Here is a 56898-nt window from a genome sequence, read left to right as displayed (position 1 = left end):
GCGGGTTTACCCGCGAAAGCGGCAGTGAAGCCAGCATTGCATTCGCGGGTGAACCCGCTCCCACTGGGTCAGGCATGTGTCACAGGACCCCGGTCAGCCTTAGATTGCGTTATGGGTCTTCAGCCAGCCCAGGCCCGCCTCGGTGGTGGTCAGCGGCTTGTACTCCGCGCCCACCCAGCCCTGGTAGCCGATGCGGTCCAGGTGCTCGAACAGGAAGCGGTAGTTGATCTCGCCGGTGCCTGGCTCGTTGCGGCCGGGGTTGTCGGCCAGCTGGATGTGGTTGATCAGTTTCAGGTTGGCTTCCATGGTACGAGCCAGGTCACCTTCCATGATCTGCATGTGGTAGATGTCGTACTGCAGGAACAGGTTGTCGCTGCCCACCTCGGCCTGGATTTCCAGGGCCTGCTTGGTGGTGTTCAGGTAGAAGCCGGGGATATCGCGGGTGTTGATCATTTCCATGACCAGGCGGATCCCGGCGGCTTTCAGCTTGTCGGCGGCGTAGCGCAGGTTTTCCACGAAGGTCTTGCGCACGGTGGCGCAGTCCGGGCCTTGTGGGCGAATGCCGGCCAGGGCGTTGACCTGGGTGTTGCCCAGCACCTTGGCGTATTCGATGGCCTTGTCGACGCCGGCGCGGAATTCCTCGACGCGGTCAGGGTGGCAGGTGATACCGCGCTCACCCTTGGCCCAATCGCCCGCCGGCAGGTTGAACAGCACCTGGGTCAGGCCGTTGGCGTCCAGCTGCTGCTTGATCTCGGCAGCGCTGAAGTCGTACGGGAAGAGGTATTCGACGCCGCTGAAACCAGCATCGGCGGCAGCCTTGAAGCGGGCCAGGAAGTCCTGTTCGGTGAACAGCATGGACAGGTTGGCAGCGAAGCGAGGCATGTTGTGTCTCCTTGCGATGAAGGCCCCCGGCGCCCTCAGGTAGGGGCCGGCACGGGGGCGTCAGGCGATCAGTCCAGCAGCGAGATGGCGGTTGGCGCGTCGTTGCCGACCAGGGCCAGGTCTTCGAACTCGTTGACCGCGTTGATCTCGGTGCCCATGGAAATGTTGGTCACACGTTCGAGAATCACTTCGACCACCACCGGCACGCGGAACTCTTCGGCCATCTTCTGTGCCTTGAGCAGGGCAGGGGCGATTTCGGCCGGCTCGAACACACGGATGGCCTTGCAGCCCAGGCCTTCGACCACGGCGACATGGTCGACACCGTAGGTGGCGGCGTCGGTCGAGTTGATGTTCTCGAACGCCAGTTGTACACAGTAATCCATGTCGAAGCCACGTTGCGCCTGACGGATCAGGCCCAGGTAGGCGTTGTTCACCAGTACGTGCACGTACGGCAGGTTGAACTGTGCGCCCACCGCCAGCTCTTCGATCATGAACTGGAAGTCGTAGTCACCCGACAGCGCGACCACCTTGCGTTTCGGATCGGCCTTGACCACACCGAGGGCGGCAGGGATGGTCCAGCCCAGCGGGCCGGCCTGGCCGCAGTTGATCCAGTGGCGTGGCTTGTACACGTGCAGGAACTGCGCGCCGGCGATCTGCGACAGGCCGATGGTGCTGACGTAGCAGGTGTCCTTGCCGAATACTTGGTTCATCTCTTCGTAGACGCGCTGCGGCTTGACCGGCACGTTGTCGAAGTGGGTCTTGCGCTGCAGGGTGGCCTTGCGCTCCTGGCAGTCTTGCAGCCAGGCCTTGCGGCACTTCAGCTTGCCAGCGGCTTTCCACTCGCGGGCCACTTCGAGGAACACGTCCAGTGCCTTGCCGGCGTCGGAAACGATACCCAGGTCTGGGGTGAATACGCGGCCGATCTGGGTTGGTTCGATGTCCACGTGCACGAACTTGCGGCCTTCGGTGTAGACGTCGACGGAACCGGTGTGGCGGTTGGCCCAGCGGTTACCGATACCGAACACCAGGTCGGATTTCAGCAGGGTGGCGTTGCCATAGCGGTGCGAAGTCTGCAGGCCGACCATGCCGACCATCTGTGCGTGGTCGTCCGGGATGGTGCCCCAGCCCATCAGGGTCGGGATTACCGGTACACCGGTCAGCTCGGCGAACTCGACCAGCTTGTCGCTGGCATCGGCGTTGATGATGCCGCCACCGGCTACCAGCAGCGGGCGTTCGGCGTCATTGAGCAGAGCCAGGGCTTTTTCGGCTTGTACGCGGGTGGCGGACGGCTTGTGCACTGGCAGCGGTTCGTAGGCGTCGATGTCGAATTCGATTTCGGCCATCTGCACGTCGAACGGCAGGTCGATCAGTACCGGGCCTGGGCGGCCGGTGCGCATTTCATAGAAGGCCTTCTGGAAGGCGTAAGGCACCTGGCCCGGCTCCAGAACGGTAGTGGCCCACTTGGTGACCGGCTTGACGATGTTGGTGATGTCGACAGCCTGGAAGTCTTCCTTGTGCAGGCGGGCACGTGGGGCCTGGCCGGTGATGCAGAGGATCGGGATGGAGTCGGCAGAGGCACTGTAAAGGCCGGTGACCATGTCGGTGCCGGCTGGGCCGGAGGTGCCGATGCACACACCGATGTTGCCCGGGTTGGCACGGGTGTAACCCTCGGCCATGTGCGAGGCGCCTTCGACGTGACGAGCGAGGACGTGATCGATGCCACCGACTTTCTTCAGGGCCGAGTACAACGGGTTGATGGCAGCCCCCGGGATGCCGAACGCGGTATCTACACCTTCACGGCGCATGACCAGAACGGCTGCATCGATTGCTCTCATTTTGCTCATGGTTTGTGCCTCATCGATTTTGTAATTGTATACAACTTGCTTTGTGCCAGAGTGTATTCATGGCTGGCCGCTTAGGTCAACGGGTTTTCGTCGGCGGATGTCGCTTTCATTCGAGCGCCCGTGAAAACGGAGGTTTGCGCCATCGCATACGATCGTTTCAAAATATTGTATACAAAAATATCTTCCGTTGTGTTCTATTTGTTCTATCGGTTTTCAACTGCCCTCAGGGCTTCTCACAACAAGAAGAGGACCTTTCCATGAACGCTTTGAACCTGAAAGTCGCGGTCAGCCTGGTGAACGCCGCGCTGGCGGCTGGCCGCAAGATCAATGCCGCGCCACTGACCGTGGCGGTGCTGGATGCCGGCGGCCATTTGCTGGCGCTGCAGCGCGAGGATGGCGCCAGCCTGATTCGGCCGGAGGTAGCTACTGGCAAGGCCTGGGGCGCGATTGCCCTGGGCAAGGGTTCGCGCCTGCTGGCACTGGACGCACAGCAACGGCCGGCTTTTTTTGCCGCGCTGAACGGGTTGGGCGAGCGGCCGGTGGTGCCGGCGCCGGGTGGCGTGCTGGTGCGTGATCAGGACGGCAAGGTGCTGGGTGCGGTAGGGATCAGCGGCGATACGTCGGATATCGACGAACAGTGCGCGATCAGTGCGATCGAGGAGGTGGGGTTGAAGGCGGATGCGGGTGTAGCAGCCTAATCTGGTAGCCTAATTCTCTATTGCCTGTTCCGGCCTATTCGCGGGTGAACCCGCTCCCACAGGACCATCACACGCTTGAAGCTCGTGGTGTCCCTGTGGGAGCGGGTTCACCCGCGAAGAAGCCAGCGCCGGGGGTCAGGCCACCTCAGGCTCACAACCCTTGAGCACCATGCGGATGATGGTCTCGGCTGCGGCGTCATAATCGCTGTCGGCCAGCTTGGCCTTGCCGGTCACCGCAGAGATCTGCCAATCGAAATCGGCATAGGTCTGGGTCGCTGCCCAGATGCTGAACATCAGGTGGTGCGCATCCACATGGGCGATCTGCCCGCGGTCGATCCAGCGCTGGATGCACTCGATGTTATGCCGCGCCTGCTCGTTCAACTGCGCTACCTGGTTCGGCGACAGGTGCGGGGCGCCGTGCATGATCTCGCTGGCGAACACCTTGGACGCATGCGGCAGGTCGCGGGAAATGCGGATCTTCGAGCGGATATACGCACTCAGCACTTCCTTCGGGTCACCTTCGGCATTGAACGGGGTCGACGCCTGCATGATCGGCGCGATGATGCTTTCCAGGACCTCGCGGTAGAGGTTGTCCTTGGATTTGAAGTAGTAATACACGTTCGGCTTGGGCAGGCCGGCCTTGGCCGCGATATCGCTGGTCTTGGTGGCGGCGAAGCCCTTGTCGGCGAATTCCTCGCTGGCCGCGCGCAGGATCAATTCCTTGTTGCGCTCGCGAATGGTGCTCATGGTCAGGGATCTTCCTCGTGTCTGGCCACCTCTAAGAGGGATCGGGCATGGTAGCACCGGGCTCGACGGGCGCTCAAGGCGGCGGCTTTGGGCTAGAATCCTGGGCACTCACTCTTCTGGATACAGGCAAACATGGCAGGAAGCAGTCTACTGGTACTGATCGACGATATCGCCACTGTGCTCGATGACGTCTCGGTGATGACCAAGGTGGCGGCGAAAAAGACCGCAGGCGTGCTGGGCGATGACCTGGCCCTGAATGCCCAGCAGGTCACCGGGGTGCGTGCCGAGCGCGAGATCCCGGTGGTGTGGGCCGTGGCCAAGGGCTCGATGGTGAACAAGGCCATCCTGGTGCCGGCGGCGCTGCTGATCAGTGCGTTCATCCCTTGGGCGGTGACACCGTTGCTGATGCTGGGCGGTGCCTACCTGTGCTTCGAGGGTTTCGAGAAGCTGGCGCACAAGTTCCTGCACAGCAAGGCCGAGACGGACGCCGAGCACGAAGCGCTCAAGGAGGCGGTGGCTGATGCCAATGTCGACCTGGTGGCATTCGAAAAAGCCAAGATCAAGGGCGCGGTACGTACCGACTTCATCCTTTCGGCGGAAATCATCGCCATCACCCTGGGCATCGTTGCCGATTCGCCGTTGACCCAGCAGATCGTCGTGCTGTCGGGCATCGCGGTGGTCATGACCATCGGCGTGTACGGGCTGGTGGGCGGTATCGTCAAGCTCGATGACCTGGGGCTGTGGATGACTCGTAAGGCATCACGCCTGGCCAGGGCGGTGGGTAACGGCATCCTGCGGGCTGCCCCGTACATGATGAAGAGCCTGTCGGTAATCGGTACGGCGGCCATGTTCCTGGTCGGTGGCGGGATCCTGGTGCATGGCATCGGGCCGCTGCATCACGCCATCGAGGCGTTCAGCGAAGGGCGTGGCGGGGCGTTGACCGTGGCGCTGCTGAACGGCGGTGTCGGGGTTGTGGCCGGTGCCGTGGTGCTGGCGGTGGTGGGCATTGCGGGGAAATTGTGGCGGGCGGTTCGGCCGGCCAATTGATGCGGCCTGGCCGGGGCTTCGCCCCGGTTCGCGGGTGAACCCGCTCCCACAGGTACAGCGCAGGCCTTGAATCCGGCGCGGACTTTGTGGGAGCTGGCTTGCCGGCGATGGGCCGCAGCGCGGCCCCACGCGGCTTCGCCCCGGTTCGCGGGTGAACCCGCTCCCACATGTATAGCGTCTGCCATGAATCCGGTGCGGACCCTGTGGGAGCGGGTTTACCCGCGAATGGGCCGCAAGGCGGCCCCTGTACTCAGATCAGAAATGTACCTTGAGCAGGAAGCTCATGGTGTTCTGGTCGGTGGTGAAGGCATCGGAATCCTTGATGCCGTACTTGTTCTTCCAATAGTCGTACTCGACACCCACATACAGCTGCTTCTCGCCCAGGTGCAAGGCCTTGCCCAGGTCATACTTGATCTGCGGATTGAAGTGCAGGTTGGCCTGGTAGGTGCCGCGGCGGTTCTCGTCGTTGTCCACCACCCAGTCCATGAAACCGTCGATCAGCACATCGGACGAACCGACCGGAATGGTGTACGACCACACCGGGGTGATCTGCCACACGTTGTCGCCAGCGCGGCTGCCGTCGGTGGTGCGGTTGTAGAAGTTCAGCTGGAAGTAGTCGAAACCAGGGATGTCCAGGTCGAAGCCTGGGCCAATCAGGTACGACTCGGTATCACCTTCGCCGAACTCGTAGGTCATCGCCAGCAGCACGTCCTTGACCGGGCCGAAGGCCAGCTTCTGGTCGAAGATCTTGCCGAACGACAGGCGCGGGCTGATTTCGCCGTAGTAGGTGTTCGGGCCATTGCCCTCATCTTTCTGGCCCTGGTAGAAGATCTTGTCGACAAAGATGAAGTTATCGCCGTACTTCCAGCCATCAGCGTGCTCGAAGGTCACGGTTTGCTGGATCGACGGGTTGACCTTGAAGTTCTTGCCCCACAGGTAGGTCAGGCTGTTGTTCTGCCATTGCAGCAGGTCGCCGCCGAAGGTGGTGCCACAGGCCAGCAGGCCGCCGGCGAGGATCAGGCTGTTGATGGTACGCATTGCGAGTGTCGCTCCCTTGATTGATCTGTTGTCAGCGCTCGTTGTTGGCGCTTTTTTGTCTTTTGAGTCAGCTTTTTTCGATAGGCCACAGCTGTTTGGCAAGGGTTGAGCCAACTTTCCTGGGCTGGCAAAACCTTCCTGCTCGACTTCGTTCTGAACGGATGAAAAGGGTCTTTCAGGCTGGCAACACGTTGGCCAACCGCCCGTATTCATTGACTGAGCGGTCAGTAAACGCAGGCAGAATCCCTTCTGCCCTGATCGAGGGGGCGCGCAGATTACTGGCTTGCGCGCCTTGCCTCAAGTGCTCCGTCCTGGAGCAGTGTGGTACAAACTTGTGCGTTCGGTCAGTTTTTCAGAAGTGCACTTTGATCAGCGCGCTGGTAACGCTCTGGTTGCTGTCGATGTTTCCCTGGCTGTCGATGCCGTACTTGTCCTTCCAGTAGCTGTACTCGATGCCCACGTACAGCTGCTTGGCGCCCAGGTTCAGGGCTTTGCCCAGGTCGTACTTGACCTGTGGGTTGAACTGCAGGTTGGCGTGGTAGGTGCCACGGCGGGTCTGGTCGTTGTCGACCACCCAGTCCATGTAACCGTCGATCAGAATGTCGGATTTGCCCACCGGAATGGTGTACGAGAAAGCCGGGGTAATCTGCCAGACGTTGTCACCGGGGCGGCTGCCTTCGGTGTTGCGCAGGTAGAAGTTGAGGGTGAAGTAGTTGAAGCCGGGAATGTTCAGGTCGAAGCCGGGGCCGATCAGGTAGGCCTCGTTGTCGCCCTCGCCACGCTCGTAGGTCATGGCCAGCAGCACATCCTTGATCGGGCCGAAGGCCAGCTTCTGGTCAAAGATCTTGCCGAACGACAGGCGCGGGCTGAACTCACCGTAGTAGGTGGTCACGCCTTTGCCCGGGTCGGGCTTGCCGTTGTAGAAGATCTTGTCGACGAACATGAAGGTGTCGCCGTACTTCCATTTGTTGGCGTGTTCGAAGGTAACCGTCTGCTGGATGCCTGGGTTGACCTTGAAATCCTTGCCGTACAGGTAGGTCAGGCTTTCGCCATGCCACTGCAGCCATTCGCCAGCGTGGGCGGGAAGGGTGGCCAGCAGGCTGCTGCCCAGCAAGAGGGACGAGGTGATGCGTTTCATGTTGTGGTTCCCGGACTTATTGTTTTTGTTGGGTTTTTTTGGCGCGCAGGCGCCCCGGACGGCCCATTCCGGCGGGCCGACGGTGTAGCGTTTACGGCGAATTCGAGGCGGGGCGGCAGTGCGCCGCCCCCCTTTGCTCAATGCTGGTGACAGGCTTCGTTGTGTACCGCGCGGTCGGCACCGCCAAGGATGTTGAACAGCACGTTCAACACCAGGGCACTGACCGTGGCCATGGCGATGCCACTGTGGGTGATGGGTTCCATCCACTGGGGCATCTGGGCGAAGAACTCCGGACGCACCACGGGGATCAACCCGAAGCCGACGCTCACCGCAACCAGCAACTGGTTGCGACGGTCGCCGATGTCCGCTTCCTGGAGAATCTTGATCCCGGTGGCGGTGACCATGCCGAACATGGCGATGGACGCGCCGCCCAGTACCGCAGGCGGGATCGAGGCAATCAGGAAGGCCGCCTTGGGCAGCAGGCTGAGCAGGATCAACAGTGCACCGGCCACGATGGTGACATAGCGGCAGCGCACCCCGGTCATCTGCACCAGGCCGATGTTCTGGGCGAACGAGGAGTGGGTGAAAGTGTTGAAGAAGCCGGCGATGAACGACGCGCCGGCATCGCACAGCAGGCCGCGACGCAACATCCCTGGGGTAACTTCACGATCGGTCACCTTGCCCAGGGCCAGGAACATGCCGGTGGACTCGACGAAGATGATCACCACCACCAGGCACATGGACAGGATCGGCGCCAGGCTGAAGGTCGGCATGCCGAAGTGCAGTGGGGTTACCACTTGCAGCCAGGGTGCGTCGTTCAGGCCCGACAGGTCGACCATGCCGATGGAACCGGCCAGGACGTAGCCCAGGCCCATGCCCACCAGCACCGACACGTTGACCCAGAAGCCACGCATGAAACGGTTGATCAGCAGGATTACCGCCAGCACCAGGCCAGCCACCATCAGGTAGATCGGTGAGCCGAAGGCTTCAGCTTCCTGGCCGCCACCAGCCCAGTTGACCGCCACCGGGAACAGCGACAGGCCAATCGAGGTGATCACCGTACCGGTGACCAGTGGCGGGAAGAAGCGCACGACCTTGGACATGAACGGCGCGATCAGCATGCCGAAGAAACCGGCGGCGATGGTGGCGCCGAAGATCCCTTGCAGGCCCACGCCTGGCATGCCGGCCATGGCCACCATGCTGCCGACGGCAGCGAAACTGGCACCCATCATCACCGGCATGCGGATGCCCACCGGGCCGATACCGAAGGACTGGATGATGGTGGCGACGCCAGCGACCAGCAGGTCGGCGTTGATCAGGAAAGCGACTTCTTCACGGGACAACCCGGCGGCCTGGCCGATGATCAACGGCACGGCGATCGCGCCACCGTACATCAGCAGAACGTGTTGCAGGCCAACCAGGATCAGTTGGAACAGGGGCAAGGGCTCACGCGGCGGCGCAACAGGGATGTACGCCTTGCGGGACTCGGACATGCAGCACCTCGAGTTTTGTTTTTATTCTCGGATCCAAGCGCCGGCCTCAGGCGGCAGGCTCACAATGAAGAGAGCCTGGAGTCCCGCCTGACGCTGAACGCTCGATGCTTGCTTGTTGCGTATATCTTGAAACAGAGGCCGGGATTACCGGCCTCTTCGCGGGTGAACCCGCTCCCACAGGGGGCGGTGTTATCCCGACATTTGTGTTTCAGTTGACCGGGGCGCCTTTGGCGATCCAGTCACCGACCAGCTTGCGCTCTTCGGTGGTCATCTGGGTGATGTTGCCCAGCGGCATGATCTGGCTGGCGACCGCTTGCGCCTGGATGCGCGCGGCCTGGGCCTGGATCTGCTGCGGGGTGTCGAACATCACGCCGGCAGGGGCGGCGCTGAACAGTGGGCTGGTCGGCTTGGACGAGTGGCACACGGTGCAGCGTTCCTGGATGACATTGTGGATCTTGTCGAAGGTCTCGCCGCCGGCCTGGGCCGTGGCCTGGGCAGGGGCTTCGGCCGGCGCGGCAGGCGCTGCGGCAGCCTTGGCGGCGTCTTCGGCGCGTTGCTCGGCTGCGGTCTTGCCACCTACAGCGGTCGCGGGCAGTGGCTGGTACTCGACTTTCGCCGCAGCCTGCTCAGGGCTGACCGCCATCGGTTTCGGACCGGTGACGTAGGCCAGGCAGATCATCGCCAGGGCGCCGACCGGCAGGGTCCAGGCGTACTTGTTGCTGTCGTGGCGGGTGTTGAAGTAGTGACGGATCAGGACCGCAGCTACCGCGATACCGGCCAGGATCAGCCAGTTGTACTGACTACCGTAGGTGCTCGGGAAGTGGTTGCTGATCATGATGAACAGCACCGGCAGGGTGAAATAGTTGTTGTGGCGCGAGCGCAGCAGGCCCTTGGCCGGCAGTACCGGGTCGGGGGTCTGGTTGTTCTCGATCGCCGCCACCAGCTGGCGCTGGGCCGGCATGATGATGCGGAACACGTTGCCGACCATGATGGTGCCGATGATCGCGCCGGTGTGCAGGTACGCACCACGGCCGCTGAACACCAGGCTGAAGCCCCAGCATGCGGCGATGATCAGCACGAACAGTACTGCACCGAGCAGCGCTGGCTTCTTGCCCAGGGGCGAGTCGCACAGGAAGTCGTAGATGAACCAGCCGGCGATCAGCGAGCCGATACCGATGGCCACGCCTTCGGCACCACTGAGGGTGCTGCCAGGGGCCAGCAGATACAGGGCCGGGTTCCAGTAGAACACCACGCACAGCAGGGCGATACCGGACATCCAGGTGAAGTAGGCTTCCCATTTGAACCAGTGCAGGTTCTCGGGCATTTTCGGGGGGGCGAGCTTGTATTTTTCCAGGTGGTAGATACCACCGCCGTGAATTGCCCAGAGATCACCCGACAACCCATCGCGCGGGTTGCTTCGGTTCAGGTGGTTCTCCAGCCAGACGAAGTAGAACGATGCACCGATCCAGGCGACGCCGGTGATCATGTGAACCCAGCGAATGCTCAGGTTCAGCCATTCGTGAAGGTGTGCTTCCACAGTATGTACCTCTTGCCGGTCACCCGATCGGGCAATGCCCTTGAATGACCGACCTTTTCTTATTGGTGGGGATTGAGGACCAGCATCTGTTCCTCGGTGAAGTAATGCTCGTCGCAGTTGTTGCCGGAACCACTGCGATCAACCACCAGGAAGTCATCCCGCTTTTCGATCGTCAGCACCGGGTGGTGCCAGACGCCGCGATGGTAATTAACGCCCTGCCTGCCATTACTGCGGAAGGCTCGGACCAAACCTGATACAGGTGCATCGCCAACTGGCGCGACCACGATCAGAAAGGGGTTGCCGAGCAGCGGGATGAAAGCCTGGCTGCCCAGCGGATGGCGTTCCAGCATGCGCACGGTCAGCGGCATGTCCAGCGCGTCGGCGCGGAAGATGCTGATGATCGCCTTGTCTTCAGGCTCGGCGGTTTCGACCGTGGCGAGCTTGTGGAAGCGCATGGTCGAGCCGTTGTTGATCATGAAGTGGTCGCTGCCATCGGTTTCGATCACATCTCCGAAGGGGGCGAAGGCTTCTTTGGTCAGGGGCTCGATCATCAGGGTGCGCATGCGGATATCTCTTCTATGTTCGTTATTCTGGATAAGGCTCAAGCGTTGCTACGGCGGTTACAGCTGCAGCAGGCGGAACAGGGCGATCAGGTTGATCTGCGCCAGGGCTTCCTTGAATTCGGCATCGGCATCGTTGTGGATGCGTTTTTCGAACGAGGCGAGGATCTGGTGCCGGTTGCTGCCTTTTACCGCCATGATGAACGGGAACTGGAACTTGGCCTTGTAGGCGTCATTCAGCTCGGTGAAACGGGCGAACTCTTCGGCGGTGCACTGGTGAATACCGGCGCCGGCCTGCTCGTTGGTGCTCGATTCGGTCAGCTCGCCCTGGATGGCGGCCTTGCCGGCCAGGTCCGGGTGAGCGTTGATCAGCGCCAATTGGTCGGCGTGGTTGGCGCTGAGCAGGATATCGCTCATGCGCTGGTGCAGCGCCTCGATCTCGTCCAGCTCGCCCAGTTGGCCCAGGTCGTAGGCTTTTTCGGCTACCCACGGCGAGTGCTCGTAGATGTCGGCGAAGGCCTTGACGAAGGCGTCGCGGTCCAGGGCGGATGGCTTGAGGGTGTTGAAGGCGGTCATCAGGCGTTCTCTTTCTTGTACGGGTGGGTGGCGTGCCAGTGGCGGGCGATGTCCACGCGACGGGCGAACCAGACCTGGTCATGGCTTTTTGCGTAATCGACGAAGCGCTTCAGTGCTGCCAGGCGTGCCGGGCGGCCAACCAGGCGGCAGTGCAGGCCGATGGACAGCATCTTTGGGGCGTCGCTGCCTTCGGCGTACAGCACATCGAAGGCGTCCTTGAGGTACTGGAAGAACTGCTCGCCGCAGTTGAAGCCCTGTACCTGGGTGAAGCGCATGTCGTTGGTGTCGAGGGTGTAGGGGATCACCAGGTGCGGCTTGCCGGTAGGGTTGTTCGGCTCCCAGTAGGGCAGGTCGTCGTCATAGGTGTCGCTGTCGTACAGGAAGCCACCTTCCTCCATCACCAGGCGGCGGGTGTTCGGGCCGGTGCGGCCGGTGTACCAGCCCAGCGGGCGCTCACCGGTGATTTCGGTGAGGATGCGGATGGCTTCGAGCATGTGCTCGCGCTCCTGGGCCTCGTCCATGTACTGGTAGTCGATCCAGCGGTAGCCGTGGCTGCAGATTTCATGGCCGGCCTCGGCCATGGCGCGGATCACGTCGGGGTGGCGCTGGGCGGCCATGGCCACGGCGAAGATGGTCAGCGGCACGCCGCTGTCCTTGAACAGCTTCAGCAGGCGCCACACGCCGGCACGGCTGCCGTACTCGTACAGCGATTCCATGCTCATGTTGCGCGCGCCCTGCAATGGCTGGGCGGCGACCATTTCCGAGAGGAACGCTTCGGACTCCTTGTCACCGTGCAGGATGTTGCGTTCGCCACCTTCCTCGTAGTTGAGGACGAAAGATAGCGCGATGCGAGCGTTGCCCGGCCATTGCGGGTGAGGAGGGTTGTTGCCGTAACCGATCAGGTCGCGAGGGTAGTCAGCGCTCACTGCAGTCTTCCTTCTTGTGCGTTAGTGCGGGGGGTGGGCGGGCCGCGTCGGTATGTCGCACCACCGGATGGGCTGATTGTATACAACTTCTGAAATCTTTTGTAAGCCTGTTTTTCCGCATTTCTTCCCTTTTGTCGCCTCGCAGCGACCTGGAAAAACAGTGCAAGAAACCTGCCTGATTGGTCAGCTAATGACGTTGGTGTCTTTGCGGTGCCTGTATTTGCGACCGATGGGTCGTTTGTGAGCAAGAAACGGTGGGTGCGACAGATGGGTTCAAAAAATTGTGTACAATTTTGCGATGGAATGTCTTAATGGCGTCATTCCCGCGCATCGCAGGCCCTTTGGCGTGATGATGGCCGTGTATTTTTTGCCCACAGATTGAACAAGAGGCGACAAGCAATGGGACGTTTGACCACACACGTACTGGATGCCGCGCATGGCTGCCCGGGCAGCTCGATCAAGGTCGAGCTGTACCGTGTCGAAGGCCAGCAGCTGGAGCTGGTGAACACCGCCCTGACCAACAGCGATGGCCGCGTCGACGCGCCACTGCTGCAGGGTGACGACTACCGTACCGGCGTCTACCAGCTGCAGTTCAGCGCTGGCGACTACTACCGCGCTCGCGGTGTACAGCTGCCAGCCCAGGCGTTCCTGGATGTTGTCGTGCTGCGCTTTGGCATCGACGAGCAGCAGGAGCACTACCACGTGCCGCTGCTGATCTCGCCGTACAGCTATTCGACCTATCGTGGAAGCTAGTTGGTCGCTAGAAGAATCTTCGTAGGTCCTTTGGCCCGCTCTCACACTGGCGGGCTTTTTTTCGTCTGCTGTTTTTTGTATTGCCTGCACCGGCCTCTTCGCGGGTAAACCCGCTCCCACAGGCCGCGAAGAGGCCGGTACAGGCTGTAGAAACAAAGAAAGGGCGCCGAGGCGCCCTTGGTTGGTGCAGCGGGGGTCAGAGGAACACGAACTTGGCAATGAAGATCGCGCACAGCACCCACAGGCTGGCGGAGATTTCCTTGTATTTGCCGGTACCTGCCTTCAACGCCACGTAGCTGATGAAGCCCAGGGCAATACCGTCGGCCACCGAGAAAGTCAGCGGCATCATGATCACCGTGACGATCGCCGGAATGCTGTCGGTGGCCTCGTCCCAGTGGATATGCGCCATGCTGCCCATCATCAGCATTGCCACGTAGATCAGCGCACCGGCGGTGGCATAGGCCGGAATCATCCCGGCCAGCGGCGCAAAGAACATCGCCGCGATGAACAGCAGGCCGACCACCACTGCAGTCAGGCCGGTACGGCCACCTGCGGCTACACCGGCAGCACTTTCCACATAGCTGGTCACCGGCGGCACGCCGACCACGGCGCCAAACACACTTGAAGCACTGTCGGCCTTCAGCGCCTTCGACAGGTTCTCGATGCGCCCGTCCGGCGCCACCAGGTTGGCCCGCTGCGCCACGCCCATCAGGGTGCCGGCGGTGTCGAACATGTGCACGAACAAAAACGCCAGCACCACGCTGATCATGCTGACGTTGAACACGCCGGCCACGTCCATGGCCATCCAGGTCGGTGCCAGGCTTGGCGGCATCGACATCACCCCGCCGAACTTCACCAGGCCCAGGCCCCAGCCGGCCAGGGTGACACCGATGATGCTGATCAGGATCGCACCGAACACCCGCTTGTAGCTGAGGATGGCGATCAGCAGGAAGCATACCGCCGCCAGCAGCGGCCCCGGCTCATGCAGCGAGCCCAGCTTGATCAGCGTGGCCGGGCTGTCGACGATGATGCCTGCCGTTTTCAGGCCGATCAGCCCGAGAAACAATCCGACGCCGGCCCCCATGGCATGGCGCAGGCTGACCGGGATGCTGTTGAGCAACCATTCGCGCACTTTCGACAAGGTCAGGAACATGAACAGCACACCCGAGACGAATACTGCGCCCAGTGCCGTTTCCCAGTTGTAGCCCATGGTGCCGACCACGGTGTAGGTGAAGAACGCGTTGAGCCCCATGCCCGGCGCCAGGCCCACCGGCCAGTTGGCGTACAGGCCCATCAGCAGGCAGCCAAGCGCGGCGGCGATGCAGGTGGCGACGAAGGCGGCACCGTGGTCGATGCCAGCGTCGGCCATGATGTTGGGGTTGACGAAGATGATGTAGGCCATGGTGATGAAGGTGGTCACCCCGGCGATCATTTCGGTCCTGACGGTGCTGCCGTGTTGCTTGAGTTTGAAAATCCGCTCCAGCCAGCTCGTTTCGAGCGGTGGGGCAAGATCCAGCGTAGGGGCTTCGGATTTGCGGCTTTCCACAGCAAGTACTCCTCAAGTCTTTCTTGTTGTTATGGAGCCAGTGGCCTGCGCAATGCACTTGGCGGCTCCGCGAGGGAAGGCAGACGTCTGACCGGTTTGTTGACTTGCGGGTCAAGAAGTTGCTCGGTGGATTATCCTTTTGTGTACAAAGAATGCAAATAATGTTTTATCTTTTGTGTGCGCAAGGTGTCGTACAACGGCTATATAGGTAAAAGGCCACCTGCAGAAACGGCTCAGCCTGTGTACAATGGCGCCATACTTTCCTTCGTGCCTCGAGAGCCCATGAACGAACAGCTGCAACCTCTGAAGAAACCTGCGCGTACCGGCAAGGCTGGCCGCAGTGGTACCCAGGACGACATCGTCTACGCGCATATTTTCGAGGCGATCCTCGAGCAGCGTCTGGCACCGGGCACCAAGTTGAGCGAGGAAGCGCTGGGCGAGATCTTCGGCGTCAGCCGCACCATCATCCGCCGCGCCTTGTCGCGCCTGGCCCACGAAAGCGTGGTGCTGTTGCGGCCGAACCGCGGTGCGGTGGTGGCCAGCCCGACGGTGGAAGAGGCCCGCCAGGTGTTCTTCTCCCGGCGCATGGTCGAACGTGCCATCACCGAACTGGCCGTGCAGCACGCTTCCCTCGAGCAGCTCAACGAGCTGCGGCAGATGGTGCGTGAGGAGCGCGACAGCTTCTCCCGTGGTGACCGCGGCGCCGGCATTCGTCTTTCCGGCGAATTCCACCTCAAGCTGGCCGAGGCTGCGGGTAATGCGCCACTGGTCAGCTTCCAGCGCAGCCTGGTATCGCAGACCTCGCTGATCATTGCCCAGTACGAGAGCGGCAACCGTTCGCATTGCTCCTATGACGAACACATGCAGCTGATCGACGCTATCGAGGCGCGCGATGCAGAGCAGGCGGTGAGCCTGATGATGCACCACATGGATCACATCGACAGCAAGCTGAACCTGGACGAGGAGAGTGCCTCGGACGATCTGCATGCCGTGTTCTCGCATTTGCTGAAAAAGCCCAAGGTATCGGTCAAGGGTTGATCGTTTGCTTAAGTGAATGGAATGCGCCGTTGTGGGAGCGGGTTCACCCGCGAACACCGGCGCAGCCGGTGCCATACACCGTGTTGCCTTCTTCGCGGGTAAACCCGCTCCCACAAGAAGCACGGCCATTTCTGGCCATTAATCAAAGGTCTGCTAAATTCTTGTGAGCAAACCTTCATCAAGCAGTTGGGCTTGCGCATTCGTTGCGTTCAACTTCTTGAGGAATGGACTCATGAGCATGTCCCTCGGTAAACGCATGGGGGCCGAGCTGGTCGGCACCTTCTGGCTGGTGCTTGGCGGCTGTGGCAGTGCGGTACTCGCCGCAAGCTCCCCCATCGGCATCGGTGTACTCGGCGTCGCCTTCGCCTTCGGCCTCACCGTGCTGACCATGGCCTTCGCCATCGGCCATATCTCCGGTTGTCACCTCAACCCCGCCGTGTCGTTCGGGCTGGTGGTGGGCGGGCGCTTCCCGGCCAAAGAGCTGTTGCCCTACGTAATCGCCCAGGTGATCGGCGCCATCCTGGCGGCAGGTGTGATCTACCTCATCGCCAGCGGCAAGGCAGGTTTCGAGCTGTCTGCGGGATTGGCTTCGAACGGCTACGCCGATCACTCGCCCGGCGGCTACACCCTCGGGGCGGGCTTTGTCAGTGAAGTGGTGATGACGGCGATGTTCCTGGTGGTGATCATGGGCGCCACCGACGCCCGGGCGCCGGCAGGTTTTGCGCCGATCGCCATCGGCCTGGCCCTGACCCTGATCCACCTGATCTCGATCCCGGTGACCAATACCTCGGTCAACCCCGCGCGTAGCACGGGGCCGGCCTTGTTCGTCGGTGGCTGGGCCCTGCAACAGCTTTGGCTGTTCTGGGTGGCGCCGCTGATCGGTGCGGCGATCGGCGGCGCATTGTACCGGGGCTTGGCGAACGAGCCTTAGCGCTGGTGCACGCAACGCCCGGCGGCGTAGGTTTCGCGCACGGTGCGGTCGTCGCCGAGGGTGGTGAGCACGAACAGGGTTTCCTCGATGCTGTTGGACTGCTGGATGCGGTAGTCCAGCAGTGGCGTGGCCTTGTAGTCCAGTACCACGAAGTCGGCGTCGTTGCCCGGGCGCAGGCTACCGATGCGGTCGTCCAGGCGCAGTGCGCGCGCGCCGCCCAGGGTGGCCAGGTACAGTGACTTGTACGGGTGCAGACGCGCGCCCTGCAACTGCATCACCTTGTACGCTTCGTTCAGGGTATTGAGCAGCGAGAAGCTGGTGCCGGCGCCAACGTCGGTGCCCAGGCCCACATTGACCTTGAAGCGCTCGGCCTGGGGCAGGTTGAACAGGCCGCTGCCGAGGAACAGGTTGGAGGTGGGGCAGAAGGCCATGGCCGAGCCGGTTTCGGCCAGGCGCTGGCATTCGTCATCGCACAGGTGCACGCCATGGGCGAATACCGAGCGCTCGCCCAGCAGCTCGAAGTGGTCGTACACGTCGAGGTAACCCTTCTGCTCGGGGAACAGCGACTTGACCCAATCGATTTCCTTGAGGTTTTCCGACAGGTGCGTGTGCATGTACACCCCCGGGTGTTCCTTGAGCAGTTGGCCCGCCAGCGCCAGCTGTTCAGGCGTACTGGTCGGGGCGAAACGCGGGGTGACTGCATAGTGCAGGCGGCCCTTGCCGTGCCAACGCTCGATCAGTGCCTTGCTTTCGGCATAGCCGGACTCGGCGGTGTCGGTCAGGTAGTCCGGGGCGTTGCGGTCCATCATCACCTTGCCGGCGATCAGGCGCAGGTCCAGGCGCTCGGCTTCCTCGAACAGGGCATTGACCGATTCCGGGTGCACGCTGCCGAACACCAGGGCGGTGGTGGTGCCGTTGCGCAGCAGTTCCTTGAGGAAGATCTTCGCCACCTGGTCGGCGTGGCCCTTGTCGGCGAACTGCTTTTCGCAGGGGAAGGTGTAGGTGTTCAGCCAGTCCAGCAGCTGTTCGCCGTAGGAGCCGATCATGCCGGTCTGCGGGAAGTGGATGTGGGTGTCGATGAACCCCGGGGTGATCAGCGCGTCCTGGTAGTGCTCGACCGGGATGTCGGCGTCCAGGGTCGGCAACAGTTCGGCGGCGTGGCCTACGGCGCGGATGCGGCCGTCGTCGACTACCAGCAGGCCGTCCTCGAAGTATTCATGGGAAGCCTCCAGGCCCACCTCGGCCGGGTCGGCGATGCTGTGCAGGATGGCGGCACGGTAGGCTTTGCGGGTAACGGTCATAACACACTCGTCAAATGGCTTGGCTGCGCCGGGAAGGCGGCAGCAACTGGGCAATGGGGCCGGCATTGGCGGCAGCGTCGTGCTGGCCGAAGCAGGCGTTGTAGGTGGCGATGATTTCACCGGCGATGGACACGGCGATCTCGATGGGCAGCTTGCCCTTGACCTCGGCCAGGCCCATCGGGCAGCGCATGCGCGCCATCACGGCATCGTCGTAACCGCGCTCGCGCAGGCGATGCTCGAACTTGACCCGTTTGGTCTTCGAGCCGATCAGGCCGAACCAGGTGAAGTCGTTGCGCTTGAGAATGGCGGCGGTCAGTTCCAGGTCGAGCTGGTGGTTGTGGGTCATGACGATGCAGTAGCAGCCTGGCGGCAGTTCTGCCACTTCGTCGACCGGCTCCTCGCTGACCACCTTGGTCACCCCGTCGGGGATCAGGGCAGGGAATTCCTGCTCGCGCGAATCGATCCAGCGCACCCGGCAGGGCAGGGCGGCGAGCAAGGGTACCAGAGCCCGGCCGACATGACCCGCGCCGAACACCGCGATCTGCGCCTGCACCGCGGCCATGGGTTCGAACAGCAGTACATTGACGCCGCCGCAGCACTGGCCAAGGCTGGCGCCGAGGCTGAAGCGCTCCAGGTGCGGAGTGGTGCGGTGCTCTTCGAGCATTTGCCGGGCGATGTGCAGCGCCTTGTATTCCAGGTGGCCGCCGCCGATGGTGTCGAACAGGCCGCTGGCGCTGACGACCATTTTCGAGCCGGCATTGCGCGGGGTCGAGCCGCGCTCCTCGATGATGGTCACCAGCACGCAGGCTTCGCCACGGGACTGGTGGTCGGCGAGGGCGTTGATCCATTGGTGCATGATGCAACCTCTCTATAGGTGCGTCGCGATCCCTGTGGGAGCGGGTTCACCCGCGAATGCGGCGGTGAAACCACTATCGCATTCGCAGGTAAACCCGCTCCCACAGGGCCCTGCATTGTCAGTGAGGCACGGTTTCCAGTTCCTGTTCGGCAGGTTGCGCTGCAGCCACCGCCTTGCGCATCTGCTCGCAACCCCACAACACTCGCTCCGGCGTCGCCGGCGCATCCACCTGTGGCTGCACGCGGTAGTCGGCGATGCTGGCCACGGCGTCCTTGATCGCGCACCAGGCAGCGATGCCGAGCATGAACGGCGGCTCGCCCACGGCTTTGGAATGGAACACGGTGTCTTCCGGGTTCTTGCGGTTCTCCACCAGCTTCACCCGCAAATCCAGCGGCATGTCGGCCACTGCCGGGATCTTGTAGCTGGCCGGGCCGTTGGTCATCAGCTTGCCCTTTGCGTTCCACACCAGCTCTTCGGTGGTCAGCCAGCCCATGCCCTGAATGAAGCCGCCTTCCACCTGGCCGATGTCGATGGCCGGGTTCAGCGAATCACCCACATCGTGCAGGATGTCGGCACGCAGCATCTTGTATTCGCCGGTCAGGGTGTCGACCACCACCTCCACGCAGGCTGCGCCGAAGGCGAAGTAGTAGAACGGCCGGCCACGTGCCTGGCTGCGGTCGTAGTAGATCTTCGGCGTGCGGTAGAAGCCGGTGCTGGACAGCGACACCTGGGCGAAATAGGCCTGCTGCACCAGCTGCTCGAAGCTGACGATCTGGTCGCGCACGCGCACATGGCCGTTGCGGAACTCGACGTCTTCCTCGGTCACCTGGTAGTGCCGCGCGGCAAACTCGGTCAGGCGCTTCTTGAGGATTTCGGCAGCGTTCTGCGCCGCCTTGCCGTTCAGGTCGGCACCACTGGAGGCCGCGGTCGGCGAGGTGTTGGGCACCTTGTCGGTATTGGTGGCGGTGATCTGGATGCGGCTGAAATCGACCTGGAAGATTTGCGCCACCACCTGCGCCACCTTGGTATTCAGGCCCTGGCCCATCTCGGTGCCGCCATGGTTCAGGTGGATGCTGCCGTCGGTGTAGATATGGATCAGCGCACCGGCCTGGTTGAGGAAGGTAGCGGTGAACGAGATACCGAACTTGACCGGGGTCAGCGCCAGGCCCTTCTTCAGGATCGGGCTATTGGCGTTGAAGCGGCGGATCGACTCGCGGCGCTCGGCGTAGTCACTGCTGGCTTCCAGTTCGGCGGTCATCTCTTCGAGCATGTTGTGCTCGACGGTCTGGTAGTAGTGGGTGACGTTGCGCTCGGTCTTGCCGTAGTAGTTGGCCTTGCGCACCGCCAGCGGGTCACGGCCCAGGTGGCGGGCGATGTGGTCCATCACCTGCTCGATGGCGACCATCCCCTGCGGGCCGCCGAAACCACGGTAGGCGGTGTTGGAGGCGGTGTTGGTCTTGCAGCGGTGGCCGTGCACCGTGGCATCGCCCAGGTAGTAGGCGTTGTCGGAGTGGAACATGGCGCGGTCGACGATCGAGCCGGACAAGTCCGGCGAATAGCCGCAGTTGCCCGCCAGGTCGAAGTTGATGCCGTGCAGGCGCCCGTCGTCGTCGAAGCCCACATCGTATTCGACGTAGAACGGGTGGCGCTTGCCGGTCATGGTCATGTCCTCGACCCGTGGCAGGCGCATCTTGGCCGGCTGGCCGGTCAGGCGCGCCACCACGGCACACAGGCACGCCGGGCTGGCGGCCTGGGTTTCCTTGCCGCCAAAGCCGCCGCCCATGCGGCGCATGTCCAGCACCACCTTGTTCATTGGCACATCGAGTACTTCGGCGACCAGTTTCTGCACTTCGGTGGGGTTTTGCGTGGAGCAGTAGACAATCATGCCGCCATCTTCGGTCGGCATCACCGAGGAAATCTGCGTTTCCAGGTAGAAGTGTTCCTGGCCACCGATGTGCAGCGTGCCCTGGATGCGGTGCGGGGCACTGGCCAGGGCAGCAGCGGAATCGCCACGCTGGTGGGTGTGGCTGTCGAGCACGAAGTGTTTCTTGCGCAATGCCTCGACCACATCCAGCACCGGCTCCAGGTCTTCATACTCGACGATGGCGGCCATGGCCGCACGGCGTGCGGTGTCGAGGTCACGGGCGGCCACGGCGAGCACCGGCTGGCCGAAGAACTCGACCTTGTCGATGGCCAGCAGCGGGTCGCCGGCCACCACCGGGCCGATGTCCTTGAGGCCAGGGATGTCTTCGTGGGTGATGGCGATGCGCACGCCCTCGAAGGCATAGCACGGCGTGGTGTCGATGCGCAGGATGCGCGCGTGGGCGCGGTCGGCGGTGCGCGCATAGACGTGCAACTGGTTGGGGAATTCCAGGCGGTCGTCGATGTACACCGCGTCGCCGGACACATGCTTGTCGGCGCTGTCGTGCTTGACGCTGCGGCCGACCCCGGTGGTCAGGTCCTGGCTGAACAGTTCGGCCATCTCGGCCTGGCTCTTGGCTACGTGATGGTTAGACATAAGCGGTCACCCGGGTTTCGATGTACGGCGTTTGCTGTTCGATGAAGTACTTGCGCAGCAGGTTCTGCGCGGTCAGCAGGCGGTACTCCTTGCTGGCGCGGAAGTCGCTGAGCGGGGTGAAGTCTTCGGCCAGGGCCTGGCAGGCGCGCTCGATGGCGGCCTGGTTCCAAGGCTTGCCGCGCAGCGCTGCTTCACAGGCACGGGCCCGTTTGGGGATCGCCGCCATGCCGCCGAAGGCGATGCGCACACCGCTGACCACGCCGTTTTCGATGCTCAGGTTGAAGGCACCGCACACCGCAGAAATGTCATCGTCCAGGCGTTTGGACACTTTATAGGCGCGGAACGCCCAGTCGCTGGTGGCGCGCGGCACGATGATCTTCTCGATGAACTCGCTGTCCTGGCGGGCAGTGATGCGGTAGTCGATGAAATAGTCTTCCAGCGGCATCACCCGCTGACGCTCGCCCTGGCGCAGGACGATCTGCGCGTCCAGGGCAATCAGCAGGGGTGGCGAGTCGCCGATTGGCGAAGCGTTGCCGATATTGCCGCCCAGGGTGCCCTGGTTGCGGATCTGCAGCGAGGCGAAGCGGTGCAGCAGGGCGCCGAAGTCCGGGTATTCCTCGTTCAGCGCGCCGTAGCAGTCGGTGAGCGGGGTGGCGGCGCCGATTTCCAGGTGGCTGGCGGTCTTCTCGATACGCTTGAGCTCGGCCACATGGCCGACGTAGATCATCACCGGCAAGGTCTTGTGGAACTGGGTGACTTCCAGGGCCAGGTCGGTACCGCCGGCCAGCAACCGCGCTTCGGGGTGCGAGCTGTACAGGTCGGCCAGATCGGCCACGGTCAGCGGCACCAGGCAGCGCTTGTCGCCGCTGTTCAGCTCGCCGGTCTGGGTTGGCGCAATGGCCTTGAGGCGGCTGATGGTCTGTGCCTGCTGGGCATCGAACTGGTCGCGGCAGGGCTGGCGGCAGCTCTGCTCGGCGGCGTCGAGGATCGGCCGGTAGCCGGTGCAGCGGCACAGGTTGCCGGCCAGGGCTTCCTGGGCCTGGTGCAGATCGGGGCCGCTGCTGTTCTTCTGCAGGGCGAACAGCGACATGACGAAGCCGGGTGTGCAGAAGCCGCACTGCGAGCCATGGCAATCGGCCATGGCCTGTTGCACGCTGTGCAGTTGGCCCTGGTGCTTGAGACCCTCGACGCTGATCAGTTGCTTGCCGTGCAGCGACGATACGAAGGTCAGGCACGAGTTGAGGCTGCGGTAGCGCAGGCTGTCGTTGCCCTGGTCGTCCTGGGTCAGTTCGCCGACCACCACGGTGCAGGCGCCGCAGTCACCACTGGCGCAGCCCTCCTTGGTGCCAGGTTTGCCCAGGTGCTCACGCAGGTACTGCAGCACCGTCATGTTCGGGTCCAGGGCATGCTCACTACGCAGCTCCTGGTTGACGAGAAACTGGATCACGGGGATGGCCTCGCAATGGTTTTATTGTTGTTGGGCGGACTCTAAGCAAGAGCTGTCCTGCTGGTCAATAATTTTCTGACTCAAAGGTCAGGAAATTGTTCGTGTCACTGCCCAACGGCTCACATTGCCCATATGCCAAGCATAGATCGCGCCGCGCTCGGGGTTGCCTGTCGGGTCAAATAAACCGCCTGGCCCCTCTGCGCGATCAACGGTCAAGTACGCTACAATTCGCTGCTTGTGCCCAGTTCAATGATTTTGAAGGAAAACCATGACGTTCAAGGCCCCGGACAGCCTCTCCGAGCAGATTGCCGATTACCTGGCCGAACGCATCATTCGCGGCGAGCTGGCGCCAGGCGAGCGTATCCAGGAGCAGAAGGTCACCCAGGCGCTGAATGTCAGCCGCGGCTCGGTGCGCGAGGCGCTGCTGATCCTCGAACGCCGGCACCTGGTGGCGATCCTGCCGCGCCGGGGTGCTCATGTGACCGAACTCGACGAGCGAAGTGTGCGCAGCCTGTGCGCACTGATGGGCGAGTTCTACATCCTGCTGGGTAACGCGGTTGCGCAAAAATGGCGCACCGATGCTGACCTGCGCCCGTTCCTGGAGATCCAGCAGCGCCTGCAGCGGGCCCATGACCAGCTGGACATCAAGGCCTTCGTCGCCGACAGCTTCGCGGTCATGCGGGCGGCCTATCCGTTCGCCGACAACCCGTTCCTGCAGGAAACCGTGGAAAACCTGCAGCCGGCGATGAGCCGTGCCTACTACCTGTCGCTGGACCAGCGCCAGGCCAACATGATCGATTACCTGGACCTGTTCGCCCGCCTGCTCGACGCCGTGATCGCCCGTGACCTGCCGCGCATTCGCGAGGTGCTCACCGCCTATGGCCAGCGCAGCTGCGAACTGGTGCTGGCGGCGTTGGCCCGAGGCTGACCGATGCGCCTGAAGTGCATTCGCCTCGCCGGGTTCAAGTCGTTCGTCGACCCGACCACGGTCAACTTCCCCAGCAACATGGCGGCCGTGGTCGGCCCCAACGGCTGTGGCAAGTCCAACATCATCGATGCCGTGCGCTGGGTGATGGGCGAGAGTTCGGCGAAGAACCTGCGCGGCGAGTCGATGACCGATGTCATCTTCAATGGCTCCAGTGGCCGCAAGCCGGTCAGCCAGGCCAGCATCGAGCTGGTTTTCGACAACAGCGAAACCACCCTGGTCGGCGAATATGCCGCCTACGCCGAGATCTCGATCCGCCGCAAGGTCACCCGCGACGGGCAGAACAGCTACTACCTCAACGGCACCAAGTGCCGTCGGCGCGATATCACCGACATATTCCTAGGCACCGGCCTGGGGCCGCGCAGCTATTCGATCATCGAGCAGGGGATGATCTCCAAGCTGATCGAGGCCAAGCCTGAGGAGCTGCGCAACTTCATCGAGGAAGCCGCCGGCATCTCCAAGTACAAGGAGCGCCGCCGCGAAACCGAGAGCCGCATCCGCCGCACCCAGGAAAACCTGGCGCGCCTGACCGACCTGCGCGAAGAACTGGAGCGCCAGCTGGAACGCCTGCACCGCCAGGCCCAGGCGGCCGAGAAGTACCGCGAATACAAGGCTCAGGAACGCCAGCTGAAGGCACGCCTGTCGGCGTTGCGCTGGCGTGACCTGGACGAACGGATGCGCCAGCGCGAGGCGGTGATCGGTGACCAGGATGTGGCCCATGAGGCGCTGGTGGCCGAGCAGCGCAATGCCGATGCCAGCATCGAGCGCCTGCGCGATGGCCATCACGAATTGTCCGAGCGCTTCAATCAGGTGCAGGGCCGCTTCTACTCGGTGGCCGGTGACATCGCGCGGGTCGAGCAGAGCATCCAGCACGGCCAGCAACGGCTGCGCCAGTTGCAGGATGACTTCAAGGAAGCCGAGCGCACGCGCCTGGAGACCGAGTCGCACCTGGGCCACGACCGTACCCTGCTGGCTACCTTGGGTGAAGAGCTGGCCATGCTCGAACCCGAGCAGGAAATGACCCTGGCCGCTGCCGAAGAGGCCGCCGCTGCCCTTGAAGAAGCCGAGCTGGGCATGCACGGCTGGCAAGAGCAGTGGGACAGCTTCAACAGCCGTTCCGCCGAGCCCCGGCGCCAGGCCGAAGTGCAGCAGGCGCGCCTGCTACAGCTGGAAACCAGCCTGGAGCGCCAGGCCGAGCGCCAGCGCAAGCTGGGCGAAGAGCGTGAGCTGCTGGGCAGCGAACCGCAGGATGCGGCCATGCTCGAACTGGCCGAGCAGCTGGCCAGTAGCGAAATGTTGCTGGAAGAGTTGCAGTTGTCGGAAGAGCAGGTGGTCGAGCGCCTGGAAGGCGCACGTGAGCAACTGCAACAGGCCACCCAGGCCCAACAACAGGCGCAGGGCGACCTGCAACGCCTTGGCGGTCGCCTGGCATCGCTCGAAGCCTTGCAGCAGGCCGCCCTGGAGCCGGGTGCAGGTGCTGCGTACTGGCTGCAGGACCAAGGCCTGGAGCAACAGCCGCGGCTGGCTGAAGGGTTGCGGGTAGAGCCGGGCTGGGAGCTTGCGGTAGAAACCGTGCTCGGCGCCGACCTGCAGGCCGTGCTGGTGGACGACCTCGGTAACCTCGATTTTACCGGCCTGGAGCAGGGCGAGTTGCGCTTGCTGCTGGCCAGCGGTACCGGCTCGTCGCTGCCCGGCAGCCTGCTGGAAAAGGTCGAAGGCCAGGTCGACCTGGCGCCCTGGCTGGGCCAGGTCAAGCCCGTGGAAGGCCTGGCCCAGGCACTGGCGCAGCGCGCCTCGCTCGGCGAAGGCCAGAGCCTGGTCAGTCGCGATGGCTACTGGGTTGGCCGGCACTTCCTGCGGGTGCGTCGTGGCAGCGAAGCCGAAGGCGGCGTGCTGGCACGCGGCCAGGAGATCGAGCGCCTGGGCCAGCAGCAACTGGAGCAGGAAGCGGCGCTGGAGCATTTGGAGCAGCAACTGCAGGCCCTGCGCGAGCAGCAGTTGGACCTGGAAGAACAGCGTGAGCAGCTGCGTCGCCGAACCCAGGAAGAAAACCGCCTGCATGGCGAACTGAAGGCCAACCTGTCGGCTGGTCGCGCACGTGCCGAGCAGGTCGAGCTGCGCCGCCGGCGCCTGCAGGAAGAGCTGGCCGAACTGGAAGAGCAGCGTGCCCTGGAGCACGAGCAACTGGGCGAAGCCCGCCTGTTGCTGCAGGAGGCACTGGAGCTGATGGCCCAGGATACCGAGCAGCGCGAGCAGTTGATGGCCCGCCGCGACACCCTGCGCGAAAGCCTCGACCGGGTGCGTCAGGAGGCCCGTCAGCACAAGGATCACGCCCACCAGCTGGCTGTTCGCCTGGGCTCGTTGCGTGCCCAGCACGACTCCACCCGGCAGGCCCTGGAGCGCCTGGAACAGCAGGCCGCGCGCCTGACTGAGCGCCAGGAGCAACTGAGCCTGAACCTGGAGGAGGGCGAGGCCCCGCAGGAAGAGCTGCGCCTGAAGCTGGAAGAGTTGCTGGAGCGGCGCATGAGCGTCGACGAGGAAATGCGCCAGGCCCGCCTGCATATGGACGAAGCCGACCGCGAACTGCGCGACGCCGAAAAGCGCCGTACCCAGGCCGAGCAACAGGCCCAGCTGCTGCGTGGCCAGCTGGAGCAGCTGCGCCTGGAATGCCAGGGCCTGGATGTGCGGCGCAAGACCTTGCAGGAGCAGTTGCTGGCCGATGGCTACGACCTGCAAGGCGTGCTCGCCACCCTTGAGGCCGAGGCCAGCGAGCAAGGCACCGAACAGGAACTGGAACAGCTCGAGGCGCGTATCCAGCGCCTGGGGGCGATCAACCTGGCAGCCATCGAAGAGTACGAGCAGCAGTCCGAGCGCAAGCGCTACCTGGACGCCCAGGATGCCGACCTGGTCGAAGCGCTGGAGACTCTGGAAAATGTCATTCGCAAGATCGACAAGGAAACCCGCAACCGCTTCAAGGATACCTTTGATCAGATAAATGCCGGATTACAGGCACTTTTCCCAAAAGTTTTCGGTGGTGGCAGCGCTTATCTGGAACTGACGGGCGAAGATCTACTCGATACAGGGGTAACGATCATGGCGCGGCCACCGGGCAAGAAGAACAGCACCATCCATCTGCTGTCCGGCGGCGAGAAGGCACTGACCGCATTGGCGCTGGTGTTTGCCATCTTCAAGTTGAACCCCGCACCGTTCTGCATGCTCGATGAGGTCGACGCGCCGCTGGACGATGCCAACGTCGGGCGTTACGCCCGTCTGGTCAAGGAAATGAGTGAAAGCGTGCAGTTCATCTACATCACCCATAACAAGATTGCCATGGAAATGGCGGACCAATTGATGGGGGTGACCATGCATGAGCCGGGCTGTTCGCGTCTGGTTGCCGTCGATGTGGAGGAGGCCATGGCCATGGTCGACGCCTGATGCTCGACGATAAGGGCATATTCTGTAGCGAAATGCCCCCGCCATGTGCGACAGACGGTGTAAAGTTGTCTTTGGTCGTGCTAGCTTAATGTCACTCGTTTTTTGCGTGGGTAAAACGCCTGTCAGAACATAGAGTTGGCGCCACGTGTTAAAGGGCTTTGAACCCTTTGTTTTCAAGCATATTTTTATAGAGGCACGGGATTACATGGAAATCGGTCTGCGCGAGTGGCTGATCGTCATCGGCATCATTGTCATTGCCGGGATTCTTTTCGACGGCTGGCGCCGCATGCGCGGCGGGAAAGGCAAGTTGAAATTCCGTCTGGATCGCAGTTATTCCAACCTGCCGGACGAAGAGGGCAATGCCGAAGTGCTTGGCCCGTCGCGGGTGCTGGATACCCACAAGGAGCCTGAGCTGGATGAAAGCGACCTGCCGTCGCTCAGCGCTTCTGCGCGTGATCGCGAGCGTGAGCCCAAACCGGCCAAGGCTGCCAAGCGCGGCAAGCGCGCCACCGCGGCTGCGGATGCACAGCAGGGCGACCTGAACCTGAGCGCCGAGCCGCGCGAGCCCGACCTGTTTGCCGACAGCGATGACGACTTTGCCGCGGAAAATACCCGCAGCAACGGTGCGGCGCCTGCCAGCAGCAGCGTCAAGGAGCTGCCGCCGGCCGAGGAAGTGCTGGTGATCAGCGTCATCTCCCGCGACGAGAGTGGCTTCAAGGGCCCGGCGCTGCTGCAGAACATCCTGGAAAGTGGCCTGCGCTTCGGTGAAATGGACATCTTCCACCGTCACGAGAGCATGGCCGGTCACGGCGAGGTGCTGTTCTCCATGGCCAACGCCGTCAAGCCCGGTGTGTTCGACCTGGATGACATCGACCACTTCAGCACCCGCGCGGTAAGCTTCTTCCTCGGCCTGCCGGGCCCGCGTCATCCGAAGCAGGCCTTCGACGTGATGGTGGCTGCGGCGCGCAAGCTGGCGCATGAACTGAACGGTGAGCTCAAGGACGACCAGCGCAGCGTGCTGACTGCCCAGACCATCGAGCACTACCGCCAGCGCATCGTCGAGTTCGAGCGCCGTGCGCTGACCCAGAAGCGCTGACAGATCCAGACGAAAGAGCAGCCTGAGGGCGTGCTGGTCGGTTCGGGTAATGCTGTTGCCTGTGTCGGCCTCTTCGCGGGTAAACCCGCTCCCACAAGGACACCACAAACCGCAAGGGCAGTGGAGTCCCTGTGGGAGCGGGTTTACCCGCGAAGAGGCCGGCACAGGCAATAAAACCCTGAACACCAGGCACCAACCCCAGGCTGCTCTTTTGCTTTGCAAGAGAAGACAAATCCCATGACCGCCGAAACCCGTATCCACGAACTGCGTGCCGAGCTCGACCAGCACAACTACCGCTACTACGTGCTCGATGAGCCAAGCGTGCCCGATGCCGAATACGACCGCCTGTTCAACGAGCTCAAGGCGCTTGAAGCCGAACACCCGCACCTGGTGACCCCTGACTCGCCCACCCAGCGCGTTGGTGGCGAAGCCCTGTCCGCGTTCAGCCAGGTGCGCCACGAAGTGCCCATGCTCAGCCTGGGCAACGCTTTCGAAGAGGCCGACCTGCGTGAATTCGGCCGCCGGGTGGTAGACGGGCTCGATCAGCCCGGTGCGGTCGACTACAGCTGCGAGCCCAAGCTCGACGGCCTTGCGGTGAGCTTGTTGTACCGCGACGGCCAGCTGGTGCAGGGCGCCACCCGTGGCGACGGCACCACCGGCGAAGACATCAGTGCCAATGTGCGCACCGTGCGCAACATCCCGCTCAAACTGCAAGGCCAGGGGTGGCCGGCGGTGCTGGAGGTGCGCGGCGAGGTGTACATGAGCAAGGCCGGTTTCGACCGGCTCAACGCCGCCCAGGCCGAAGCCGGCGGCAAGACCTTCGCCAACCCGCGCAACGCCGCAGCCGGCAGCCTGCGTCAGCTGGATTCGAAAATCACCGCCAGCCGCCCGTTGGAGTTCTGCTGCTATGGCGTCGGCCAGGTGTCCGCGAGCATCGGCGACAGCCACATCGGCATCCTCGAGCAGCTCAAGGCCTGGGGCCTGCCGATCAGTCGCGAACTCAAGCATGCCGCCGGCATCGAAGAATGCCTGGCCTACTACCGCGACATCGGCGAGCGACGCAACAGCCTGCCGTACGAAATCGACGGCGTGGTGTTCAAGGTCAACAGCCTGGCCGCCCAGCGCGAACTGGGCTTCCGCGCACGTGAGCCGCGCTGGGCGATTGCCCATAAGTTCCCGGCCATGGAAGAGCTGACCGAAGTGCTGGATGTCGAGTTTCAGGTCGGCCGCACTGGTGCGGTAACGCCTGTGGCACGACTGAAGCCGGTCAAGGTAGCCGGTGTGACCGTGTCCAACGCCACCCTGCACAACATGGACGAGATCGCTCGCCTGGGCCTGCGCATTGGCGACACGGTGATCATCCGCCGCGCCGGTGACGTGATTCCGCAGGTGATGCAGGTGGTGCTGGAGCGGCGCCCGGAAGATGCGCGCCCGGTGCAGGTGCCGAGTGAATGCCCGGTATGCGGCTCGCAGGTCGAGCGTACCCAACTGGTCAAGCGTAGCAAGGGCAAGGAAACCACCAGCGAGGGCGCGGTGTACCGCTGCGTCGGTCGCCTGGCCTGTGGCGCCCAGCTCAAGCAGGCGATCATCCACTACGTGTCGCGCCGCGCCATGGACATCGACGGCTTGGGCGAGAAAAGCGTCGAGCAGTTGGTGGACGAAGGCCTGATTGGCTCGCCGGCCGACCTGTACAAGCTGGAGTTCGACCAGATCGTCGGCCTGGAAGGCTTTGCCGAGGTGTCCAGCAAGAAGCTGCTGGATGCCATCGAAGCCAGCAAGCGCCCGAGCCTGGCGCGCTTCATCTACGCCCTGGGCATCCCCGACGTAGGCGAGGAGACCGCGAAGGTGCTGGCCCGCTCGCTGGGCAGCCTGGCGCGCGTGCAGCAGGCGCTGCCGCAGGTGCTTACCTACCTGCCGGACATCGGCCTGGAGGTGGCGTACGAGATCCACAATTTCTTCGAGGACGAGCACAACCGCAAGGTCATCAAGCAATTGCTCGATAGCGGCATGCAACTGCAGGACGAAGGCGAGCTGGCTGCCGAATTCGCCGCCAGTACCACGCTGGCCGGCATGATCGCCAAGCTCGACATTGCCTCGGTTGGCCCGACCGGTGCCGAGAAGCTCGTGGCCAAGCTCGACAGCCTGGAGAAGATCATTGCCGCCGACGGTATCGACCTGCGCCAGGCCCTGGCGGCCAAGCAGGCCGACGCCGTGCGCGAGTTCTTCAAGGATGAAGCCAACCAGAAACTGGCCCGGGACATCGAGGCACAGTTGCTGGCGTTCGGCATGCACTGGAGCAGCGAGAAGAAAGTGGCCGAAGGGCTGCCGCTGGCCGGCCAGACCTGGGTACTGACCGGTACCCTGGAGCGCATGAGCCGCGACATCGCCAAGGAAAAGCTGGAAAGCCTCGGGGCCAAGGTGGCGGGTTCGGTTTCCGGCAAGACCCACTGCGTGGTGGCGGGGCCGGGGGCGGGGTCCAAGCTGGCCAAGGCCAGCGAGCTGGGGGTCAAAGTGCTGGACGAAGATGCCTTCGTCACCTTCCTGGGCGAGCAGGGCATCGCTGTCTAGAAGGCCAATGGCAGATCTTGCTGCTTGCACGGTCCCTGTGGGAGCGGGCGTGCCCGCGAACACGGGCGAGGCCCGTGCCATCCACCGCGGCGCCTGCTTCGCGGGCACGCCCGCTCCCACAGGTCCTGCGCTGGTCTTGCTGTCAGCGTTAGCCCTGTAGGAGCGGGTTCACCCGCGAATTGGCAGCCCGTGGCCACCCCAACCCGGACAAGTCATTGAGAAATGATGACTTTTTCTCCTCCAGAGGTTGTATCTGCCCCCAAGACCGGTACAATGGCGCCACTCGTTGTTCAGCGAGCCTTGTAGTGGTGGCCCCATCGGTCCCCCCGCATTGATTACCCGTTAACCTGGTCAGGCCCGGAAGGGAGCAGCCATAGCGGGAACATCGAGTGCCGGGGTGTGGCTGGTGGGGCCGCCTCCATTTCCGGGGTATGAAAACCCCGCGTCTTGTCTATCCCAGTCACATCACAATGAAACGTTGCGTGCGTTGAAGGATGTGAGGCGGCATGAGCGCTTGTATTCACGCCGAGTAGGTTTTCTCACAGGCCGAGTCGAGTGCGCCTACATCTACTCTGCTGTGACAAAAATAGAGTGGTGCCTGCTAATCTGGGAGAGCAGGCATGAAAATGAGCAGGCGTGACTTGACCGTAGGTCTTCTGGTGACGGTTCTGTGGGGTGGCAACTACAGTGTCATCGAGCTTGGCTTGCGAGGGCTCGATCCCTATTTGTTGACGCTGTTACGCTTCACCTTCTGTGCGGTGCCGCTGGTTTTTTTTATCCGCCGCCCGGCCGGCGTTTCAGTGGCCGCCATGGCGGTATATGGCGTGCTGTTTGCCGTAGGTATCTGGTGGGTGGTCAACCTTGCCATGCACCAAGGCTTGAGTCCGGGTATGTCCTCGGTGTTCTTGCAGTTCAGTGCGTTCTTCACCATCCTGCTGAGCGCTATCTTTCTGCGTGAGCGTATCACCGCCGCCCATTCCTGGGGGATGGTCTTCGCGGCATGTGGGTTAGGCCTGATGCTGTTGGCGAGCAGCCAGTCGTCAACGGTGGTCGGTCTGCTGTTGGTGCTGCTTGCCGCGCTCGCCTGGGCTTTGTGCAATCTTTTGATCAAGCTCAAGCGCCCTGGTCAAATGACGGCCTTCATCGTCTGGTCGAGCTTGTACGCGCTGCCGGTCCTTGTGGTCCTCACGTTTGCCTCGCAAGGATGGTTGGCGTTCGAAGCCCTGGCCGGTGGCCTGGCATGGCCAACACTGTTTTCCGTGCTTTTCCAGAGCCTGATCACGACCATTCTGGGTTATCGCGTGTGGAACAACCTAATGAAGAAGTATCCGGCCACCCACGTCGCGCCCTTGTCGTTGCTGATACCAGTATCGGGCCTCGCAACTTCCTGGCTTTTCTTCGACGAGCAGATGAGTGCCGGGCAATGGCTGGCCATCTGCATGATCTTGACCGGCATCATGATATTCTTTTGCGGCCACTGGTTACGGACGCTCGGCGGGCGTTTTGCGCGGTTGGACTAAATGGAGGTTACCGGCGCTGGCTTGGTATTCGGGGAGGATGTCCACTTCCTTGGCCAAGGCCTGCATCAGGTCGTACAGCATGCCTTCTACTGGCTGGTCGCCTTCGATGCGCACCAGTGGCATGCTCCAGCTTTCGGCGACAGAAAAACGCAACACGGGCTGTTCAGCCTGGCTGTAGGTGCTCCACAGCAGCAACAGGGCCAGCAGTCTTCGCAAAGGCAATCCTCCCTGGATGGCACATCAGTTTCAAAGCTTAGACGACTTGCGCAGGGTGCAATTTTGCCCCCGCTCCGCTAGCATTAGCGATCTTCCGCTCGATCAGGCTACGATGGTTTTTCGATGAGTTATCAGGTTCTTGCACGTAAATGGCGTCCGCGCTCGTTCCGCGAAATGGTCGGCCAGACCCATGTGCTCAAGGCCTTGATCAATGCCTTGGACAACCAGCGCCTGCACCATGCCTACCTGTTCACCGGTACGCGGGGTGTGGGCAAGACCACCATCGCCCGTATCATCGCCAAGTGCCTGAACTGCGAAACCGGTATCACCTCCACGCCCTGTGGCACCTGTTCGGTGTGCCGGGAGATCGACGAAGGCCGTTTCGTCGACCTGATCGAGATCGACGCCGCCAGCCGCACCAAGGTCGAGGACACCCGCGAACTGCTCGATAACGTGCAGTACGCCCCGAGCCGTGGGCGCTTCAAGGTCTACCTGATCGACGAAGTGCACATGCTCTCGACCCACTCGTTCAACGCCTTGCTCAAGACGCTGGAAGAGCCGCCGCCCTACGTCAAGTTCATCCTCGCCACCACCGACCCGCAGAAACTGCCGGCCACCATCCTGTCGCGCTGCCTGCAGTTCTCGCTGAAGAACATGAGCCCGGAGCGGGTGGTCGAGCACCTCAGCCATGTGCTGGCTGCCGAGAACGTGCCGTTCGAGCCGGATGCCCTGTGGCTGCTGGGCCGTGCCGCCGATGGTTCGATGCGCGACGCCATGAGCCTGACCGACCAGGCCATCGCTTTCGGCGAAGGCAAGGTACTGGCCGCCGATGTGCGGGCCATGCTCGGCAGCCTCGATCATGGCCAGGTTTATGGTGTGCTGCAGGCGCTGCTCGAAGGCGATGCCCGGGCCTTGCTGGAGGCCGTTCGCGACCTGGCCGAGCAGGGGCCGGACTGGGCTGGCGTGCTGGCCGAAATGCTCAATGTGCTGCACCGCGTGGCCATTGCCCAGGCGCTGCCGGAAGCGGTGGACAACGGCCAGGGCGACCGTGAGCGGGTGCTGGCGCTGGCCTCGGCATTGCCAGCCGAGGACGTGCAGTTCTATTACCAGATGGGCCTGATCGGCCGCCGTGACCTGCCACTTGCGCCAGACCCGCGCGGCGGTTTTGAAATGGTCCTGCTGCGCATGCTGGCGTTCCGCCCCGCCGACACCGACGACGCGCCGAAGCCGATACTAAAGCCAGTGGGGATCAGCCAGGCCACAGCTGATCCTGCAACACAGGTGGCAGCGCCGGCGGTTGCCGTGGCGCCGCCGGCCGCTGCTGTCGTGGAGCCTGTTGCACCGGTTGCCACGCAACAAGTGCAGGCGCTCGCGCCGGTCGAGCCAGCGCCGCAGCCGGTTGTCGAACCTGTGTTGGCAGCTGAGCCTGCCCCGGTCAGTGAACCTGAGCCAGAACCAGAACCAGAACCGGTGGCAGAGGTGGTTGACCTGCCATGGGAAGAGCCCGCGCCAGCGGCGGCACCGGTAGTGGCCGAGCCTGCACCGGCTCCTGCACCGCCCGCTGCGCCCACGCCGGCAGCTGCCGCCCCGGCACATGACGACGAGCCGCCCTTCGACCCGTCCGCCTATGCCGCCGTGGGCATGGACCGCGACGATGAGCCGCCACTGGACGAAGACTATTACGGCGGCGAAAGCGACCCGGTCGGCTTCAGCTACCTGGACGAACTGGCCGAACATGTGCAGGAAGAAGCACCCAAGCCGGCAGCCGAACCGCTGCCGGCAGCCAAGCCGGCCACCGGCCTGGCCTTGCAATGGCTGGAATTATTCCCACAGTTGCCTGTGTCCGGGATGACAGGCAACATCGCGGCAAACTGCACGTTGATTGCCGCTGATGGCGACGACTGGCTGCTGCACCTGGACCCTGGCCAGGGGGCGCTGTTCAACGCCACCCAGCAGCGGCGCCTGAACGACGCGCTCAACCAGCACCTGGGGCGCACGCTGAACCTGCGCATCGAGCTGATCCTGCCCGAGCAGGAAACCCCGGCGCAGGCGGCGGCGCGCAAACGCGCCGAGCGCCAGCAGGACGCAGTCACCTCGATCGAGCAGGATCCGTTGATCCAGCAGATGATCAAGTTGTTCGGCGCCAAGGTGCGGCAGGATACTATTGAGCCTGTAGAAGCCCTGGTTAACCAGGGCCAGTAACGGATAACCATGCGGCCGGCCCGGTGCCGGGCCGCATCACATGACCCAATCGAGGTATTCCCCATGATGAAAGGTGGCATGGCCGGCCTGATGAAGCAGGCCCAGCAAATGCAGGAAAAGATGCAGAAGATGCAGGAAGAGCTGGCCAACGCCGAAGTCACCGGCCAGTCCGGTGGTGGCCTGGTGAGCGTGGTGATGACCGGTCGTCACGACGTCAAGCGTGTCAGCATCGACCAGAGCCTGATGTCGACTGATGAAGACGACAAGGAAGTGCTGGAAGACCTGATCGCCGCTGCACTGAACGACGCCGTGCGCAAGGTCGAGCAGAACAGCCAGGACAAGATGGGCAGCATGACCGCCGGCATGCAGCTGCCGCCGGGCTTCAAGATGCCGTTCTAAAGGCATTTGCGTTACTGAAAAAACCGCCGCTGACGACAGCGGCGGTTTTTTTATGCGCTCTCGCGGTCGACGCGGTTTGCTTTTATTGTGGGAAAAACAGACCGCGCAGGGCTGGAGGCTGATTTGACGCCGCCGCCCCCGCTGGGTATAAACCGCCTCTTATTGAATTGTCAGGCCTTCCACATGAGTTTCAGCCCCCTCATCCGCCAACTGATCGATGGCCTGCGCATCCTGCCAGGTGTCGGCCAGAAAACCGCCCAGCGCATGGCCCTGCAACTGCTCGAGCGTGACCGCAGTGGCGGCCTGCGCCTGGCCCAGGCCTTGACCCAGGCCATGGAAGGGGTTGGGCATTGCCGTCAGTGCCGCACCCTGACCGAGCAGGAGTTGTGCCCGCAATGTGCCGACCCGCGCCGTGACGATACCCAATTGTGCGTGGTCGAAGGGCCGACCGATGTGTATGCAGTGGAGCAGACCGGTTACCGTGGCCGCTACTTCGTGCTCAAGGGCCACTTGTCACCGCTGGACGGGCTGGGGCCGGAGGCGATCGGGATTCCGCAGCTGATGGCGCGGATCGAGGAGCAGGGCACCTTCACCGAGGTGATCCTGGCGACCAACCCGACGGTGGAAGGGGAGGCGACGGCGCATTACATTGCCCAGTTGCTGAGCGAGAAGGGCCTGGTGGCGTCGCGGATTGCCCATGGCGTGCCGCTGGGTGGCGAGTTGGAGCTGGTGGATGGTGGGACCTTGGCGCATGCCTTTGCCGGGCGGCGGCCGATTTCGCTCTGATTGAGAACTGTTGGGGCCGCTTTGCGGCCCATCGCGACACAAGGCCGCTCCTACAGGGACCGCGCAGACTTGAATGCGGCGCGGTCCCTGTAGGAGCGGCCTTGTGTCGCGATGGGCTGCAGAGCAGCCCCAAAACCCAACTCAGTATTCGCTAAGAGAAAACTCGGTCAGGCAGAAGGTAGGCACCCCAGCCGCCTGCAACCGGCGCGACCCCTCCAGCTCCGGCAAATCAATGATCGCCGCCGCCTCGAACACCTGCGCCCCGGTCCGGCGCACCAGGTTGGCCGCTGCCAGCAGCGTACCGCCAGTAGCAATCAGATCATCGAAGATCAACACCGAATCCCCTTCGCACAGGCTGTCGGCATGCACCTCCAGGAAGGCTTCGCCATACTCGGTCTGATAACCCTCGCTCAGCACGTCAGCCGGCAGCTTGCCCTGCTTGCGGAACAGGATCAGTGGCTTGTTCAGCTGGTGGGCGATGATCGAGCCGATCAGAAAGCCCCGCGCGTCCATGGCGCCGATATGGCTGAACTCGGCTTCGACATAGCGCTCGATGAACTGGTCGGCCACATAGCGCAGCCCGCGCGGCGACTGGAACAGCGGGGTGATATCGCGGAAGATCACGCCCGGTTTGGGGAAGTCCACTACCGGGCGGATCAGGGCTTTGAGGTCGAAGGCGTCGCTGTGCATTGTTGCGGGTATCCTGGGAAAACGAATGCCCAAGTATACCCGCTAAACGCCGGCCTCAGGCCTCCATTGCGCCACCGGCCAGCGCGCACAGCTGGATCGGGTCGAGAATGTGCACTTCCTTGCCTTCGGCACGAATAAGGCCATTTTGCTGGAAGCGGGTGAACACCCGCGATACGGTTTCCACCGCCAGGCCCAGGTAGTTGCCGATTTCGTTGCGCGACATGCTCAGGCGGAACTGGTTGGCCGAATAGCCGCGGGCGCGGAAGCGAGCCGACAGGTTGACCAGGAAGGTGGCAATACGTTCGTCGGCGGTCTTTTTCGACAGCAGCAGCATCATTTGCTGGTCGTCGCGGATTTCCCGGCTCATTACCCGCATCAGCTGGCGGCGTAGCTGCGGCAGCTGCACCGACAGTTCGTCGAGGCGCTCAAACGGGATTTCACACACCGAAGTGGTTTCCTGGGCCTGGGCCGACACCGGGTAGGCCTCGGTGTCCATGCCCGACAGGCCGACCAGTTCGCTGGGCAGGTGGAAGCCGGTGATCTGCTCTTCGCCGCTGTCGCTGAGGCTGAAGGTTTTCAGGGCGCCGGAACGTACTGCGTAGACCGAGCCGAAATTGTCACCTTGGCGGAACAGGAACTCGCCTTTTTTCAGCGGTCGCCCACGCTTGACGATTTCATCCAGTGCATCCATGTCTTCCAGGTTGAGCGACAGGGGCAGGCACAGGGGGGCCAGGCTGCAGTCCTTGCAATGGGCCTGGTTGTGTGGGCGCAGTTTGACTGGCTCGGACATTTTCATCGATCCTTGTGGGAAAGCACACATAAGACGTAAGGGTAACTCACGGCGTAGGTTGTAGGCCAGCGTGCGCTGTTGTGGTGCGAGCGGGCCAGGCCCTGGCGGGTGTGCGCCAGGGCCTTCGCTGTGCCCATAGTGTGCCTGGCAAGGAAACTTGTCCATGCGGTTGAACGACTCGGTTTCAGATCACCCGCGAAAAGCGCTGGCGGTTGTGCATCGCCAGGTAGGCGTCGAACACCATGCACACCGAGCGCGCCAGCAGGCGGCCGGCAGGCAGGATGCGGATGCCTTTGTCATCCAGGCGGATCAGGCCGTCGCGCTGCAAGGTCAGCAGTTCTGGCCAGAGGTCGTTGAAGTAACCGCGGAAATCGATGGTGAAGGCCTGTTCGATCGGCTCGAAATCCAGCTCGAAATGGCAGATCAGCTGCTGGATCACCGCCCGGCGGATGCGGTCGTCGTGGTTGCACAGCAAGCCGCGCTGGGTGGCCAGCTGGGCGTTGGACAGGCTGTCCTGATAGGTGTTGAGGTCGCTGCTGTTCTGGCAGTACAGGTCGCCGATCTGGCTGATGGCCGACACGCCCAGGCCGATCAGGTCGCAGTGCCCATGGGTGGTGTAGCCCTGGAAGTTGCGCTGCAGGGTGCCTTCTTCCTGGGCGATGGCCAGCTCGTCGTCGGGCAGGGCGAAGTGGTCCATGCCGATGTAGCGGTAGCCGGCTGCGGTCAGCTGGTCGATAGTGGCGTGCAGCATCTCCAGCTTGGCGGCCGCGCTGGGCAGGTCGTTGCTGTCGATGCGCCGTTGCGGCATGAAGCGCTCGGGCAGGTGGGCGTAGTTGAACACCGACAGGCGGTCGGGTTGCAGGCGGATCACTTCTTCGACGGTGCGGGCAAAGCCTTCCGGGGTCTGCCTGGGCAGGCCGTAGATCAGGTCGAGGTTGATCGAGCGGAACTGCAGGGTGCGCGCGGCTTCGATCAGGGTGCGCGTCTGCTCCAGGCTCTGCAGGCGGTTGACCGCGCGCTGCACGGCCGGGTCGAGGTCCTGCACGCCCAGGCTGACGCGGTTGAAGCCCAGCTCGCGGAGCAGGCCCATGGTCGACCAGTCCGCTTCGCGCGGGTCGATCTCGATGCCATAGTCGCCGGAGTCGTCATCCAGCAGGTGGAAGTGCTGACGCAGGGTGGCCATCAGCTGGCGCAGTTCCACATGGCTGAGGAAGGTTGGTGTGCCGCCGCCAAAATGTAGCTGTTCAACACGCTGTTTAGGGTCGAGGTGACAGGCGATCAGCTGGATTTCCTGCTCCAGGCGCTGCAGGTAGGGCGCCGCGCGGGCGCGGTCCTTGGTAATGACCTTGTTGCAGGCGCAGTAGTAGCAGATGTTGGCGCAGAACGGCACGTGTACGTACAGCGACAGCGGGCGCGCGGCCCGACGGCTCTCGCGCAGGGCGTGGAGCAGGTCGAACGAGCCCACTTCGCTGTGCAGTTGCACGGCGGTCGGGTAGGAGGTGTAGCGTGGCCCGGCGAGATCGTAGCGGCGGATCAGGTCGGTATCCCAACGTAGGTCGTCGAGCATGAGGGCGGTCCCCGGAAAGAGCAGCAGTGCCCGGAGTCTATGGCCGTCTGTAGGAATCTGTGTTGATTTGTATCAAGGGCATTGGGGCTGCTATCAGCCGTTCGCAGGGCCCTGTGGGAGCGGGCATGCCCGCGAAGGGCCGCACGGCGGCCCCCAATCAATGCCCCATCAACCAATGCTGATGCGGCCCAGGCAGCGTCCAGATACCAAACAGCATCACCAGCACCCCGCCAGCCACTCGCACACTGCGCCGTTTCAACAAAATGTTTACCCGTTCCGCAGCCAAGCCGGTAGCCAGCAGCACTGGCCAGGTTCCCACACCGAACGCCAGCATCAGCGCCGCGCTGTACCCGGCATTGCCCTGGCTGGCCGCCCACAGCAAGGTGCTGTACACCAGCCCGCATGGCAACCACCCCCACAAGGCCCCCAGCAACAACGCCCGGGGCAGGCTGGACACTGGCAGCAAGCGGGATGCCACCGGCTGGATATGCCGCCACAGCCCCCGGCCCAGCGCCTCGATGCGGGTCAGCCCGCTCCACCAGCCGGCCAGGTACAACCCCATGGCGATCAACAGCAGCGCCGCCACCACGCGCAGCCCCAGGGCCGCCGGGCTGCTGGCCACGGCCCAGCCGGCCAGGCCCAGCAGCAGGCCGGCACAGGCATAACTGAGAATGCGCCCAAGGTTGTAGGCCAGCAGCAGGCGCAAGCGCCGGCCACGTTGTTCGGGCGGTATGGCAAGGGTCAGCGCACCCATCAGGCCGCCGCACATGCCCAGGCAGTGGCCACCGCCGAGCAGGCCGAGGATCAACGCCGAGCCCAGCAGGGGCAGCAGGTCAGGCACGGGGCGGGGCTTCCTTGTCGGTCTCGGCCTGGTTGTCGTCAGGCTTCACCGCCGCCTGGTGGCGCGGGTCCTGGTCGTCGAACAGGATGCTGTGGGCAGGGCTTTCCAGGTCGTCGTACTGGCCGCTGTCCACCGCCCAGAAGAAGATGTACACGGCCACGCCGACCAACAGCAGGGCCGCGGGGATCATGACATAGAGGGCGGGCATGGCGACTTCCTCGCGGGCAAGGGCGCTTCGTTCGCTGGCAAGCCCGATGCCAGGGGCAGGCGGGTCAGGCGCAGGGCGTTGAGTACCACGATCAGTGAACTGACCGACATGCCGATGGCCGCCCAGACCGGAGTGATCCAGCCAAGCGCGGCGAACGGCAACATCAGGCCATTATACAGGGTCGCCCACAGCAGGTTCTCGACGATGTTGCGGCGGGTCCGGCGGGCCAGCTCGAAGGCCTGTACCAGCGCCTGCAGGCGGTTGGACAGCAGCACGGCGTCGGCGCTGGTCTTGGCCAGGTCGGTGGCGCTGCCCATGGCGATGCTGATGTCGGCGGCGGCCAGAACCGGCACGTCGTTGACTCCGTCACCCAGCATCAGCACCTTGCGCCCGGCGGCCTGCAGCGCCTTCAGCCGGTCCAGTTTGTCGTCCGGGCGCAGGCCACCGATGGCCTGATCGATGCCCAACTGCGCAGCTACTTCAGCAACCATCGGCGAGCTGTCGCCAGATAGCAACAGCGTGCGCCAGCCCCTGGCCTTGCAGGCCGCCAGCAGGGCTGGGGCATCGTCGCGCAGGCGGTCGTCAAGGCCGAACCAGGCCAGCGGGCCTTGGCGGTCGCCCAGCAGCAGCCACTGGCCGCGCGGCTCTGGGACGCCGGGGATTTCCGCGCCGCTCAGGGCGCAGACGAAGGTCGCCTGGCCAATACGCAGACGCTGGCCTTCGACCAGCCCTTCCAGGCCCAGGCCCGGTATGGTCTGCACATCGTCAGCAGGCGTGGCGGTGCGGCCGAAGGCACGGGCGATGGGGTGTTCGGAGCGGTTCTCCAGCGCTGCAGCCAGGGCCAGGCAGCGCTCGGCGGGCAGGCTGCCGAGCGGGCGAATGCTGCGCAAGGTCAGGCGGCCTTCGGTCAGCGTGCCGGTCTTGTCGAAAATCACCGTGTCGATCTGGTTCAGGCCTTCCAGTACATGGCCACGGGTCACCAGCAGGCCGAGCTTGTGCAAGGTGCCGGTGGCCGCGGTCAGCGCCGTCGGTGTGGCCAGGGACAGCGCGCAAGGGCAGGTCGCTACCAGCATGGCCAGCACGATCCAGAACGCCCGCGCCGGGTCCAGGTACCACCACCACAGGCCGATGGCCGCGGCGGCCAGCAGCGAGAACAGCAGGAACCACTGCGAGGCCCGGTCGGCGATTTCGGCCAGGCGTGGTTTTTCGGTCTGGGCGCGCTCCAGCAGGCGGACGATGGCCGACAGCCGCGAGTCGTGGCCGAGGGCTTCGACTGCCACGTTCAGGGTGCTTTCAACGTTCAGGGTACCGCCGGTGACCCGCTCGCCGACCTGCCGCGGCTGCGGCAGGTATTCACCGGTCAGTAAAGACTCATCGACGCTGGAGCGGCCTTCGACGATGCGCCCGTCGGCAGGAATTACCGAGCCTGGCAGCACCTGTACCGTGTCACCGCGCTGCAGCTCGCTGAGCAGGATGCGTTCGCTGCGGCCGATAGCATCCAGGCGCAGGCACGAGGCCGGCAGCAGGTTCACCAGCTGCGCAGTGGCCGCAGCGGTGCGTTCGCGGGCGCGGCGCTCCAGGTAACGGCCAGTGAGCAGGAACAGCGCGAACATGCCCACGGTGTCGAAATACAGCTCGCCGCTGCCGGTGATAGCGGTCCAGATGCCGGCGCCGAAGGCCAGGCCAATGGCCAGTGACACCGAAACGTCCATGGTCAGGTGGCGGGTACGCAGGTCGCGTGCCGCGCCCTTGAAGAACGGAGCGCAGCTGTAGAACACGATGGGGATGGTCAGGAACAGCGCCACCCAGCGCAGGATGGTGTGCAGCTCGGGCGACAGGTCGATGTTGAATTCCGGCCAGGTGGCCATGGTTGCCATCATTGCCTGGAACCACAGCAGCCCGGCCACGCCCAGGCGGCGCAGGGCGCTGCGGTTCTCGCGGGCCAGTTGCTCGGCGGCCTGGTCGGGCTGATAGGGGTGTGCGGCGTAGCCGATCTGGCGCAGCTCGGCGAGCAGGCGCGAGAGCGGCAGTTGCTTGACATGCCAGTTCAGCAGCAGGCGGTGGTTGGACAGGTTCAGGCGCGCCTCGGCGACGCCGGGCAGGTTGCGCAGGTGCTTTTCGATCAGCCAGCCGCAGGCGGCGCAGCTGATACCTTCGACCAGCAGGGTGGTTTCGGCCAGGTCGCCAGCATGGCGAACGAAGGTTTGCTGTACGTCGCTGCGGTCGTAGAGGGCCAGTTCGTCCTGGAGCTGCTTGGGCAGGGCCTCGGGGTTGGCGCTGTTGTCGCTGCGGTGCTGGTAGTAGTGCTCCAGGCCACCGGCAACGATCGATTCGGCCACCGCCTGGCAGCCGGGGCAGCAGAACTGCCGGGGCTGGCCGAGAACCACGGCGGTGAAGCGGCTGCCGGCGGGGACGGGCAGGGCGCAGTGGTAGCAGGGGGTGGGTTGGGTCATCACATCGTTGCCTTAAACATATCGGCCGGCTGGGCAAGGCACCTGTGGGAGCGGGTTTACCCGCGAATGCGTCAGACCTGAAAACATCATCGCCTGATCTGACGCATTCGCGGGTGAACCCGCTCCCACAGGGCGCGGCGGAGGTGCGTTTATTGGTGCTCGGCACCTTGCAAGGCTTCATCACCCAGCTGCAAGGTCACACCATGCTCCACTTTCTCTTCCTCGAACAAGCGCCAAACCTGGCCACCTTCGCTGCCCAGCAGCTCGACGAAGCGACGCCCGTCAACCTTGTCTTCCAGCTGCCCCACATAGCGCCCAGCCTCGACCCGGCTCAGCAGCACCTTGCGGTCTTTCTCCGGCTGGGTTGGCGATATCAGGTTCAGCTCCAGGCTCTGCGGGTCGCTGTTGCCGGCCAGGCGCACGTCCACTTCGCCGGTCAGCTCGTCCAGGTGCACGCCGGCCTTCAGGCCCAGCGTCTGTGCCAGCAGTTCCCGGTCCAGCGAGCGGTTGATGCCCTTGCCTGCCTCGTAGTAGTTGTCGTTCACCAGGTTGTCCGGGTTGTGCACGGCGATGCTGACCATGGTCAGGCTCAGGCACACCGAGGTGGCGAGGATGCCGATGATGATCCAGGGCCAGAGGTGCTTGTACCAGGGGCTGGCGGCGGTGGCAGGCATTGTGGGTTATCTCTCTTAGCGGATCTGTGGGCCGATGAAGCGGCTCTTGGCTTCAACCTGGGCGTCGCTGTCATCGGCGCTCTTGAGGATGAAGGTGATTTCGTTGGTGGTCGACGGCAGTTTCTCGGGCGCGATCGACAGCTGCACCGGCAGGCTGACGATATCACCAGCGTCCACGCGGATCTCGCGCTGGCCTTCAAGCTTCAGGTCCGGCAGGCCGGTGGCGTCCAGCACGTAGACGTGGTCACGCTGGTCCTTGTTCATCACCTTCAGGCTGTACACGTTCTCGATCCGGCCCTGGGCGTTCTCGCGGTACAGCACGCGGTCCTTGCTCACGTCGAAACCGACCAGCGAACGGGTGGCGAAGGCGGTGGCCAGGCCGACGATCATCACCAGCAGTACCACGGCATAGCCGATCAGGCGCGGGCGCAGCAGGTGGGTCTTCTGCCCGGAAAGGTTGTGCTCGGTGGTGTAGCTGATCAGCCCCCTGGGGTAGTTCATCTTGTCCATGATGTTGTCACAGGCGTCGATGCACGCGGCGCAGCCGATGCACTCGATCTGCAGGCCGTCACGGATGTCGATGCCGGTGGGGCAGACCTGCACGCACATGGTGCAGTCGATGCAGTCACCCAGGCCCGCGGCCTTGTAGTCCAGGTCCTTTTTACGCGGGCCGCGGGTTTCGCCACGGCGCGGGTCGTAGGAAACGATCAGCGTGTCCTTGTCGAACATCACGCTCTGGAAGCGCGCGTAGGGGCACATGTACACACATACCTGCTCGCGCAGCCAGCCGGCGTTGCCGTAGGTGGCGAGGGTGAAGAAGCCGACCCAGAAGTAGGCCCAGCCGTCGGCCTGGCCTGTGAAGAATTCGGTGGCCAGTTCACGGATCGGCGAGAAATAGCCGACGAAGGTCATGCCGGTGACGAAACCGATCAGCAGCCACAGGCTGTGCTTGGCGAACTTGCGCAGGAACTTGTTGCCGCTCATGGGGGCTTTGTCGAGCTTCATGCGCTGGTTGCGGTCGCCCTCGGTGACCTTTTCGCACCACATGAAAATCCATGTCCACACGCTTTGCGGGCAGGTGTAGCCGCACCACACGCGGCCGGCGAACACGGTGATGAAGAACAGACCGAAGGCGGCCACGATGAGGATGCCTGAAAGCAGGATGAAGTCTTGCGGCCAGATGGTGGCGCCGAAGATGTAGAACTTGCGCTCGGGCAGGTTCCACCACACGGCCTGGTGGCCGCCCCAGTTCAACCACACGGTGCCGAAGTACAGCAGGAACAGCACAGCCCCGCCGACCATGCGCAGGCGTCGGAACAGGCCGGTGAAGGCACGGGTGTAGATCTTTTCCCGGGAGGCGTAGAGGTCGACGGAATCCTTCCCTTTGTTGGCAGGCGGGGTGACGTCATGTACCGGAATTTGCTTGCTCATCATCAAGTCCCACGGCAGTGGAGAAACGCCGCAGCCAGTGCGTGCCGGCCGCAGTCTCGCGCAATCTGCTAGCGCTCTGCGGCCCATGATACGCCGCTGATGGCAGTATGGGGCTGCACTGCGACCTTTAGTCGCGTTGGGTTCGTGGTATGAATCGTGTTATGGCGGGTGTCAATTGATCCAGGTCATTTCCCTGAGAGAAATGCTGTGTCTTTGCTGGCCTCTTCGCGGGTGAACCCGCTCCCACAGGGATCGCACAGGTCCTGAGGCAAGCGCAGTACCTGTGGGAGCGGGTTTACCCGCGAAGAGGCCGGGCCTGCTTACTCGGCCTTGGCCGGCTCAGCCTGCTGCGACAGGCTGTACACATACGCAGCCAGCAAGTGCACCTTGTCATTACCTTGCAGCTGCTCCTGGGCCGGCATCTGTCCCTGGCGACCGTAGCGGATGGTCTGCTGCAACTGGGCAAAGCTTGAACCGTAGATGAACGCCTGCGGGTGGGTCAGGTTCGGTGCGCCCATTGCCGGCGTACCCTTGCCCTCAGGCCCGTGACAGGCCACGCAGTTGGCGGCGAAGATCTTCTGCCCGTTCTCGGCATCGGCCTTCACGCCCTCTGGCAGCGTACGGCCATCGAGCTTGCTGACCACGAACGCGGCCACATCGGCCACGCCCTGGTCACCGATCACCTCGGCCCAGGCCGGCATCACGCCGTGGCGGCCGCCCATGATGGTGGTCTTGATGGTGTCCGGCTCGCCGCCCCAGCGCCAGTCGTTGTCGGTGAGGTTGGGGAAGCCGAAGGCGCCCTTGGCGTCGGAGCCGTGGCAAACCGAGCAGTTCGAGGCAAACAGCCGCGCGCCCATCTTCAGTGCCTGCGGGTCCTTGGCCACTTCTTCGATTGGCATGGCGGCGAACTTGGCGAAGATCGGCCCGAAGCGGGCGTCGGCCTTGGCCATTTCCTTTTCCCACTCATGCACGCCGGTCCAGCCTGGCTGGCCGTTGGAGAACTCGGTCTGCTTGTCGTTATCCAGGTACGAGTAGCCCGGCAGGACGCCTTTCCAGTTGCCCAGGCCTGGGTACAGCACCAGGTAGCCGAGGGCGAAGACGATGGTGCCGACGAACAGCCAGAACCACCATTTCGGCAGCGGGTTGTCGTATTCCTCGATGCCATCGAAGGCATGCCCGACGGTTTCGTCGGTGACCTCTTCGCGCTGGCCCTTGCGGGTCGACAGCAGCAGCCAGGTCAACGAGAAGATGGTGCCCAGGGTCAGGACGGTAACGTACAGACTCCAGAAGGTTGTCATTGTTTTTTGCTCCCAGAAGCTTTTGCTTGCTCGACGTGCCGGCTGGCTTCGGGGTCATCCGCGAAGGGCAGTTGGGTCGCTTCGTCGAAGTCCTTCTTGCGCCGTGGGTTGAACACCCACAGCGCCAGGCCCACGAATGCCACCATCACCACGACGGTGCCCAGGCCGCGAATCATCCCGATATCCATCAGCGTCACCGTTTGCTCTTGATGATGGTGCCAAGACCCTGGAGGTACGCGACGATGGCGTCCATTTCGGTCTTGCCCTTGACCGCGTCGCTGGCCCCGGCGATGTCGGCGTCGGTGTACGGCACACCGAGGGTGCGCAGCACTTCCATCTTCTTCGCGGTGTCCTTGCCATCGAGCTTGTGCTCGACCAGCCACGGGTAGGACGGCATCTTCGATTCCGGTACCACGTTGCGCGGGTTGTACAGGTGCGCACGGTGCCAGTCATCGGAGTAGCGGCCACCGACCCGGGCCAGGTCCGGCCCGGTACGCTTGGAGCCCCACAGGAACGGGTGGTCCCACACGCTTTCACCGGCCACCGAGTAGTGGCCATAGCGCTCGGTTTCGGCACGGAACGGGCGGATCATCTGCGAGTGGCAGCCCACGCAGCCTTCGCGGATGTAGATATCGCGGCCCTCAAGTTCCAGCGCGGTGCGCGGCTTCATGCCTTCCACGGGCTTGTTGGTGACGTCCTGGAAAAACAGCGGGACGATCTGGGTCAGGCCACCGACGCTCACGGCGATGACCATGAAGAAGGCCAGCAGGCCTATGTTCTTCTCGACGGCTTCATGCTTCATCAGTGCGCTCCCACGACGACGATCTTGGCGGCTTCCTCTGCCTGTGCCGGGTTGGCGGCACGTACGGTGCGGAACACGTTGTAGGCCATCAGCAGCATGCCGCTGGCGAAGAACGCACCGCCCAGGGCGCGGACGATATAGCCAGGGTGGCTGGCTTGCAGGGCTTCGACGAAGGAGTAGGTGAGGGTGCCGTCATCGTTGATGGCGCGCCACATCAGGCCCTGGGTGATGCCGTTTACCCACATCGAGGCGATGTACAGCACGGTACCGATGGTGGCCAGCCAGAAGTGCGCGTTGATCAGGCCGACGCTGTGCATCTGCTCGCGGCCATACAGGCGCGGGATCATGTGGTACACGGCGCCGATCGAGATCATCGCTACCCAGCCGAGGGCGCCGGCGTGAACGTGGCCGATGGTCCAGTCGGTGTAGTGCGACAGCGAGTTCACGGTCTTGATGGCCATCATCGGGCCTTCGAAGGTGGACATGCCGTAGAACGCCAGCGACACCACCAGGAAGCGCAGGATCGGGTCGGTGCGCAGTTTGTGCCAGGCACCGGACAGGGTCATCATGCCGTTGATCATGCCGCCCCAGCTTGGTGCCAGCAGGATGATCGACATCACCATGCCCAGCGACTGTGCCCAGTCAGGCAGCGCGGTGTAGTGCAGGTGGTGCGGGCCGGCCCAGATGTACAGAGTGATCAGCGCCCAGAAGTGCACGATCGACAGGCGATACGAGTAGATCGGGCGTTCGGCCTGCTTGGGTACGAAGTAGTACATCATCCCCAGGAAGCCGGTGGTGAGGAAGAAGCCCACGGCGTTGTGGCCGTACCACCACTGGATCATCGCATCGGTAGCGCCGGAGTAGGCCGAGTACGACTTGAACAGGCTTACCGGCAGCGAGATGTGGTTGACGATGTGCAGCATCGCGGTAACCACGATGAAGGCGCCGTAGAACCAGTTGCCGACATAGATGTGCTTGGTCTTGCGCTTGACGATGGTGCCGAAGAACACCAGCCCGTAGGTGACCCAGACGATGGCCAGCAGGATCGCCAGCGGCCACTCGAGCTCGGCGTATTCCTTGGTGGTGGTGTAGCCCATCGGCAGGGTGATCAGCGCCCCGACGATCACCGCCTGCCAACCCCAGAAGGTGAAGGCGGCCATGCTGTCTGATATCAGCCGGGTCTGGCAGGTGCGCTGCACCACGTAGTAGCTGGTGCCAAACAGCGCACAGCCCCCGAAGGCGAAGATCACCAGGTTGGTGTGCAGCGGGCGCAGGCGGCCGAAGCTGGTCCAGGGCAGGTCCAGGTTCAGTTGCGGCCATACCAGCTGCGAGGCGATGAAGACGCCGAGGCCCATGCCAAGGATCCCCCAGACCACCGTCATGATGGCGAACTGGCGGACGACCTTATAGTTATAAGCAGTCGGACTGATTGCTGTGCTCATTGCTAAGGTTCCACGGTTTTGATGTTCTTGTTGGTCGAAAAATCGGCGCCAGTATTGATAACCATCAGGGTTACTGCAACGCAACTTTGGTACGCCGACCCGTGCCCGAGCCCGTTCACTGATGTCCCGCAGCGATCGGGTCTGGACGATTGTACACAAATAAATATTTGTAATGTGTACCGTTTTTCGCCTTTTTCTGATCGATCGGTCAAGCTTTTTATCGGGACGGCGACAGGCTACGCGCCGTGTCTGCTTCGGTCCTTTCGGAGCGAGGCCCACTGAGGCAACAAGCTTAGTTGTGTTCGGAGGGGGTGCAAGGGAGGGTAGAGCGGGGGCAAGGTGGGAATGGGGCTGCTTTGCAGCCCGTCGCGACACAAGGCCGCTCCTACAGGGAGTACGCGGTCCCTTGTAGGAGCGGCCTTGTGTCGCGATAGGGCCGCAAAGCGGCCCCTTGGCGGTATTACTTGGCAGTCACGGTTTCAGCAGCACCATCCTGCGACAGGCTATACACATATGCCGCCAGCAGGTGCACCTTGTCGTTGCCCTGGATCTCCGCCTGCGCCGGCATCTGACCCTGGCGACCATAGCGAATGGTCTGCTGCAGCTGGGCAAAGCTCGACCCGTAGATGAACGCCTGCGGATGGGTCAGGTCTGGCGCGCCCATGGCCGGAGTGCCCTTGCCTTCAGGCCCGTGGCAGGCCACGCAGTTGCCGGCGAAGATCTCCTTGCCCTTGGCCGGGTCGGCCTTGGCGCCTTCCGGCAGGCTGCGGCCGTCCATGCTGGTCAGCACGAACGCAGCCACATCGGCCACGCCCTGCTCGCCAATCACCTCAGCCCAGGCCGGCATCACGCCATGGCGGCCGTTCAGGATCGAAGCCTTGATGGTTTCCGCTTCACCACCCCAGCGCCAGTCCTTGTCGGTGAGGTTTGGGAAGCCAAAGGCACCCTTGGCATCCGAGCCGTGGCACACCGAGCAGTTGGAGGCGAACAGGCGGCTGCCCATCTTCAGCGCCTGCGGGTCCTTGGCCACTTCTTCCACGGGCATGGCAGCATACTTTGCGAAGATCGGGCCGAATTTTGCGTCGGCCTTGTCCATTTCCTTCTGCCATTCGTTGGCGCCGGTCCAGCCATTTTCATAGCCCGGCAAGATGCCCTTCCAGTTGCCCAGGCCCGGGTAGAGGATCAGGTAGCCGACCGAGAACACCAGGGTGCCGACGAACAGCCAGAACCACCACTTGGGCAGCGGGTTGTCGTATTCCTCGATGCCGTCGAAGCTGTGGCCCATGGTCTGGTCGGTGGTGTTGTTGCTCTGGCCCTTGCGGGTGGCGAGCAGCAGCCAGGTCAGGCCAACCAGGCTACCAATGGTCAGTACGCAGATGTACGTACTCCAGAAGGTGGTCATTGCCCGTTACTCCTTTTTGCAGCAGGTTCCTGTCCGGCAGACGGCAGGCGGTCGTCGACGAAGGGCAGCAGGCGCGCTTCGGCGAAATCATGGTCGCGGCGGCGGTTGAATACCCACAGGGTGAGGCCGATGAAGGCGATCATCACCACCAGGGTACCCAGGCCGCGGATCATGCCGATGTCCATTCCCATCGCATTCACCTCTTGTTCTTGATCGCGGTGCCGAGCACCTGCAGGTAGGCGACCAGGGCGTCCATCTCGGTCTTGCCCTTGACCGCGTCGCGGGCTCCGGCGATGTCGTCGTCGCTGTACGGCACACCGAGGGTGCGCAAGGTGCGCATCTTGGTGTCGGTATGGCTGTTGTCGACCTGCTGGGCGACCAGCCATGGGTACGACGGCATCTTCGATTCCGGCACCACGTTGCGCGGGTTGTACAGGTGTGCACGGTGCCAGTCGTCCGAGTAGCGGCCGCCGACCCGGGCCAGGTCTGGCCCGGTGCGCTTGGAGCCCCACAGGAACGGGTGGTCCCACACGCTTTCACCAGCCACCGAGTAGTGGCCATAGCGCTCGGTTTCGGCGCGGAACGGGCGGATCATCTGCGAGTGGCAGCCCACGCAGCCTTCGCGGATGTAGATGTCGCGGCCTTCCAGCTGCAGCGCGGTGTAAGGCTTCATGCCTTCCACCGGCTTGTTGGTGACGTCCTGGAAGAACAGCGGGACGATCTGGGTCAGGCCGCCGATACTGACGGCAAACACCATCAGCAGGGCCAGCAGGCCGACGTTTTTCTCGATGACTTCATGTTTCATCAGGCAGGTCTCCTCAAGCCAGCTGGGCGTTCGCAGGGGCGACATCGAGCGCCGGCGAACGCACGGTGCGCCAGGTGTTCCAGGCCATCAGGAACATGCCGCTGAGGAAGATCGCACCGCCGACGAAGCGCACGATGAAGCCTGGGTGGCTGGCCACCAGGGTTTCCACGAACGAGTAGGTGAGCGTGCCGTCGCTGTTGACCGCGCGCCACATCAGGCCCTGGGCGATGCCGTTGACCCACATCGAGGCGATGTACAGCACCGTACCGATGGTAGCCAGCCAGAAGTGCGCGTTGATCAGGCCGATGCTGTACATGCGCTCCTTGCCGAACACTTTCGGGATGGTGTGGTACAGCGCACCGATCGAGATCATCGCCACCCAGCCGAGGGCGCCGGCGTGCACGTGGCCGATGGTCCAGTCGGTGTAGTGGGACAGGGCGTTGACCGTCTTGATGGCCATCATCGGGCCTTCGAAGGTGGACATGCCGTAGAACGCCAGCGACACCACGAGGAAGCGCAGGATCGGGTCGCTGCGCAGTTTGTGCCAGGCGCCGGACAGGGTCATCATGCCGTTGATCATGCCGCCCCAGCTTGGTGCCAGCAGGATCAGCGACATCACCATGCCCAGCGACTGCGCCCAATCGGGCAGGGCGGTGTAGTGCAGGTGGTGTGGGCCGGCCCAGATGTACAGGGTGATCAGCGCCCAGAAGTGCACGATCGACAGGCGATAGGAATACACCGGGCGTTCGGCCTGCTTGGGCACGTAGTAGTACATCATCCCAAGGAAGCCCGCGGTCAGGAAGAAGCCCACCGCGTTGTGCCCGTACCACCACTGCACCATGGCGTCGGTAGCGCCGGCGTAGATCGAGTACGACTTGGTCATGCTGACTGGCAGTTCCAGGTTGTTGACGATGTGCAGCATCGCCACGGTGAGGATGAACCCGCCGAAGAACCAGTTACCGACGTAGATGTGCTTGGTGTTGCGCTTCATCAGCGTGCCGAAGAACACGATGGCGTAGCTCACCCAGACGATGGTGATCAGGATGTCGATCGGCCATTCCAGTTCGGCGTATTCCTTGGAGCTGGTGTAGCCCAGCGGCAGGCTGATGGCCGCCAGCAGGATCACCAGTTGCCAGCCCCAGAAGGTGAACGCGGCCAGGCCCGGTGCGAACAGGGTGGTCTGGCAGGTGCGTTGCACCGAATAATAGGAGGTGGCGAACAGCGCACAGCCGCCGAAGGCGAAGATCACCGCATTGGTATGCAGGGGACGCAGGCGGCCGAAGCTGGTCCAGGGGAGGTCGAAGTTGAGGGAAGGCCAGGCGAGCTGGGCGGCGATGAAGACGCCGAGCCCCATCCCGACGATTCCCCACACCACCGTCATGATGGCGAATTGGCGGACCACCTTGTAGTTATAGGCGGTACTGCTGGTTGTGTTCATGTATGGGTTCCCATCCACGGTTATTTGGCAGGCTTTACAGCGAGGCAAGCATGATTAATGGGCAAAGTGCCGGTATTGACGGGGATCAATGGGCGAAGGTCGGAAATGTCCCAGGCTTGCGCTGCGATCCCCCGCACGTTCGGGGCAATGGCGGCTACAGGGGGTGCCTGATCCTGGCCCACGGCGCAGGCGCGCCGATGGACAGCGGCTTCATGGACGAAATGGCGCAAAGGCTTGCGGCGCTTGGGGTAGGGGTAGTGCGCTTCGAGTTCCCGTACATGGCCGAGCGCAGGGTTTCCGGCGGCAAGCGGCCGCCAAACCCGCAGAAGGTGTTGCTGGAATGCTGGCGCGAGGTGTACCGGCAGGTGCGACCTTTGGTCGCGGGCAAGCTGGCGGTGGGAGGCAAGTCCATGGGCGGCCGCATGGCCAGCCTGCTGGCCGACGAGTTGGGGGCGGATGCACTGGTGTGCCTGGGCTATCCGTTCTATGCGGTGGGCAAACCGGAGAAGCCACGAGTCGAGCACCTGGCGGAGTTACAGACGCCGACGTTGATCGTGCAGGGCGAGCGCGATGCGCTGGGTAACCGCGAGGCGGTGGCAGGGTATGCGTTATCGCCGGCGATCGAGGTGAGCTGGCTGGTGGCGGGGGATCATGACCTGAAGCCGCTGAAGGCCTCGGGGTTCAGCCATGAGCAGCATTTGCAGGCGGCGGCCGAAAAGGTTGCGGCATTCCTGTCGCGATAGTGCTGGATTCTTCGCGGGTGAACCCGCTCCCACAGGTTCACAACAGGTCTGAAAGCTGTGCAGTACCTGTGGGAGCGGGTTTACCCGCGAAGAGGCCGGAACAGGCTATTGCTTAGTCGCGGTACTCGCACAGGTAAGCGGTATCCACCTTCACCTGCAGCTGGAACTTGCTGTCAGCCGGCACGTTGAACTTGTCGCCTGCCTTGAAAGTTTCCCAGTTGTCGCTACCTGGCAGCTTCACGGTCAGCGCACCCGAAACCACGTGCATGATCTCGCGCTTGGCAGTGCCAAACTCGTATTCGCCCGGGGCCATCACACCGACAGTGGCCGGGCCTTCTTCGCCCGCGAATGCGATCGACTTGACGGTGCCGTTGAAGTACTCGTTGACCTGGAACATGGGCGACTCCTGAAAGGGGAGATGAAAAAGGGCTGGCCAGTATGCCCAAGCCCACGGGCCTCGTCATCTGCTTTCAGGTAGCGTCCGCCGGCAGGCTCAACGGCAGCAGCCGCGCGGTATTGCGCGCATCTTCCAGGGCCCGATGCTGCTGCCCGCAAAAGTGCATGCCAGCCAACTGCAGTGCACCATTGAGCCCAGCAGGGCGCTGCAGGTGGCGGGCCTTGGCGAAGCGTTGCTTGAGGTTGATGTGCGGCAGGGTCCGCAGCAGGCTGTCCAGCCCATGCTGCTGCCACTCCTGGTGCAATTGCTGGCGGTCGTAGTCGCCCCAGCTGACCCAGGCCTGAAGCTGCCCACGGTGGTGCCCGAGCCAATGCTCGAAGCTTGCCCATACTTCGCGGAACGACGCGGCACTGTCCACGCTGGCCTGGCTGATATGGGTCAGCTCACGACAGAACGGTGTCAACTGCGGCCGCCGCCGAGGCTTCACGAAGCGCTGGAAGTGGTCGACCTCGCGGCCTTCGCGGGTAACCAGGCTTGCGCCGATTTCAATGACTTCCATCTCTGTGACCGGCCACCCACCATCGTCGGTGGTGGCTTCCAGGTCGATCACCAACCAATGGCCCATACCAGGCTCCCTTGCAGATCCTGCTAGAGCGTAGCCAAACTCAGGGCATCCGGCACCCCCTGGCAATTTGCCCGCAGCTTTGGCGCAAAGTGCCACCAACCGGCAGTTGTGCCCGGAACGGAAAACGCCTAGCTTAGGCGGACCCAGGCATGAACCGTGATGAGTGTCCGTCTTGACTCCAGCGCCCGGCCTCAAGGCCCTCTCTCCACTGATGCTGCTGGCCGTGTTCTGGCTGGCGGCGCCGGCATGGGCTGCCGATGCCGTCGAGGTGAGGATTGGTGCGGCGCATTTCCCGCCGTACACGGTACGCCCCGAGCAGGGTGCCGACAGCGGCCTGTTGCCGCAGCTGGTCGAAGCGCTCAACCGCGCGCAGCAGCGCTACCGCTTCGTCGTGGTGCCCACCTCCATCCAGCGGCGTTTTGGTGACCTTCAGCAAGGCCGCACCGACATGGCCATTTTCGAGAACCCGGCGTGGGGCTGGCAGCAGATCGCCCACCAGAGCGTGGACATGGGCCTGGAAGATGCCGAGGTGTTCGTCGCCCGCCAGGCCAATGGCCGTGACCCGAGTTACTTCGACGACCTGCACGGCAAGCGCCTGGCGCTGTTCAACGGCTACCACTATGCGTTCGCCGGCTTCAACTCCGACCCGGACTACCTGCGCAAGACATTCAACGCGACCCTGACCTATTCCCACGACAGCAACTTGCTGATGGTGCAGGCCGGCCGCGCCGACATCGCCTTGGTCACACGCTCCTACCTCAGCGATTTCCTGGCGCGCAACCCGGCTACCCGGGAGCAATTGGTGCCCTCGCAGCGCATCGACCAGGTCTATCACCACTATGCCTTGCTGCGCCCGGGGGCACCCATCGGCGAGCAGTCGTTCGCGGCACTGCTGCGCGCCCTGCGCGAAAGCGGCGAGCTGGCGCGCATCTTCGAGCCCTACCGCATCACGGTGGCCGCCCCCCACGACTAAATTCCCGTAGTGCGGCAACGTTTTCAGCAGTGAGCCTTTTCATCATTGCCGTGAGTCAAGCCCATGCCGTTCGATGCCGCTTCGCAGCCCCAGTCCGCGCCACGCTGGCGCAGCCTCAGTGCCGAGGAGGGTGACAGCTGGCTGAGCCTGTCCCTCGAAGGCCGCCCACTGATCGAGTTGCGCCTGGAGGTGGGCGCTACCCCGCATGTTCACCTCGAGCGGCTGTGCCCCGAGCGCCCCTATCAGGCATTGTGGGCCGCCTGTTATTGGTTACTGGCCCGCAACACCGCCTGCCAGCGCCTGGCCTGGCACCTGCCCGAGCCGTTGCCTCAGGCATTGGCCAGTGGCCTGCTGCTGGCTGGTGAGCAGCCTGGACAATACCTGTGCGAGCGGGCGCTGTTCTGGCAACTGCCACAACCGTGGCTAGGCGAACGGGCCGATGTGGCATACCCGCAGCAGATGCAGATCAGCGACGGCAAACGCCACCCACGCCGCGTGCCCAAGCCTCGTGGCGAGGTGTACCGGCGCTTCGATACGCGTCTGGGCAGTTGGGTATCGCTGCGTACCTTGGAGATCGAGCACGACCTTGAACGCTTCAACCGCTGGCAGAACAACCCGCGGGTAGCGGCGTTCTGGCAAGAGGCTGGCACCCTTGCGCAGCACCGCGAATACCTGGGCAAACTCGAGGCCGACCCGCATGCGTTGACGCTGATCGGCTGCTTCGATGACCAGCCGTTTGCCTACTTCGAGGCGTACTGGGCCAAGGAAGACCGCATTGCGCCGTTCTATCCGGCCGACGACTACGACCGCGGCATCCACATGCTGGTAGGGGAGGAGAGCCACCGCGGGCCGCACAAGGTGGCCAGCTGGCTTTCGGCGCTGGTGCACTACCTGTTCCTGGATGACCCGCGCACCCAGCGGGTGGTGGCCGAGCCGCGTGCAGACAACGGCAAGATGATCGGCTACATGCACGACCAGTGCTTCCACTGCGACAAGGAGTTCGACTTCCCGCACAAGCGGGCGGCGTTGATGATCCTGGGGCGGGAGCGGTTTTTCGAGCGTTGCAAACTGGCTTGAGGGCCAAGGGGCCGCTGTGCGGCCTTGTGGGAGCGGGTTCACCCGCGAAGAATGCGACATGATGCATGGCACCGGCTATGCCGGTGTTCGCGGGTAAACCCGCTCCCACACGCGCCCTCAGCCACCTTGAAGGATCAGGCCTGCCGACTGGCCGTCTTGCGGCAATGCACCAGCGCATCTCGGATCATGAAGTTGACCAGCGTCGGCGACACGCCCAGCTCCTTGGCAATGTCTTTCTGCGGCACGCCATGCAGGCGGTACATCTCGAAGGCATAGCGGGTGCGCTGGGGAAGTTCGTTCAGCGCCTCGGCAATGTCATCCAGCGCGGCGAGGTTGATGTGGGTGGCTTCGGGGGAGGCATTTTGCACGACCACGTTCATGCCTTCCTCCTCGCTGCCGGAGTACTTCAGCTCCATCGCCTGCTTGCGATAGTGGTCGATGGCCAGGTTGCGCACGATCTGGAACAGGTAGCTCAGCTGCGCCTTGAATGACGAGGTGATCTGCGGGGCGGCGCTGAGCCGGAAAAAGGCATCCTGCACCACATCTTCGGCGCGCGACCGGCAGCCGGTGATGCGGGCAGCGATCTTGACCAGGATGCTGCGGTTGTCGACGAAGGCCTGGAGTAATGGTGAATCGCACTTACTTGTGGATAGTTGTTCCGCCATGGAAATCACCTTGTCACAGAGAGGAAAGGACGCACCCAAATTTGGGAAGCTTCCTACGACGGGCGACAAGCTATTCAGAATGATAATGATTGTCAAATGCGAAATGTAATTAGTTTCATGTGATTTCGGTTCTAAGGCGCAGGGGTGGCTGGGGGTAGGTCATGGCATTTTCAGCGCCTAGGAGATCGAGCGCCGCCCGCGCGGCGCTTCGCGGGGCAAGCCCGCTCCCACATTTGTTGCAACGTGGCCATGCCTGTGGGAGAGGCGTTGCCAGCCTTGGTGCAAGGCTTGAGACAAGTGGGGCGGCAGCAATGCCAACTCAGGAATCCAGCCAGCCCAACAAGGCTGACAACCATGACCTGTCAGGTTCGGCACGTTGCAACAAATGTGGGAGCGGGCTTGCCCCGCGAAGCGCCGCGCGGGCGGCGCTGGATCTGCCAGGCGCCACACCTCTCAAGGCATAAACCCACCAACTTTCACACAACCCAAAACCC

The 56898-nt window shown here is 63.2% G+C and carries 50 protein-coding genes, 1 other RNA gene and 1 pseudogene; 17 read left to right on the top strand and 35 right to left on the bottom strand.

The window, feature by feature from the left end:
* Positions 1 to 99: 99 nt before the first annotated feature.
* Both hyi and gcl read right to left on the bottom strand, forming a co-directional pair.
* The gene (gene hyi, locus J5M58_RS11045) at positions 100 to 882 is read right to left on the bottom strand and encodes a hydroxypyruvate isomerase (protein WP_003259508.1); all 783 of its coding nucleotides are present in this window, start codon (positions 880 to 882) and stop codon (positions 100 to 102) included.
* 68 nt (positions 883 to 950) lie between these two features.
* Positions 951 to 2726 carry a glyoxylate carboligase gene (gene gcl, locus J5M58_RS11040; protein ID WP_085601235.1) on the bottom strand — a complete coding sequence of 592 codons (1776 nt, stop codon included), beginning with the start codon at positions 2724 to 2726 and terminating at the stop codon, positions 951 to 953.
* 257 nt (positions 2727 to 2983) lie between these two features.
* Here gcl and J5M58_RS11035 point away from each other — a divergent pair, with 257 nt between their 5' ends.
* The gene (locus J5M58_RS11035; protein WP_013973539.1) at positions 2984 to 3424 is read left to right on the top strand and encodes a heme-binding protein; all 441 of its coding nucleotides are present in this window, start codon (positions 2984 to 2986) and stop codon (positions 3422 to 3424) included.
* A gap of 135 nt (positions 3425 to 3559) precedes the next feature.
* On the opposite strand, the gene J5M58_RS11030 is transcribed toward J5M58_RS11035, so the two are convergent.
* Entirely contained in the window at positions 3560 to 4171 is a 612-nt protein-coding gene (locus J5M58_RS11030; RefSeq protein ID WP_112253045.1) for a TetR/AcrR family transcriptional regulator, read from the bottom strand.
* Between the two features lie 132 nt (positions 4172 to 4303).
* Between J5M58_RS11030 and J5M58_RS11025 the strand changes: the two genes are divergently transcribed.
* On the top strand, positions 4304 to 5218 hold the full coding sequence (locus J5M58_RS11025; RefSeq protein ID WP_085664004.1) for a DUF808 domain-containing protein: 915 nt from the start codon (positions 4304 to 4306) through the stop codon (positions 5216 to 5218).
* Positions 5219 to 5473: 255 nt separating this feature from the next.
* Here J5M58_RS11025 and J5M58_RS11020 read toward each other — a convergent pair whose 3' ends face one another.
* From J5M58_RS11020 to puuE, 7 genes are all read right to left on the bottom strand, one after another.
* Positions 5474 to 6256, bottom strand: a complete 783-nt coding sequence (locus J5M58_RS11020; RefSeq protein ID WP_025340033.1) for an outer membrane protein OmpK — start codon at positions 6254 to 6256, stop codon at positions 5474 to 5476.
* Between the two features lie 352 nt (positions 6257 to 6608).
* On the bottom strand, positions 6609 to 7394 hold the full coding sequence (locus J5M58_RS11015) for an outer membrane protein OmpK (RefSeq protein ID WP_112253044.1): 786 nt from the start codon (positions 7392 to 7394) through the stop codon (positions 6609 to 6611).
* 137 nt (positions 7395 to 7531) lie between these two features.
* A complete protein-coding gene (locus tag J5M58_RS11010; RefSeq protein ID WP_112253043.1) occupies positions 7532 to 8887 on the bottom strand; it encodes a nucleobase:cation symporter-2 family protein in 1356 nt (451 codons plus the stop codon).
* 208 nt (positions 8888 to 9095) lie between these two features.
* Complete coding sequence (locus J5M58_RS11005; protein ID WP_112253042.1) at positions 9096 to 10424, bottom strand: urate hydroxylase PuuD; 1329 nt, start codon at positions 10422 to 10424, stop codon at positions 9096 to 9098.
* A gap of 59 nt (positions 10425 to 10483) precedes the next feature.
* Entirely contained in the window at positions 10484 to 10987 is a 504-nt protein-coding gene (locus J5M58_RS11000) for an ureidoglycolate lyase (RefSeq protein ID WP_003259500.1), read from the bottom strand.
* Between the two features lie 57 nt (positions 10988 to 11044).
* Complete coding sequence (gene uraD / locus J5M58_RS10995) at positions 11045 to 11560, bottom strand: 2-oxo-4-hydroxy-4-carboxy-5-ureidoimidazoline decarboxylase (RefSeq protein ID WP_133974293.1); 516 nt, start codon at positions 11558 to 11560, stop codon at positions 11045 to 11047.
* Entirely contained in the window at positions 11560 to 12486 is a 927-nt protein-coding gene (puuE, locus tag J5M58_RS10990) for an allantoinase PuuE (RefSeq protein WP_112253040.1), read from the bottom strand. Before puuE ends, uraD begins: the two co-directional genes overlap by 1 nt.
* A gap of 399 nt (positions 12487 to 12885) precedes the next feature.
* On the opposite strand from puuE, the gene uraH reads away from it, so the two are divergent.
* Positions 12886 to 13239, top strand: coding sequence for a hydroxyisourate hydrolase (gene uraH, locus J5M58_RS10985; protein ID WP_003259496.1), 354 nt, complete (start codon positions 12886 to 12888; stop codon positions 13237 to 13239).
* Between the two features lie 196 nt (positions 13240 to 13435).
* On the opposite strand, the gene J5M58_RS10980 is transcribed toward uraH, so the two are convergent.
* Entirely contained in the window at positions 13436 to 14755 is a 1320-nt protein-coding gene (locus J5M58_RS10980; protein ID WP_153671158.1) for an NCS2 family permease, read from the bottom strand.
* Positions 14756 to 15067: 312 nt separating this feature from the next.
* Between J5M58_RS10980 and J5M58_RS10975 the strand changes: the two genes are divergently transcribed.
* Complete coding sequence (locus J5M58_RS10975; RefSeq protein ID WP_207878129.1) at positions 15068 to 15823, top strand: GntR family transcriptional regulator; 756 nt, start codon at positions 15068 to 15070, stop codon at positions 15821 to 15823.
* A 232-nt stretch (positions 15824 to 16055) separates the two neighbouring features.
* A complete protein-coding gene (aqpZ, locus tag J5M58_RS10970; RefSeq protein ID WP_112253039.1) occupies positions 16056 to 16754 on the top strand; it encodes an aquaporin Z in 699 nt (232 codons plus the stop codon).
* Here aqpZ and guaD read toward each other — a convergent pair.
* The 4 genes from guaD to xdhA all read right to left on the bottom strand — a co-directional run bounded on the left by guaD (position 16751) and on the right by xdhA (position 22876).
* On the bottom strand, positions 16751 to 18055 hold the full coding sequence (gene guaD, locus J5M58_RS10965; RefSeq protein WP_207878128.1) for a guanine deaminase: 1305 nt from the start codon (positions 18053 to 18055) through the stop codon (positions 16751 to 16753). The two genes, aqpZ and guaD, sit on opposite strands and share 4 nt — an antisense overlap.
* Positions 18056 to 18065: 10 nt before the next feature.
* A complete protein-coding gene (xdhC, locus tag J5M58_RS10960; RefSeq protein ID WP_207878127.1) occupies positions 18066 to 18911 on the bottom strand; it encodes a xanthine dehydrogenase accessory protein XdhC in 846 nt (281 codons plus the stop codon).
* Between the two features lie 118 nt (positions 18912 to 19029).
* The gene (xdhB, locus tag J5M58_RS10955) at positions 19030 to 21429 is read right to left on the bottom strand and encodes a xanthine dehydrogenase molybdopterin binding subunit (RefSeq protein WP_112253036.1); all 2400 of its coding nucleotides are present in this window, start codon (positions 21427 to 21429) and stop codon (positions 19030 to 19032) included.
* A complete protein-coding gene (gene xdhA, locus J5M58_RS10950; RefSeq protein ID WP_112253035.1) occupies positions 21422 to 22876 on the bottom strand; it encodes a xanthine dehydrogenase small subunit in 1455 nt (484 codons plus the stop codon). The genes xdhB and xdhA overlap by 8 nt, the downstream gene beginning before the upstream one ends.
* A gap of 268 nt (positions 22877 to 23144) precedes the next feature.
* Between xdhA and J5M58_RS10945 the strand changes: the two genes are divergently transcribed.
* From J5M58_RS10945 to J5M58_RS10920, 6 genes are all read left to right on the top strand, one after another.
* Positions 23145 to 23804, top strand: a complete 660-nt coding sequence (locus J5M58_RS10945) for a GntR family transcriptional regulator (RefSeq protein WP_015271155.1) — start codon at positions 23145 to 23147, stop codon at positions 23802 to 23804.
* A 3-nt stretch (positions 23805 to 23807) separates the two neighbouring features.
* A complete protein-coding gene (smc, locus tag J5M58_RS10940) occupies positions 23808 to 27296 on the top strand; it encodes a chromosome segregation protein SMC (protein WP_207878126.1) in 3489 nt (1162 codons plus the stop codon).
* Between the two features lie 205 nt (positions 27297 to 27501).
* Entirely contained in the window at positions 27502 to 28392 is an 891-nt protein-coding gene (zipA, locus tag J5M58_RS10935) for a cell division protein ZipA (protein ID WP_112253032.1), read from the top strand.
* Positions 28393 to 28629: 237 nt separating this feature from the next.
* A complete protein-coding gene (ligA, locus tag J5M58_RS10930; RefSeq protein ID WP_112253031.1) occupies positions 28630 to 30960 on the top strand; it encodes an NAD-dependent DNA ligase LigA in 2331 nt (776 codons plus the stop codon).
* A gap of 315 nt (positions 30961 to 31275) precedes the next feature.
* Positions 31276 to 31372: signal recognition particle sRNA small type (gene ffs / locus J5M58_RS10925), an RNA gene on the top strand.
* Between the two features lie 208 nt (positions 31373 to 31580).
* Entirely contained in the window at positions 31581 to 32480 is a 900-nt protein-coding gene (locus tag J5M58_RS10920) for an EamA family transporter (protein ID WP_112253030.1), read from the top strand.
* Positions 32481 to 32522: 42 nt separating this feature from the next.
* On the opposite strand, the pseudogene J5M58_RS10915 reads toward J5M58_RS10920, so the two are convergent.
* Positions 32523 to 32696 (bottom strand): annotated as a pseudogene (locus J5M58_RS10915) (amino acid ABC transporter substrate-binding protein); the annotation flags it as partial.
* 123 nt (positions 32697 to 32819) lie between these two features.
* Here J5M58_RS10915 and dnaX point away from each other — a divergent pair.
* The 3 genes from dnaX to recR all read left to right on the top strand — a co-directional run bounded on the left by dnaX (position 32820) and on the right by recR (position 36083).
* Positions 32820 to 34898 (top strand): DNA polymerase III subunit gamma/tau, encoded by a 2079-nt coding sequence (gene dnaX, locus J5M58_RS10910; RefSeq protein ID WP_207878125.1) that lies wholly within the window; start codon positions 32820 to 32822, stop codon positions 34896 to 34898.
* A gap of 63 nt (positions 34899 to 34961) precedes the next feature.
* Entirely contained in the window at positions 34962 to 35297 is a 336-nt protein-coding gene (locus J5M58_RS10905; RefSeq protein ID WP_003259671.1) for a YbaB/EbfC family nucleoid-associated protein, read from the top strand.
* A 183-nt stretch (positions 35298 to 35480) separates the two neighbouring features.
* Entirely contained in the window at positions 35481 to 36083 is a 603-nt protein-coding gene (gene recR, locus J5M58_RS10900; protein WP_051101044.1) for a recombination mediator RecR, read from the top strand.
* A 141-nt stretch (positions 36084 to 36224) separates the two neighbouring features.
* On the opposite strand, the gene J5M58_RS10895 is transcribed toward recR, so the two are convergent.
* From J5M58_RS10895 to ccoN (J5M58_RS10820), 16 genes are all read right to left on the bottom strand, one after another.
* On the bottom strand, positions 36225 to 36773 hold the full coding sequence (locus J5M58_RS10895) for an adenine phosphoribosyltransferase (protein ID WP_054573138.1): 549 nt from the start codon (positions 36771 to 36773) through the stop codon (positions 36225 to 36227).
* 55 nt (positions 36774 to 36828) lie between these two features.
* Positions 36829 to 37563 (bottom strand): Crp/Fnr family transcriptional regulator FnrA, encoded by a 735-nt coding sequence (gene fnrA, locus J5M58_RS10890; protein WP_015271145.1) that lies wholly within the window; start codon positions 37561 to 37563, stop codon positions 36829 to 36831.
* Between the two features lie 184 nt (positions 37564 to 37747).
* Positions 37748 to 39130 carry an oxygen-independent coproporphyrinogen III oxidase gene (gene hemN / locus J5M58_RS10885; RefSeq protein ID WP_207878124.1) on the bottom strand — a complete coding sequence of 461 codons (1383 nt, stop codon included), beginning with the start codon at positions 39128 to 39130 and terminating at the stop codon, positions 37748 to 37750.
* Positions 39131 to 39287: 157 nt separating this feature from the next.
* A complete protein-coding gene (locus tag J5M58_RS10880; RefSeq protein ID WP_112253027.1) occupies positions 39288 to 39971 on the bottom strand; it encodes a sulfite exporter TauE/SafE family protein in 684 nt (227 codons plus the stop codon).
* Entirely contained in the window at positions 39964 to 40179 is a 216-nt protein-coding gene (gene ccoS, locus J5M58_RS10875) for a cbb3-type cytochrome oxidase assembly protein CcoS (RefSeq protein ID WP_207878123.1), read from the bottom strand. The genes J5M58_RS10880 and ccoS overlap by 8 nt, the downstream gene beginning before the upstream one ends.
* A complete protein-coding gene (locus J5M58_RS10870) occupies positions 40158 to 42632 on the bottom strand; it encodes a heavy metal translocating P-type ATPase (protein WP_207878122.1) in 2475 nt (824 codons plus the stop codon). Before J5M58_RS10870 ends, ccoS begins: the two co-directional genes overlap by 22 nt.
* Positions 42633 to 42781: 149 nt before the next feature.
* Positions 42782 to 43306 carry a FixH family protein gene (locus J5M58_RS10865; RefSeq protein WP_075045875.1) on the bottom strand — a complete coding sequence of 175 codons (525 nt, stop codon included), beginning with the start codon at positions 43304 to 43306 and terminating at the stop codon, positions 42782 to 42784.
* A 15-nt stretch (positions 43307 to 43321) separates the two neighbouring features.
* Positions 43322 to 44737, bottom strand: a complete 1416-nt coding sequence (ccoG, locus tag J5M58_RS10860; RefSeq protein ID WP_112253024.1) for a cytochrome c oxidase accessory protein CcoG — start codon at positions 44735 to 44737, stop codon at positions 43322 to 43324.
* Positions 44738 to 45057: 320 nt separating this feature from the next.
* A complete protein-coding gene (gene ccoP, locus J5M58_RS10855; RefSeq protein WP_112253023.1) occupies positions 45058 to 46035 on the bottom strand; it encodes a cytochrome-c oxidase, cbb3-type subunit III in 978 nt (325 codons plus the stop codon).
* Positions 46032 to 46223 (bottom strand): CcoQ/FixQ family Cbb3-type cytochrome c oxidase assembly chaperone, encoded by a 192-nt coding sequence (locus tag J5M58_RS10850; RefSeq protein WP_003259925.1) that lies wholly within the window; start codon positions 46221 to 46223, stop codon positions 46032 to 46034. The genes ccoP (J5M58_RS10855) and J5M58_RS10850 overlap by 4 nt, the downstream gene beginning before the upstream one ends.
* 5 nt (positions 46224 to 46228) lie before the next feature.
* Positions 46229 to 46837, bottom strand: coding sequence for a cytochrome-c oxidase, cbb3-type subunit II (gene ccoO / locus J5M58_RS10845; RefSeq protein ID WP_112253022.1), 609 nt, complete (start codon positions 46835 to 46837; stop codon positions 46229 to 46231).
* Positions 46837 to 48279 carry a cytochrome-c oxidase, cbb3-type subunit I gene (gene ccoN / locus J5M58_RS10840; RefSeq protein WP_114170175.1) on the bottom strand — a complete coding sequence of 481 codons (1443 nt, stop codon included), beginning with the start codon at positions 48277 to 48279 and terminating at the stop codon, positions 46837 to 46839. The genes ccoO (J5M58_RS10845) and ccoN (J5M58_RS10840) overlap by 1 nt, the downstream gene beginning before the upstream one ends.
* A 460-nt stretch (positions 48280 to 48739) precedes the next feature.
* On the bottom strand, positions 48740 to 49681 hold the full coding sequence (gene ccoP, locus J5M58_RS10835; protein ID WP_112253020.1) for a cytochrome-c oxidase, cbb3-type subunit III: 942 nt from the start codon (positions 49679 to 49681) through the stop codon (positions 48740 to 48742).
* Complete coding sequence (locus tag J5M58_RS10830) at positions 49678 to 49872, bottom strand: CcoQ/FixQ family Cbb3-type cytochrome c oxidase assembly chaperone (protein WP_087499892.1); 195 nt, start codon at positions 49870 to 49872, stop codon at positions 49678 to 49680. The genes ccoP (J5M58_RS10835) and J5M58_RS10830 overlap by 4 nt, the downstream gene beginning before the upstream one ends.
* A 5-nt stretch (positions 49873 to 49877) precedes the next feature.
* The gene (gene ccoO / locus J5M58_RS10825; protein ID WP_112253019.1) at positions 49878 to 50486 is read right to left on the bottom strand and encodes a cytochrome-c oxidase, cbb3-type subunit II; all 609 of its coding nucleotides are present in this window, start codon (positions 50484 to 50486) and stop codon (positions 49878 to 49880) included.
* A gap of 13 nt (positions 50487 to 50499) precedes the next feature.
* On the bottom strand, positions 50500 to 51924 hold the full coding sequence (gene ccoN / locus J5M58_RS10820; protein ID WP_207878121.1) for a cytochrome-c oxidase, cbb3-type subunit I: 1425 nt from the start codon (positions 51922 to 51924) through the stop codon (positions 50500 to 50502).
* 50 nt (positions 51925 to 51974) lie between these two features.
* Between ccoN (J5M58_RS10820) and J5M58_RS10815 the strand changes: the two genes are divergently transcribed.
* On the top strand, positions 51975 to 52667 hold the full coding sequence (locus tag J5M58_RS10815) for an alpha/beta family hydrolase (RefSeq protein ID WP_112253018.1): 693 nt from the start codon (positions 51975 to 51977) through the stop codon (positions 52665 to 52667).
* 112 nt (positions 52668 to 52779) lie between these two features.
* Here J5M58_RS10815 and J5M58_RS10810 read toward each other — a convergent pair whose 3' ends face one another.
* Complete coding sequence (locus J5M58_RS10810) at positions 52780 to 53064, bottom strand: pyrimidine/purine nucleoside phosphorylase (protein ID WP_003259920.1); 285 nt, start codon at positions 53062 to 53064, stop codon at positions 52780 to 52782.
* 73 nt (positions 53065 to 53137) lie between these two features.
* Positions 53138 to 53689: an exonuclease domain-containing protein gene (locus J5M58_RS10805; RefSeq protein WP_112253017.1), complete on the bottom strand. Its 552-nt coding sequence runs from the start codon at positions 53687 to 53689 to the stop codon at positions 53138 to 53140.
* 172 nt (positions 53690 to 53861) lie between these two features.
* Between J5M58_RS10805 and J5M58_RS10800 the strand changes: the two genes are divergently transcribed.
* Entirely contained in the window at positions 53862 to 54662 is an 801-nt protein-coding gene (locus J5M58_RS10800) for an ABC transporter substrate-binding protein (protein WP_207878150.1), read from the top strand.
* Between the two features lie 63 nt (positions 54663 to 54725).
* Complete coding sequence (locus tag J5M58_RS10795) at positions 54726 to 55739, top strand: GNAT family N-acetyltransferase (RefSeq protein WP_112253015.1); 1014 nt, start codon at positions 54726 to 54728, stop codon at positions 55737 to 55739.
* Between the two features lie 134 nt (positions 55740 to 55873).
* Here the strand turns inward: J5M58_RS10795 and J5M58_RS10790 are convergent, their stop codons facing one another.
* A complete protein-coding gene (locus J5M58_RS10790) occupies positions 55874 to 56404 on the bottom strand; it encodes an RNA polymerase factor sigma-70 (protein ID WP_112253014.1) in 531 nt (176 codons plus the stop codon).
* Positions 56405 to 56898: the final 494 nt, after the last annotated feature.

The organism is Pseudomonas sp. 32_A (assembly GCF_017490905.1).
GTDB classification, from domain to species: Bacteria; Pseudomonadota; Gammaproteobacteria; order Pseudomonadales; family Pseudomonadaceae; genus Aquipseudomonas; species Aquipseudomonas inefficax.
The sequence above is the reverse complement of the archived record's forward strand: the minus strand, read 5'-3'. Positions and strand labels throughout refer to the sequence as shown.

Coding starts and splice junctions, on each gene's coding strand:
- J5M58_RS10870 (WP_207878122.1), bottom strand. CDS start 42,632: ATGACCCAACCCACCCCCTGCTACCACTGCGCCCTGCCCGTCCCCGCC.
- dnaX (WP_207878125.1), top strand. CDS start 32,820: ATGAGTTATCAGGTTCTTGCACGTAAATGGCGTCCGCGCTCGTTCCGC.
- xdhC (WP_207878127.1), bottom strand. CDS start 18,911: ATGCACCAATGGATCAACGCCCTCGCCGACCACCAGTCCCGTGGCGAA.
- aqpZ (WP_112253039.1), top strand. CDS start 16,056: ATGAGCATGTCCCTCGGTAAACGCATGGGGGCCGAGCTGGTCGGCACC.
- ccoN (WP_114170175.1), bottom strand. CDS start 48,279: ATGAGCACAGCAATCAGTCCGACTGCTTATAACTATAAGGTCGTCCGC.
- ccoP (WP_112253023.1), bottom strand. CDS start 46,035: ATGACAACCTTCTGGAGTCTGTACGTTACCGTCCTGACCCTGGGCACC.
- uraD (WP_133974293.1), bottom strand. CDS start 11,560: ATGACCGCCTTCAACACCCTCAAGCCATCCGCCCTGGACCGCGACGCC.
- fnrA (WP_015271145.1), bottom strand. CDS start 37,563: ATGTCCGAGCCAGTCAAACTGCGCCCACACAACCAGGCCCATTGCAAG.
- J5M58_RS10975 (WP_207878129.1), top strand. CDS start 15,068: ATGAACGAACAGCTGCAACCTCTGAAGAAACCTGCGCGTACCGGCAAG.
- J5M58_RS11020 (WP_025340033.1), bottom strand. CDS start 6,256: ATGCGTACCATCAACAGCCTGATCCTCGCCGGCGGCCTGCTGGCCTGT.
- ccoG (WP_112253024.1), bottom strand. CDS start 44,737: ATGAGCAAGCAAATTCCGGTACATGACGTCACCCCGCCTGCCAACAAA.
- J5M58_RS11000 (WP_003259500.1), bottom strand. CDS start 10,987: ATGCGCACCCTGATGATCGAGCCCCTGACCAAAGAAGCCTTCGCCCCC.
- J5M58_RS10795 (WP_112253015.1), top strand. CDS start 54,726: ATGCCGTTCGATGCCGCTTCGCAGCCCCAGTCCGCGCCACGCTGGCGC.
- ccoP (WP_112253020.1), bottom strand. CDS start 49,681: ATGACCACCTTCTGGAGTACGTACATCTGCGTACTGACCATTGGTAGC.
- ccoS (WP_207878123.1), bottom strand. CDS start 40,179: ATGCCCGCCCTCTATGTCATGATCCCCGCGGCCCTGCTGTTGGTCGGC.
- xdhB (WP_112253036.1), bottom strand. CDS start 21,429: ATGTCTAACCATCACGTAGCCAAGAGCCAGGCCGAGATGGCCGAACTG.
- ccoO (WP_112253019.1), bottom strand. CDS start 50,486: ATGAAACATGAAGTCATCGAGAAAAACGTCGGCCTGCTGGCCCTGCTG.
- uraH (WP_003259496.1), top strand. CDS start 12,886: ATGGGACGTTTGACCACACACGTACTGGATGCCGCGCATGGCTGCCCG.
- J5M58_RS10830 (WP_087499892.1), bottom strand. CDS start 49,872: ATGGGAATGGACATCGGCATGATCCGCGGCCTGGGTACCCTGGTGGTG.
- J5M58_RS10790 (WP_112253014.1), bottom strand. CDS start 56,404: ATGGCGGAACAACTATCCACAAGTAAGTGCGATTCACCATTACTCCAG.
- J5M58_RS11015 (WP_112253044.1), bottom strand. CDS start 7,394: ATGAAACGCATCACCTCGTCCCTCTTGCTGGGCAGCAGCCTGCTGGCC.
- ligA (WP_112253031.1), top strand. CDS start 28,630: ATGACCGCCGAAACCCGTATCCACGAACTGCGTGCCGAGCTCGACCAG.
- J5M58_RS10895 (WP_054573138.1), bottom strand. CDS start 36,773: ATGCACAGCGACGCCTTCGACCTCAAAGCCCTGATCCGCCCGGTAGTG.
- J5M58_RS10850 (WP_003259925.1), bottom strand. CDS start 46,223: ATGGATATCGGGATGATTCGCGGCCTGGGCACCGTCGTGGTGATGGTG.
- J5M58_RS10810 (WP_003259920.1), bottom strand. CDS start 53,064: ATGTTCCAGGTCAACGAGTACTTCAACGGCACCGTCAAGTCGATCGCA.
- zipA (WP_112253032.1), top strand. CDS start 27,502: ATGGAAATCGGTCTGCGCGAGTGGCTGATCGTCATCGGCATCATTGTC.
- ccoN (WP_207878121.1), bottom strand. CDS start 51,924: ATGAACACAACCAGCAGTACCGCCTATAACTACAAGGTGGTCCGCCAA.
- J5M58_RS10865 (WP_075045875.1), bottom strand. CDS start 43,306: ATGCCTGCCACCGCCGCCAGCCCCTGGTACAAGCACCTCTGGCCCTGG.
- gcl (WP_085601235.1), bottom strand. CDS start 2,726: ATGAGCAAAATGAGAGCAATCGATGCAGCCGTTCTGGTCATGCGCCGT.
- J5M58_RS10905 (WP_003259671.1), top strand. CDS start 34,962: ATGATGAAAGGTGGCATGGCCGGCCTGATGAAGCAGGCCCAGCAAATG.
- guaD (WP_207878128.1), bottom strand. CDS start 18,055: ATGACCGTTACCCGCAAAGCCTACCGTGCCGCCATCCTGCACAGCATC.
- J5M58_RS10815 (WP_112253018.1), top strand. CDS start 51,975: ATGATTAATGGGCAAAGTGCCGGTATTGACGGGGATCAATGGGCGAAG.
- hyi (WP_003259508.1), bottom strand. CDS start 882: ATGCCTCGCTTCGCTGCCAACCTGTCCATGCTGTTCACCGAACAGGAC.
- J5M58_RS10945 (WP_015271155.1), top strand. CDS start 23,145: ATGACGTTCAAGGCCCCGGACAGCCTCTCCGAGCAGATTGCCGATTAC.
- J5M58_RS10920 (WP_112253030.1), top strand. CDS start 31,581: ATGAAAATGAGCAGGCGTGACTTGACCGTAGGTCTTCTGGTGACGGTT.
- recR (WP_051101044.1), top strand. CDS start 35,481: ATGAGTTTCAGCCCCCTCATCCGCCAACTGATCGATGGCCTGCGCATC.
- ccoO (WP_112253022.1), bottom strand. CDS start 46,837: ATGAAGCATGAAGCCGTCGAGAAGAACATAGGCCTGCTGGCCTTCTTC.
- J5M58_RS11025 (WP_085664004.1), top strand. CDS start 4,304: ATGGCAGGAAGCAGTCTACTGGTACTGATCGACGATATCGCCACTGTG.
- smc (WP_207878126.1), top strand. CDS start 23,808: ATGCGCCTGAAGTGCATTCGCCTCGCCGGGTTCAAGTCGTTCGTCGAC.
- hemN (WP_207878124.1), bottom strand. CDS start 39,130: ATGCTCGACGACCTACGTTGGGATACCGACCTGATCCGCCGCTACGAT.
- J5M58_RS11010 (WP_112253043.1), bottom strand. CDS start 8,887: ATGTCCGAGTCCCGCAAGGCGTACATCCCTGTTGCGCCGCCGCGTGAG.
- J5M58_RS10805 (WP_112253017.1), bottom strand. CDS start 53,689: ATGGGCCATTGGTTGGTGATCGACCTGGAAGCCACCACCGACGATGGT.
- J5M58_RS11035 (WP_013973539.1), top strand. CDS start 2,984: ATGAACGCTTTGAACCTGAAAGTCGCGGTCAGCCTGGTGAACGCCGCG.
- J5M58_RS11030 (WP_112253045.1), bottom strand. CDS start 4,171: ATGAGCACCATTCGCGAGCGCAACAAGGAATTGATCCTGCGCGCGGCC.